The sequence below is a fragment of the Roseburia sp. 1XD42-34 genome, assembly GCF_009917385.1.
In the GTDB taxonomy this organism is placed as follows: Bacteria; Bacillota; Bacilli; order Bacillales; family Amphibacillaceae; genus Virgibacillus.
Window position 1 is genome coordinate 1 of the sequence record NZ_QWLJ01000031.1, and the last position, 57,671, is coordinate 57,671.

Annotated in this window: 43 protein-coding genes and 1 pseudogene; 41 read left to right on the top strand and 3 right to left on the bottom strand. The window is 34.8% G+C overall.

Going from position 1 to position 57,671, the window contains the following annotated elements:
- The first annotated feature begins 319 nt into the window (after positions 1-319).
- The 7 genes from D1839_RS14510 to D1839_RS14535 all read left to right on the top strand — a co-directional run bounded on the left by D1839_RS14510 (position 320) and on the right by D1839_RS14535 (position 5,323).
- The gene (locus tag D1839_RS14510; protein WP_158589650.1) at positions 320-1,561 is read left to right on the top strand and encodes a BglG family transcription antiterminator; all 1,242 of its coding nucleotides are present in this window, start codon (positions 320-322) and stop codon (positions 1,559-1,561) included.
- Between the two features lie 108 nt (positions 1,562-1,669).
- Positions 1,670-2,296, top strand: coding sequence for a PTS sugar transporter subunit IIA (locus tag D1839_RS14515; RefSeq protein WP_120380189.1), 627 nt, complete (start codon positions 1,670-1,672; stop codon positions 2,294-2,296).
- 6 nt (positions 2,297-2,302) lie between these two features.
- Positions 2,303-2,770, top strand: coding sequence for a PTS sugar transporter subunit IIA (locus D1839_RS14520; protein ID WP_120380190.1), 468 nt, complete (start codon positions 2,303-2,305; stop codon positions 2,768-2,770).
- Positions 2,767-2,946: a PTS fructose transporter subunit IIB gene (locus tag D1839_RS20405; protein ID WP_199690107.1), complete on the top strand. Its 180-nt coding sequence runs from the start codon at positions 2,767-2,769 to the stop codon at positions 2,944-2,946. Before D1839_RS14520 ends, D1839_RS20405 begins: the two co-directional genes overlap by 4 nt.
- Before the next feature lie 10 nt (positions 2,947-2,956).
- Complete coding sequence (locus D1839_RS21225; RefSeq protein ID WP_199690108.1) at positions 2,957-3,094, top strand: hypothetical protein; 138 nt, start codon at positions 2,957-2,959, stop codon at positions 3,092-3,094.
- Positions 3,095-3,109: 15 nt separating this feature from the next.
- Positions 3,110-4,117 (top strand): PTS fructose transporter subunit IIC, encoded by a 1,008-nt coding sequence (locus D1839_RS14530; protein ID WP_120380191.1) that lies wholly within the window; start codon positions 3,110-3,112, stop codon positions 4,115-4,117.
- 21 nt (positions 4,118-4,138) lie between these two features.
- On the top strand, positions 4,139-5,323 hold the full coding sequence (locus D1839_RS14535) for a MalY/PatB family protein (protein WP_120380192.1): 1,185 nt from the start codon (positions 4,139-4,141) through the stop codon (positions 5,321-5,323).
- A gap of 846 nt (positions 5,324-6,169) precedes the next feature.
- Here D1839_RS14535 and D1839_RS14540 read toward each other — a convergent pair.
- Entirely contained in the window at positions 6,170-6,889 is a 720-nt protein-coding gene (locus tag D1839_RS14540) for a GntR family transcriptional regulator (protein WP_120380193.1), read from the bottom strand.
- Between the two features lie 158 nt (positions 6,890-7,047).
- Here D1839_RS14540 and D1839_RS14545 point away from each other — a divergent pair, with 158 nt between their 5' ends.
- The 17 genes from D1839_RS14545 (at position 7,048) to D1839_RS14620 (ending at position 28,914) form a co-directional block, all read left to right on the top strand.
- Positions 7,048-8,373 (top strand): 6-phospho-alpha-glucosidase, encoded by a 1,326-nt coding sequence (locus D1839_RS14545; protein ID WP_120380194.1) that lies wholly within the window; start codon positions 7,048-7,050, stop codon positions 8,371-8,373.
- A gap of 512 nt (positions 8,374-8,885) precedes the next feature.
- Positions 8,886-9,629 carry a chitin disaccharide deacetylase gene (gene chbG, locus D1839_RS14550; RefSeq protein ID WP_120380195.1) on the top strand — a complete coding sequence of 248 codons (744 nt, stop codon included), beginning with the start codon at positions 8,886-8,888 and terminating at the stop codon, positions 9,627-9,629.
- 4 nt (positions 9,630-9,633) lie between these two features.
- Positions 9,634-11,037: a PTS transporter subunit EIIC gene (locus D1839_RS14555; RefSeq protein WP_120380196.1), complete on the top strand. Its 1,404-nt coding sequence runs from the start codon at positions 9,634-9,636 to the stop codon at positions 11,035-11,037.
- Positions 11,038-11,884: 847 nt separating this feature from the next.
- On the top strand, positions 11,885-12,442 hold the full coding sequence (locus tag D1839_RS14560; RefSeq protein ID WP_286164793.1) for an RNA polymerase sigma factor: 558 nt from the start codon (positions 11,885-11,887) through the stop codon (positions 12,440-12,442).
- Entirely contained in the window at positions 12,439-13,197 is a 759-nt protein-coding gene (locus D1839_RS14565; RefSeq protein ID WP_120380197.1) for a hypothetical protein, read from the top strand. The genes D1839_RS14560 and D1839_RS14565 overlap by 4 nt, the downstream gene beginning before the upstream one ends.
- A complete protein-coding gene (locus tag D1839_RS14570) occupies positions 13,198-14,082 on the top strand; it encodes an ABC transporter ATP-binding protein (RefSeq protein WP_120380198.1) in 885 nt (294 codons plus the stop codon). It begins immediately after the preceding gene.
- Positions 14,079-15,332, top strand: coding sequence for a hypothetical protein (locus D1839_RS14575; RefSeq protein WP_120380199.1), 1,254 nt, complete (start codon positions 14,079-14,081; stop codon positions 15,330-15,332). The genes D1839_RS14570 and D1839_RS14575 overlap by 4 nt, the downstream gene beginning before the upstream one ends.
- A gap of 17 nt (positions 15,333-15,349) precedes the next feature.
- Entirely contained in the window at positions 15,350-16,483 is a 1,134-nt protein-coding gene (locus tag D1839_RS14580; protein ID WP_120380200.1) for a hypothetical protein, read from the top strand.
- 844 nt (positions 16,484-17,327) lie between these two features.
- Positions 17,328-18,131 carry a MurR/RpiR family transcriptional regulator gene (locus D1839_RS14585; protein ID WP_120380202.1) on the top strand — a complete coding sequence of 268 codons (804 nt, stop codon included), beginning with the start codon at positions 17,328-17,330 and terminating at the stop codon, positions 18,129-18,131.
- Positions 18,132-18,258: 127 nt separating this feature from the next.
- The gene (locus D1839_RS20890) at positions 18,259-18,390 is read left to right on the top strand and encodes a hypothetical protein (RefSeq protein WP_286168743.1); all 132 of its coding nucleotides are present in this window, start codon (positions 18,259-18,261) and stop codon (positions 18,388-18,390) included.
- Complete coding sequence (locus D1839_RS21370; protein WP_199690109.1) at positions 18,335-18,565, top strand: family 1 glycosylhydrolase; 231 nt, start codon at positions 18,335-18,337, stop codon at positions 18,563-18,565. Before D1839_RS20890 ends, D1839_RS21370 begins: the two co-directional genes overlap by 56 nt.
- A 79-nt stretch (positions 18,566-18,644) precedes the next feature.
- Positions 18,645-20,093, top strand: a complete 1,449-nt coding sequence (locus D1839_RS14595; protein WP_120380203.1) for a M81 family metallopeptidase — start codon at positions 18,645-18,647, stop codon at positions 20,091-20,093.
- A gap of 25 nt (positions 20,094-20,118) precedes the next feature.
- Positions 20,119-21,498, top strand: coding sequence for a M24 family metallopeptidase (locus D1839_RS14600; RefSeq protein ID WP_199690110.1), 1,380 nt, complete (start codon positions 20,119-20,121; stop codon positions 21,496-21,498).
- An 88-nt stretch (positions 21,499-21,586) separates the two neighbouring features.
- On the top strand, positions 21,587-22,996 hold the full coding sequence (locus tag D1839_RS14605) for a PTS transporter subunit EIIC (protein WP_120380204.1): 1,410 nt from the start codon (positions 21,587-21,589) through the stop codon (positions 22,994-22,996).
- A gap of 1,108 nt (positions 22,997-24,104) precedes the next feature.
- The gene (locus D1839_RS14610; protein WP_120380206.1) at positions 24,105-25,823 is read left to right on the top strand and encodes a methyl-accepting chemotaxis protein; all 1,719 of its coding nucleotides are present in this window, start codon (positions 24,105-24,107) and stop codon (positions 25,821-25,823) included.
- Between the two features lie 477 nt (positions 25,824-26,300).
- A complete protein-coding gene (locus D1839_RS14615; protein WP_120380208.1) occupies positions 26,301-27,713 on the top strand; it encodes a Na+/H+ antiporter NhaC family protein in 1,413 nt (470 codons plus the stop codon).
- Between the two features lie 16 nt (positions 27,714-27,729).
- Positions 27,730-28,914 carry a saccharopine dehydrogenase family protein gene (locus D1839_RS14620; protein WP_120380209.1) on the top strand — a complete coding sequence of 395 codons (1,185 nt, stop codon included), beginning with the start codon at positions 27,730-27,732 and terminating at the stop codon, positions 28,912-28,914.
- A gap of 1,046 nt (positions 28,915-29,960) precedes the next feature.
- On the opposite strand, the gene D1839_RS14625 is transcribed toward D1839_RS14620, so the two are convergent.
- On the bottom strand, positions 29,961-31,664 hold the full coding sequence (locus D1839_RS14625; protein ID WP_120380210.1) for a DUF2207 domain-containing protein: 1,704 nt from the start codon (positions 31,662-31,664) through the stop codon (positions 29,961-29,963).
- 479 nt (positions 31,665-32,143) lie between these two features.
- Here D1839_RS14625 and D1839_RS14630 point away from each other — a divergent pair, with 479 nt between their 5' ends.
- The 9 genes and pseudogenes from D1839_RS14630 to panC all read left to right on the top strand — a co-directional run bounded on the left by D1839_RS14630 (position 32,144) and on the right by panC (position 44,907).
- Complete coding sequence (locus D1839_RS14630; protein ID WP_120380211.1) at positions 32,144-32,590, top strand: nucleoside 2-deoxyribosyltransferase; 447 nt, start codon at positions 32,144-32,146, stop codon at positions 32,588-32,590.
- A gap of 21 nt (positions 32,591-32,611) precedes the next feature.
- Positions 32,612-33,610, top strand: a complete 999-nt coding sequence (locus D1839_RS14635) for a thymidylate synthase (RefSeq protein WP_120380212.1) — start codon at positions 32,612-32,614, stop codon at positions 33,608-33,610.
- Between the two features lie 33 nt (positions 33,611-33,643).
- Positions 33,644-34,408, top strand: coding sequence for a class I SAM-dependent methyltransferase (locus D1839_RS14640; protein WP_120380213.1), 765 nt, complete (start codon positions 33,644-33,646; stop codon positions 34,406-34,408).
- A gap of 77 nt (positions 34,409-34,485) precedes the next feature.
- The gene (locus D1839_RS14645) at positions 34,486-35,730 is read left to right on the top strand and encodes an HAD-IIA family hydrolase (protein ID WP_120380214.1); all 1,245 of its coding nucleotides are present in this window, start codon (positions 34,486-34,488) and stop codon (positions 35,728-35,730) included.
- Between the two features lie 761 nt (positions 35,731-36,491).
- Positions 36,492-37,580, top strand: a complete 1,089-nt coding sequence (locus D1839_RS14650) for an NAD/NADP octopine/nopaline dehydrogenase family protein (protein ID WP_120380215.1) — start codon at positions 36,492-36,494, stop codon at positions 37,578-37,580.
- A gap of 1,934 nt (positions 37,581-39,514) precedes the next feature.
- On the top strand, positions 39,515-40,510 hold the full coding sequence (locus D1839_RS14655; RefSeq protein ID WP_120380216.1) for a glycosyltransferase family 2 protein: 996 nt from the start codon (positions 39,515-39,517) through the stop codon (positions 40,508-40,510).
- On the top strand, positions 40,449-40,838 hold the full coding sequence (locus D1839_RS21375) for a GtrA family protein (RefSeq protein WP_120380217.1): 390 nt from the start codon (positions 40,449-40,451) through the stop codon (positions 40,836-40,838). Before D1839_RS14655 ends, D1839_RS21375 begins: the two co-directional genes overlap by 62 nt.
- Entirely contained in the window at positions 40,835-43,450 is a 2,616-nt protein-coding gene (locus tag D1839_RS14665) for a YfhO family protein (RefSeq protein ID WP_120380218.1), read from the top strand. Before D1839_RS21375 ends, D1839_RS14665 begins: the two co-directional genes overlap by 4 nt.
- A 605-nt stretch (positions 43,451-44,055) precedes the next feature.
- Positions 44,056-44,907, top strand: a pseudogene (gene panC, locus D1839_RS14670) (pantoate--beta-alanine ligase).
- Positions 44,908-45,481: 574 nt separating this feature from the next.
- Here panC and D1839_RS14675 read toward each other — a convergent pair.
- Complete coding sequence (locus D1839_RS14675) at positions 45,482-45,910, bottom strand: helix-turn-helix domain-containing protein (RefSeq protein WP_207710060.1); 429 nt, start codon at positions 45,908-45,910, stop codon at positions 45,482-45,484.
- Positions 45,911-46,193: 283 nt separating this feature from the next.
- Here D1839_RS14675 and D1839_RS14680 point away from each other — a divergent pair, with 283 nt between their 5' ends.
- The 8 genes from D1839_RS14680 to D1839_RS14715 all read left to right on the top strand — a co-directional run bounded on the left by D1839_RS14680 (position 46,194) and on the right by D1839_RS14715 (position 56,899).
- A complete protein-coding gene (locus D1839_RS14680) occupies positions 46,194-47,585 on the top strand; it encodes a transporter (protein ID WP_158589651.1) in 1,392 nt (463 codons plus the stop codon).
- A gap of 11 nt (positions 47,586-47,596) precedes the next feature.
- Positions 47,597-49,732: a hydantoinase/oxoprolinase family protein gene (locus tag D1839_RS14685; RefSeq protein WP_120380220.1), complete on the top strand. Its 2,136-nt coding sequence runs from the start codon at positions 47,597-47,599 to the stop codon at positions 49,730-49,732.
- Positions 49,719-50,363: a hypothetical protein gene (locus D1839_RS14690; RefSeq protein WP_120380221.1), complete on the top strand. Its 645-nt coding sequence runs from the start codon at positions 49,719-49,721 to the stop codon at positions 50,361-50,363. The genes D1839_RS14685 and D1839_RS14690 overlap by 14 nt, the downstream gene beginning before the upstream one ends.
- Positions 50,344-51,036: a hypothetical protein gene (locus tag D1839_RS14695; RefSeq protein ID WP_120380222.1), complete on the top strand. Its 693-nt coding sequence runs from the start codon at positions 50,344-50,346 to the stop codon at positions 51,034-51,036. The genes D1839_RS14690 and D1839_RS14695 overlap by 20 nt, the downstream gene beginning before the upstream one ends.
- A 10-nt stretch (positions 51,037-51,046) precedes the next feature.
- The gene (locus tag D1839_RS14700; RefSeq protein ID WP_120380223.1) at positions 51,047-52,534 is read left to right on the top strand and encodes a DUF4127 family protein; all 1,488 of its coding nucleotides are present in this window, start codon (positions 51,047-51,049) and stop codon (positions 52,532-52,534) included.
- Positions 52,535-52,793: 259 nt separating this feature from the next.
- Positions 52,794-54,104, top strand: a complete 1,311-nt coding sequence (locus D1839_RS14705) for a hypothetical protein (protein WP_120380224.1) — start codon at positions 52,794-52,796, stop codon at positions 54,102-54,104.
- Between the two features lie 826 nt (positions 54,105-54,930).
- Positions 54,931-55,101, top strand: coding sequence for a hypothetical protein (locus tag D1839_RS14710; protein WP_158589652.1), 171 nt, complete (start codon positions 54,931-54,933; stop codon positions 55,099-55,101).
- Between the two features lie 199 nt (positions 55,102-55,300).
- Positions 55,301-56,899, top strand: a complete 1,599-nt coding sequence (locus D1839_RS14715) for an FAD-dependent oxidoreductase (RefSeq protein ID WP_120380225.1) — start codon at positions 55,301-55,303, stop codon at positions 56,897-56,899.
- The last annotated feature ends 772 nt before the right edge of the window (positions 56,900-57,671 follow it).

Below are 57,671 nucleotides of genomic sequence, written 5' to 3' on the forward strand. Positions count from 1 at the left end.
ACCAAACAAATCGGCTATTCAAGCAATCGAGGTTACAAGGAAAAGGTGTTGGAGAAAAGATTGGGTATTAGAATTTGACATCAACAAAAGGAATAAAATTATTATTTGGCAAACTACTTTCAATGAAGTTAGATTCAATTGTCAATGAGCATTAAACATCGGGGGAAATATAAATAAAATTGTGACAATTAAGTTAGCAAAGAGGCGGATTAAGCAGTTATCATCTTTCAATAACACTCTTCCACTTTATAATGGAAAAAGTATGTCTGTCTAAGCCTTTCTAACTGAGCTATAATGATAATTAGTGGGAGGGATTGAGGTGCCTTTACACATAAGTAAGCGAATGCAAATACTATTAACGTGCTTTTTAAATGCGGATCGATATCTGACTAGTTCTTATTTAGCAAAACAGGTTGGGTGCTCGTCTAAAACAGTGAGAGAAGATATTAAGAAATTGAATTCTGAATTATCAAACGAAGGTATGGGAATTTCATCTAAGAAGGGAAGTGGTTATAAGCTTATAGGTGAAAATAAAGATGAGTTAACCAAAAGATTTATTCACAATACGAATGTTGTTATCTCTAAAGCATTACAAAACCCTGTTACACCTGAAGAAAGAATGCGCTTTATTGTAAAGAAGTTATTGTACACAAATAACTGTGTAAATATTTCTGATTTTGCTACGGAATTATATGTTAGTGAATCTACAATTAAAAATGATATAAAACATGCTAGAGAAATATTAAATAAATATAATATCAAAATTAGTAAAGGTATCACAGGATTATATGCTGTAGGGCATGAAATAAATAAGCGTTTTTGTATCGCGGATTTTTTGTACCAAAATTCTAAGATTGATGAACAAGTCATTATCAACTATATGTATATTGAAAATGAGGCAACTAATAAAATAATCAAAGATATAAAGAAAACTATATTAGATATATTAACAGAAGAAAATATGACTATATCGGATTACGCCTTAAAGAAAATTACGATTCATATCGTGATTGCTATTAATCGAATTAAAAATGGTCAATATATTGAGTTTAATTCTAAAAGGTTACATCAACTTACCAATGAACAGGAATTTAAAACAGCTGAAAAAATAATTGCCTCAATTAGTCAAAAATACAAAATGTATTTCTTTTCTCCAGAAGAAACAGCTTATATAACGATGCATCTTATTGGAAATAGAATAGCTAAAAAACATCAAATCACCTCAGATCTACACGAACTAATAAGTGACGAAATGCTCAAACTTTCACTTTCGGTCATTGAAGAAGTAAACAATAATCTAAAAGGGTTGGATTTACTTAAAGATGAAGAGCTTATTTACAGCTTGGGAATACACTTGAAACAGTTACTAAACAGGTTAGATTTTCAAATGAACATTAGTAATCCATTTTTAAATACGATAAAGATTAAGTACCCATTAGCATTTGAAGCAGGGGTTGCAGCAGCTAAAAGAATTATGAAAGAAACTAATTTCAAAATTGGTGATAATGAAATTGGTTTTTTGGCAATGCACTTTGGTGCTGCTATTGAAAAACAGAAATAACAACAGCTTGTAAAAAGAAAGAAAATCGCATTAGTATGTGCTTCTGGAACCGCCACTTCCAATCTATTGTTAACTAAATTATCTCACGTTTTAGAGCCGGGTTACCGTATGATGGGAGTTTATTCTTTTCATCAGATTGAAGAACTACTTATTCAAAAACCTGATTTAATATTAACGACAGTTCCATTATTACAAAAGATAGACATTCCTGTGATCCCTATTTCAAACATTTTAGGGGAAGAAGATATCTTCGTTCTGCGAGAAGATCTGGATAAGTATCATAGAGGCGAAAAATCATTAGTTCATCTTATGAAAAAAAATCTCTTCTTTAACGATGTAGACATAGATAATAAAGAAGAATTGCTTCACTATTTGACAAATAAGATGATAGATGCTGGATATATAACTCATAATATTAAAGATTCTATATTTTTAAGAGAAAGTATAGCTTCCACTGCTATAGGAAATAAAGTAGCAATTCCTCACCCTATTAATATTGAAGTAAGTAAATCTTGTATTTGTACGGCAATATTAAACAATGAAATGGATTGGGACAAAGACGAAAGGGTGGTAATAGTATTTATCATTGTATTAGAAAATAAGTGGGCGCCATATTTCCAAGAAATTTTTTCTGAATTATATAGTCTAACTAGTTCTTATGATAGCATAGCAGATTTACGAACAAAAAATAATTTCGATGAGTTTATAAAAGATATTACGGCAAAGTTGGGATGAACATTTATGAAGAACATAGAGTTAATTAATGAAAAACTGATTGAAATGGAGAGTAATTCAACAACTAAAGAAGAAGCGTTATGTGAAGTGGCAACAATTGCTTACAAAGCAGAAAGGGTTACTAATAAATTACTTTATTATAAAAGCTTAGTAGAAAGGGAAAGAGAATCTACGACTGGATTTGGCAACGGTTTCGCTATTCCTCATGCGAAAGAAGATATAGTTAAACAGCCAACGATTATTGTAGTTCGTTTAAACAATCCAGTCGATTGGAACTCTCTTGATAATAAACCTGTAAAAATGTTAGTTGCATTAGCAATTCCAAAAAAATATAAAGGAACGGTGCATTTAAAATTATTAGCTAATCTTTCAGAAAACCTAATGGAAGAAAAATTTAGAAAACAATTATTATATTCAACAAATAAAGATGGTATATGTACAACGATCAAAAATATAATGGAGGAATTAACATGAATATATTAGCAATTACAGCTTGTCCGGCGGGAGTTGCTCATACGTATATGGCAAAAAGAGCACTGGAAAAAGCTGCAAAAGAAAAAGGATACAAAATAAAAGTGGAAACTCAAGGTTCTATGGGGATAGAAAATGAATTAAAGGAAAAGGAAATTAATAAAGGAAAAGGAAATTAATAAAGCCGATGTGGTTATAATTGCTGCTGATACTAAAATTGAAAAAGCTAATCGTTTTATGGCGAAAAATGTATATGAGACATCTGTATCTTCTGCAGTGAAAAATGCTTTTAAAGTTATTGATAGTGCTATAGAAGAATTAGATTGAAAATGGGGTGAGCTTATGAATAATGTAAAAAAGCATTTAATGACTGGTGTATCTTATATGATTCCGATTGTAGTTGCAGGAGGAATATTATTATCTTTAGGCGTAATTTTTGGAGAAGAAACGGCAATGGGTGAACAATTAGTTAATTATGGTGTATGGACTTTAGGTCTTATGGTTCCCATGATTGCTGGATATATTTCTTATTCAATTGCTGATAGACCTGGTGTAGCTGTTGGTTTGGCAAGTGGTGTTTTTGCTAGTGAATTAGGAACAGGATATATAGGCGGTATTTTAGTTGGTTTTTTTGCAGGTTGGATAACAAATCAATTAAAAAAAATACCTATGCATCACCATATAGCTGTGATAAAACCAATTATGATCATTCCTTTGTTAGGGATTGGAGCTTCAGCACTTTTTATGTATATCATTTCCATTCCTTTAACGCCTGCTATGGAAGGGTTAGAGAATTGGCTCGTATCGTTAGAAGGAAGCAATTTATTATTTCTTGGATTTATTATAGCTGCTATGATGGCGTTTGATATGGGAGGACCAGTAAATAAAATTGCCCTGGCATTTGCTTATGCTACTTTGGCGGAAGGGATATATGCTCCAATGGCAGCATGTTGGATAGGAATAATGGCTGCGCCTTTAGGGTTGGGGTTATCTACCTTGATTTTTCCTAAAAAGTTTTCGAAGTCTGAAAAAGGGAATTCTGTTCCAGCTATTATTATGGGATCTTTAGGTATTACAGAAGGAGCAATTCCATATGCAGTGGCGACTCCGTTAAAAGTTATACCTGTTATTACATTAGCCTCAGGAATAGGTGGTGGAATTGCTTTGGTATTAGGAGCAAAAGCACCAATCCCTGCTGCCATTGGAATTTGGGGGCTCCCTTTTGTACAAAGGCCACTTATGCTCCTAGTAGGTCTACTGATATCCATTGTTACCATTGCTTTAGTAGTAGGTCTAATTAGAAAAGAAAGCGATGTAAATGAAGAAGAGAGTCAATTGATTTTTGAATAGTTAAATTTACAGGTGGTACTTATGAAGATACAATTTGATAAAGTAGTAGAGAGAAAAGGAACGTACTGTACACAATGGGACTATATTGAAGACAGGTTTGGCGAGAAAAACATTTTACCTTTCTCCATATCAGATATGGACTTTCAAACTCCAGTAGAGATAAGAAATCATATAAAGGAGTGGACAGACCATGGTGTTTTTGGATATACGAGGTGGAATAACAGCGATTATAAAAGTGCAATTGTAACATGGTATAAAAAAAGACATAACGCTGATATAGTTAGTGAATGGATTGTATATAGTCCTAGTGTTATTTATTCAATTTCAAAACTTATAGCACTATTAACAAGAGAAAATGATGCCATTGTTATGCAAACTCCAGCATATGATGCATTTTTCAAAACGATTAAACAATCTGAAAGAAAGTTAATAAAAAATCCTTTGTTATATGAAGATGGTTATTATGGGATAGATTGGATAGATCTAGAAGAAAAGCTTGCAAAATCCGAATCAAAAGTATTTTTATTCTGTAATCCCCATAACCCAACTGGTAGAGTATGGCGGAGGGAAGAAATAATAAAAATAGTTAAATTATGTGATTGTTATGGTGTTAAAGTGATCTCTGATGATATTCATATGGATATTATTTATGGAGAAAATAAGTATATTCCAATTATTAATGTTGCCTCTGAACTAAATAATGTATTTATATGTACATCGGGTAGTAAAACGTTTAATACACCTAGTTTAGGAGGGTCCTATGTTATCATTCCGGATCATAAAGTCAGGAATAAGTATTTATCTTTAATGAAAGATCGGGATGGTTTAGGAAGTGCTTCCATATTTGGTATGGTTGCACTAATAGCAGGATATAACTATGCAGAATATTGGGTTGATGAGTTACGTAAATATTTATATCAAAATATGGAAATAGTGTATGACTATTTAAAAAAAGAAATTCCATTACTACATTTTTCAATACCTGAATCTACATACCTAGCTTGGATTGATGCTAGCAAACTAAACGCAAGTAATAAGAAGATTCAAGATTATTTGGTCCATGTAGGGAAGGTAGGTATTATGTCTGGTGAAGTATACGGCGAAACTGAAAAATTTCTAAGAATGAATATAGGTTGTCCAAAAGAGAAAATATATGATGGATTAGAAAGATTAAAATTTGCGGTGAATTACATGTTAAACGCTTAATGTTTTGAGTGTTTTACAGAGTTTTGTTTTTGTCACCATATATAAGATACTGTAACATTGTAAGACTCTCGCTTCAAGAGTTGGATAATCTGTATTGCAACAAGTCTAAGTAGGAGATTACAGCAGCATCTAAATACCGATTTGTGCAGAGGCCTTTAAGTCATACCAATATGGTACTAGCAGTCAGTGGGGGAAATGAAAACTTCCCACTGATTGAAGATTCAATTTATTGAGATGGTTAGATTACTTCCGTTTCACCACTATTCGATAAAGTAGTTGATTCTTCCATCCACTTACCTATACAAGGTGCGACCTGAATCTATTACTGTAAGTGTAGATGTGAAAATAATTTCAATCCACGCACCTATATAAGGTGCGACATTGTAAATCTTTATCGGAAACGAAAAGAGCGAGAATTTCAATCCACGCACCTATATAAGGTGCGACAATATAATTGATACAGACAGGTTATTTGCACATGATTTCAATCCACGCACCTATATAAGGTGCGACGATTTACGTATAAACAAAGTTATCGGTGAGTATATTTCAATCCACGCACCTATATAAGGTGCGACTGCGATTTTCTCCTAAAAAATTACAAAAACCGAATAAAAGTGCTTACTTTAAAGAGGAAATCAATAATATTGATTAAATAAACGTTAATTTAGTTCCATAAATTACCATAAAATATTTAAATAGTGGTGCGAATCCCTCGGGGTTTTCATGTGCACTTCAGGTTCGCACTAAGAATAACCCCATGTTTATTTTACATATCAATTATACAGCAGTTTAAAATAAAGATCACTTAACTATGACGAAATCAACAAAAGAATAATTACCTAGTTAATGGTTCTTTTCTGAGATGAATTTAAAGGAGTATTTTTTCGGGTGGTAATATACTTTAGAATACTCAAAGGGTTTCCCATCTTTAAACACTGTAAAAGCCTTTAAAAATAGCAATGGTTGACTATCCTGCAATTGCAGGATTTTTTTTAGCTCTTCATTAGGAAGAATTGGTATTAATTCACCGTACCTTTTGTCGATGGTGTATCCTTTGTTTTCAATATAATTGTATTTAGATTTTTTTATCACTTCAATAGAAAAATCAGGAAATAAATCAACGGGTAAAAAAGATTCCTCCAATAAAAACGGCTCATGATCAGCATAGCGTAGTCGCTTCATATAGTAGACCTTTTCATTATTTGAGATATTTAAAATCTCTTGAACCTCCTCTATAGGATCCATCAACTTAAATTCTAATACTTCATTTTGGGGGTTATTTTGTAATTTTTGCATCTCTTCAGTAAAGCCCTGGAGATGAAGAATATTATGCTCTACTTTGTTGTGGGAAACATACGTCCCGCTACCTTGTATGCTGTAAAGTAACCCTTCTTCAACTAAAAGTTTTATCGCCTGCCTAACGGTGACTCGACTAACTTCATAAGTTTTTGCTAACTTTGCCTCAGCAGGGATGGCATCACCCTTAGAAAGCTTAGATTCGATAATATCTTCCTTAATTTTATTTGCGATTTGCCTATATAGTGGCAAAGAAGTCTTCCACATTCATTTCCCTACCCTTCATAATGCTATATTTAGTTTACCATTTTAATACGAATTATCATAACCAAACAATTTAGCATTAAAATTGTATTAAAGTTGTATTGATTTTGTTTTAGAATTATGCTATTATGTAAACAACAAATATGAAAGGGGTTTCTCATATGAAGAAACAAAATCTAGTAATCGTCGGTGGCGGAAGTACTTATACCATTGGAATGATCATGAGCCTAATTGCAGAAAAGAAAAATTTCCCTTTAAATTCAATTACATTTTATGATAACGATGAAAAACGTCAGGAAAAGGTTGCTAAAGCAACAGCCATCATTTTAGATGAATATTATCCAGAATTAAAATCTTTCCATTATACAACGAATAAAGAAACAGCTTTTACTGGAATAGATATTGCTTTTATTCAAATCAGAACTGGTGGACTTCAAATGCGCGAGCTGGATGAACAAATTCCATTAAAATACGGGGTGGTCGGACAGGAAACATGTGGTCCAGGTGGGATGGCATATGGATTACGCTCGATTAAAGATATGATAGAGCTTGTTTATGATATTAAAAAGTACTCCAAGGATGCTTGGATTCTAAATTATACAAACCCAGCAGCTATTGTAGCGGAAGCATTGAAAAGAGAATTCCCGCAAGATCCTAAGCTATTAAACATTTGCGATATGCCGATTGCTATTATGCATAGCTTCGCAACGATGCTAAACAAAAACATATGGGATCTAGTCCCATCTTACTTCGGTCTCAATCATTTTGGCTGGTTTACGAAAATCGAGGATAATAAAGGGAATGATTTAACCCAAATCATTAAAGATACTATTATGGGGAAAGGATTTGTACCTACAGATCAGGAAATTGCTAATGATCCATCATGGAAGCAGACATTTGAACAAGCAAGGAAAATGCTGATTGATTTCCCAGAGTTTTTACCAAATACGTACTTGCAATACTATCTCTATCCCGATGATTTAGCTAAAAAAGAAAGCCCTACAAATACTCGTGCACGCCAAGTGATCAACGGGCGGGAAAAAAGAATAACCAAGCTTTGTAACCAAATTATTCAAGACAAATCTACTGCAAATGTTGAACTGCATGTGGACATTCATGGAGTGTACATGGTCAAAGCAGCAGCTTCGTTAGTTTATAACTTAAAACAAACATATATCGTTATGGTTGAAAATAACGGAATTATCTCTAACATACCAGAGGATGCCATGGTTGAGGTTCCAGCCTTGTTAACAGCGAGTGGCCCTAAGCCTTTCTCTGTTGGTAAAATTCCAACGTTTTATAAAGGTTTAATTGAAAATCAGTTTGCTTACGAAAAGTTAGTCGCAGATGCGTACTTTGAAAATAGCTATACCAAGGCTCTACAAGCATTAACCTTAAATAGAACAGTTGTTCATGTTCCAACCGCAAAAGCTATACTTAATGATCTAATTGAAGCTAATAAAGGATATTGGCCAGAATTGCAGTAAGAAAAACAAAGAAAACAAGAGAAAACGTTAGTATATAGAGGGAGTATAAAATTTGCTGCTTGGAGATAAGGGAATAACGGAATAGCCACGTCCAGCGTAAGCGCTCAGCAACGATGCAACTTCACGAATCGCCCTACGATAAGTCACCATCGGTTCGTGGTTAAGAGGAAGGCCGACTAAATACGGGCTTGCCGCCCGACGTCGGCATACCCCTGGTTTTAGTGGCATGGTTCCTAAAACTTTAGGTGATTCGTTGCAGCCGCTACGTTGCTAAATGGGCGCTCCGCGCTTTGTTCCACTATAGGAAAGTATAAAATTTTTTTGGTTTATAGTATAAGAAAAACAAAAGGCTTTCGTCATAAGACTTGGCGACAAGCCAAGTTTTTCTAAGAGAAAAATGGTCAACGTACTTGCTGTGGTAACATGTGTTCATGTTTAGATTAGATACAGACAATACTAACAAATGCAATTTTCTAACAATAAAACTACCAACATAAGGGAAGGGATTAAAAGTGAAAAAGCTAATTATCAACGCTGATGATTTTGGATACTCGCGCTCAGTTAACTATGGAATAATTGATGCCCATACAGAAGGAGTGTTAACGTCCACCACTTTAATGACAAATATGCCGGGTGCAGAACACGCTTATGAATTAGGAGAAAAACATGAAACACTAGGAATTGGCGTTCATTTGACACTTACATGTGGAAAACCAATATTAAAAAATCTCCGTACCTTAGTAGATGCTGATGGTAATTTCAAAAAGCTTTATCATTATCAAAAATTATTTCATATTGACACAAATGAATTATATGCGGAATGGAAAGCGCAAATTGAAACATTTTTAGCTTCAGGGCTTACGCCTACTCACTTAGATAGTCATCACCATATTAACAATTTAGAATCTATATTGCCTGTATTCCTAGAATTAGCAAAAGAATATAAATTACCAGTACGCCACAATTTTAAAAAGAAGCCTAAATTTGGCACACTAATCACAACAGATCACTTCGAATACAATCCTGAAATACTGTTAGGAGATGTAAACACAATATTAGAGGAGTATAAAGAAGCACAAACAATAGAAATCATGTGCCATCCTGCTTATTTAGATAAATCATTAATGACAGGATCATCTTATGCGACACCACGGATTGAAGAATTAGCAATGCTTATACATCCAGATGTAGAGAAAAAATTGCAACAACACTTTCAATTAATAACTTATCGTGAGCTAGAAAAAGAGGAGGCTTGAAACGATGAAAAAGTTTATGCAAAAGCTTGGTAAATCCATGCTTATTCCAATTGTTGCTATGCCAATAGCTGGAATTTTATTTAGACTTAGTGCAGGAGATTTATTAGATTGGAAGTTATTTCAAGCTGCAGGGGTCATTTTTGCGAATATGGATATGCTGATTGCCATTGGTATCGCAATGGGTCTCGCTAAAACAAAGGATCGTGGCATACCTGCATTAACAGGTTTCTTAGCAATTACTGTTTTAAATGAAGGATTAGTCCTAATGAATCCTGACCTAGATATGAGTGTTTTTGGCGGAGTTATAGCTGGTTTAATGGCAGCAGCTATCTATAACCGATTTAAAGATACAAAATTGCCAAGTATGTTTTCATTTTTTGGTGGAGAAAAATTCCCCATTACAATGATCATTTTAACGATGATACCTGTAGCAGGAATTTTTTCTCTCATATGGCCCTACGCTCAACAAGGCATTGATTCATTTGCTCAAGCTCTCGTTGGTCTCGGTGCAGTAGGGATATTTATTTTCGGATTTTTAAATCGCTTTCTTTTACCATTTGGATTACATCATGTGTTAAATACGTATATTTATTTTGGTCTTGGAAGCTATGAAAATTCCTCTGGGGAAGTTGTAACCGGAGAAATTACTAGGTTTATGAATGGAGATCCAACTGCTGGATACTTTCTTGGTGGATTTTTCATCGTCATGATTTTTGGGGTTCCAGCAATAGCTTTAGCTATAGCGAGAGCCGCTCATAAGAAAAAGAAAGCGGAGACAAAAGCGCTAATGAGTTCCGGAGCATTGACGTCAGTTGTTGCCGGATTAACAGAACCGATTGAATTCACCTTTATATTTACGTCACCATTACTATACTTTATTCACTCCGTATATACCGGATTGGCAGGAGCGACTTTATATTTATTTGGTGTTAGGCACGGATTTTCGTGGGGAGGAAGTGTCATTGACTATGGTCTAAATTTAAGTCTTTCTGAAAGTGGTTTAATGATCATTCCTATTGGATTAGCATTTGGATTACTCTATTATTTTACTTTTTATACAATTATTGTAAATAAAAATATAAAAGTTATCGGTAGAGAAGATGATGTGGAATTCGGAGTAGAGTCCGATGAAAAGGAGCAGTCGTTGAAGCTCTCTCACCATAAATTTGAATATATGGCAAAAAAGATATTAGAAAATATCGGTGGCAAGGAAAATGTAGTCGATTACGAAAATTGTATGACACGCCTAAGATTGGTAGTTAAAGATGCCTCTCTTATGGATGAAGATAAAATAAAACAGACGGGGGCTCATGGCGTAGTGAAAGTCGATAATAAACATATCCAAATTATTATCGGACCGGAGGCGGGAACCGTTTTGACTGAATTTAAAAAACAGATAGAGAAGTAAGGTCGTATAAAAAATAAGTGTAAAATTGGTTGAAAGCTATTTTGCACTTATTTTTTTGCTATTATCTAAAAAGATATTGTAATAAAATGAGTGAAGCTTAAGAGAGAAAAAATAGCGATTCAAAATAGTGTTGGTTCACTCCCAAGTAATTACTGTATGAAAATTTTTTATTACTTACATTTTTTAAGTTAATTTCTAGTTTATTTTAGTCAATAAATTGTCTCATTTTTAACTGTTTTTTTAAAAGTCTAATAACTGCTTATCTGATTACCCAATAAACCTTCATCTTGGCTGTACTTGAATCCATAGCAATATATGAAGTTATTATGCACTTGTGAAAAATGTGGGCATTGAAATTTATGAAAGCATCTACATCACTTATGAAATCCTCAAAACCTTTCTCTTCTAAAAAGATTTCAAAGGACAATCTAAGCGTATGTTTATTATAATTAAACTTTCTCTTCTAGTTAACTTTTCTGCAGTAGCAAGGGAATTGTCCTCATCCTTTGCTCTCCTTTATTCATTATAACGTTGTAGGAAGCAAATTCAGATAAAGATAAATGTGTAAAAACATAATTTGGATGAAAAAACAGTAATTTGCGTTAGTTGCATTATGAATATAGAGGATCAAAATTTTGGAAATTGCCCACGCACTAGATGGAGAGGATGTGGGTAATTTGTTTAGAGAGTGAAGTTTTAGATGTAGCATAGATTGAATTAGGGAAGCTTGAAAAGGGATTATAATTAAAATTAACAGAATAATTTAACTTTTAAAAGAAAAAAACTATTTATTGTCTTATTACGAATATATAAATAGGGATTATGAAAGCAGTGAATGGATGTGATCATGAGAGCAATGACACAGGAAATGAAATGGATAAAGGCAATCAAGAAAAAATCAAGTGAGCAAGCGGCAAACCAACTTATAAGCAAGTATTATCATGAAATCTTTGGATTTATTTATAAACAGACGTTAGACCGCGAGCTTACGAAGGACATCACGCAAGATATATTTATTAGTGTACTAAGAACCATTCATAGTTTTGATGGGAGGGCATCATTTCGAACTTGGTTGTATAAAATTGCTAACTCAAGGTTGATCGATCATTATCGATCAAAATACTATCAGCAAAATAAAAAGACGGAGCCCATTGACGAAAAAACGATTTACAGATCAGTTGAATTTACCTTAGATGTAGAAACGAAGGAAGAGGCTCGGAAAGTATTAGAAGTTCTTTCCAGGTTCGAACGAGAACTACAACAGATTATAAGACTGAAGATATATGGGGAGTATACATTTTCGGAGATAGCAGCGAGTTTAGAACTCCCAGAGTCAACAGTAAAAACAAAATATTATTCGACGATACGCAAGCTCAAAAATATATTAAAAGGAGAATGGAGATGAGAGATAATTTAAAGGATATTCCGTATTTGGATGAAAAGTCACTGCAAAAAGAAATTTCAGCTATTATTACTAATGGATTAGACCCTAAAGTGGCTTTTTGGTCCTACTTAGCAACTATTTATAAACAAATTGGATTAAAATTTTTGTTTAAAGACTTTATAGAAATACTTTTTACATTTCTTATAACTCTTGTCATTGGTTCTGCATTTATACTTAGCACCATTGATTATATCCACGTAAGGAATGTTAATTTGTATACGATTGTATTTATTTGGTCTCCGATGACGTATATGGTGATGGCATATTTGTTCTTTGTGAATCAGAAGCAGAAGACAACGTATGAAGTGGAAATGACTTGTAAATATAATTTCCTCCAGCTAGCGGCTTTTCGTATGCTCATGTTTAGTGCGATTAGTATGCTTATGAATGGTTTGTTTATATATGCATTAATTCTTCAATATGAATTAAATTTTTTCTATGCATTTTTATTATCAAGTACGTCATTATTTTTGTTTGCAGTATTATTTTTATACGTGCAATTTCATACAAGAACCCATGTTTCTAAAATAATACTATTAATTGTATGGCTAGGAAGTAATTTGCTAGCGTCCTACTATAGTATGAGCTTTTATATGAATTTTTTAAAACAAATTCCGTTTTATGTGTACGGGATTATTGCTATTGTTGCGATTGTTTTTTATTTGAAAAGTTTAAAAGGGTTATTATTCACCCAAAAAATGAAAGGATGGATGTAAGTGCTAGTTTTAAAAAATGTAAGTAAAAAGTTCGGTGATTTTACAGCACTAGAGGATATAAATCTAGAATTCAATAATGGTGTCTATGGCTTATTAGCACCTAATGGGGCTGGAAAAACAACATTAATTAAAATGCTTGTTACGCTTTTATTTCCTACGAAGGGCGAAATCGAATACAACGGAGTCGAAATTACATCACTTGATGAACAATATAGAAATGTACTAGGCTATCTTCCTCAAGAGTTCGGCTATTACAAAAACTATACGCCGGAAAAGTATTTAAATTACTTAGCTGCATTAAAAGGTCTAGACAAGAATGAGTCGAAAAAAAGAATTTCAGAACTGTTAGAACTTGTTGGTTTAGGAGATGTGACGAGAAAGAAAATGAAAAAGTTTTCCGGTGGAATGATCCAACGTGTCGGAATTGCACAGGCAATGTTAAATGATCCAAAGATCCTTATTCTTGATGAGCCTACAGCAGGTCTAGATCCAAAGGAGCGAGGGCGGTTTCGTAAGATATTAACAACTTTAGCGCGCGATAGAATTATTATTCTCTCTACCCATATTGTTTCAGACGTCGAATCAATTGCTAATGAAATCATTATGATTAAGAATAAAACTATTCTATATAAAGATACAGTAACCAACATTAGCGCTACTTTAGATAGGAAAGTTTATGAAGCAGAAGTAGCCTATTCAGATTTGTATAGAATGCGTGAAAAATATCAGATTTTGTCGGAAAGACAAGAGAGAGAAAACATGACTATTCGATTTATTACGAGGGATCAACCGAGTGAAAAATGGAAAATGGTTACTCCTAGCTTAGAAGACGTCTTTCTGTATGTGTATGAAGATGATGATACCCTGGCAGGTAGTGCGAAATGATAGTAAAAGAGGAATTATTAAAATTAATCAAAATGCCGATTATTTCTATCGTTATTCTGTTTTTTATAGCTTTAAACATTGTCATTGTGATGAGTAATTCTTATTTAAAAGAAGAGTTGTCCGTCTTGTCCGAGCTAGTAGATACTTATGGGTATGAGATCAATGAGAACATGATGAAGTCGTTTGGAAAAGATTATCAAGATAAGGTGTCTTGGATAAACGAAATTGCTCCTAATGAAAAAGAGATTTATCAACACCCTTCTGAATTACTATTGGACGACTCGTTTCAATATGAAAATAGACTTAACCATAAAGACTATCAAAAACTGCTGAAATATAGTGTTATAGAGAATTACTATGTAAGTGCACAGGAAATTGATAAAAAGTATGACAGTATAGATTTAGGTGGTAGTGCTGAATATCTGATTAGTACGTATGGATTTACTGGTCATGCTGCTGAGGTGATAAGGGAGCAATATCAAAAATTAGGATTAAGACTAGATGAGCTTATTGATAACGGGGAACATAAAAATCTTTTTTTTATAGGAAAGTTATATAAAATGCACTCTTTCCTCTTTAGACACATTGGAATGGCATTAATCTTTGAGCTAATGATTCTGGTTGTATTAATTACTGCTGCTATAACTAATTACGAGTTTGAGCATCGGACAACTCTTGTTACCTACACGACCAAAAGAGGGCGTAAATTAATTATTGATAAATTTTTAGCAGCTATGATTACCAATGGGTGTATCATGTTTGGCTTAATTGGAATTACACTTGGTTTCTTTTTCCTGACCTATGATTATTCAAGATTTTGGAATGTTCCAATTAGCAACTTTTTTAATACGGAAATGCCACTTCCTTATATTTCATGGTGGAATTTATCGTTTATTGAATACTTCATTTTTTTTGTTCTCTTTATTATTATGAGTCAGTTATTATTCATGGGTATCAGCTTTATTTTATCTATTTATATAAAGAACACGTACTTAGTATTTTTTACTTTTATAATTTTACTTGGTTTAGGAATAACCATTCCTGGGTTCGTTCCGTTGAGTAGTAGTTTGGTGTTTTTATTACAATGCAATCCGTTCGCTTTTATTTTGAATCCACATGAATGGTTAATGGGAAATGGACCATTCACAATCTATCGCTATTATGAATTAGCTACAACGGTTGTATGGACATTTTTCTTAGGAGCTGTTGGTAGTTATACCGTCTATCGTTTCTACCGGCAGCAATTATAGTAAGGAGTGGTGGGAATATGAGAGTCATTTGGTATGAGATCAGAAAACTTTTAAATTGGAAAGTTCTTGGGTTAGTACTATTGATTAGTTTACTATTTTTTGAGCTATTCTTAAGATTTGATTTTGAACATTTTCCAAATGGTCGTCCATTAGGAGATATTTTTAATGTCACGAAACAAATGATTAACAAATATGGTCAAGAAATGGATGAGAAAGAATTTCAGGACTTTAAAGAAACCTATAAAGAAGAGGTTGATAGAGCAAATGCATATTTACAGTCTCGGGATGATTTTGTTGAAGCAGGTGTAACTACTTATGAACAATTTACTAATATGGACTATGAAGATAAGGTTGCTAATGAATTATTCGAGGAGGTTATGTTTGAGAAAGGTATAGATGTCTTTTGGGAACTACAGTCTAGAGAAGTCATTATGGAGTCATACGAGGTGAGGAAAGAGTTTTTTAAAGGGGAGACAGCTCAGATTGATGATCCAGAATGGAAACGGAAAATTCTAGATGGATCTATTAACGAAATATTACCGAGTTTTGTAGTGGAAAATTACAATAATCTAATCACTATGTTGTCCATCCTCATCATTCTTAGTGTAATAGTTGTCGTAAGCAGAATTTTTATTACTGACCAACGCAATAATACTCTTTACTTGCAATACACCACCAATATTGGACGCAAGTTATTTAAGAAGAAACTAATAGCATCTATGATAACCTCTTTTCTTATTACAAATATGTATATTGGGGCATTTTTAATACTATATTCTTTTAATGGTACACAAATCTTCTTTGAATCTAGCTTGCAATCCTTTTATGCCAATACAGTTAATTGGTTGGATATAACCTTTTTTCAGTATATCTATATAACCATCATTGGCGTGTATTTGCTAGCATTTGTAGTTGCTGCTATAGCAACCTATTTATCAAGAACTGTTAGTAATTATATTTCGCTAATTGGTGTACAGATTCCAATAGCGGTCGTATTAATTCTTCTAATATTTGAGTATCTGGTGTCAAACTTATTTAACATTGCGTATCCTATGTATATTACAATCGGAACTTATATAGGATTAATAGCTCTTGGTGCAGCTATTTTAACAGCAAGATGGAGAAAAGAGCGAAAAATAGATATTGTATAAAGAAGTCTGCCGTTGATAGTTAAAACAGATATGGAAAAACGATGGAATATAAGACAAATTTCAAAAAAGATCTAAAAACTTAAAAATGTACCAATAAAAGATTTCAATCATCATGATTGATGGCGGGAATCTTTTTCTCTGTAAAGTGAACTATAAAAATAGGTGCTTGGGATAACGAAATAGCGGAATAGTCACGTCCTGCGCATGAATCCAGCACGATGCGACTTCAAATCGTCCTACCATAAGGTCTCATCGGTTCGTCACAAAGAGGAAGGCCGACTAAAAACGGGCTTGCCATCCAGACTTTGGTATACCCCTGTTTTAGTGGCATGATTCCTTTACCCTGTAAAAAGGTGTTGTAGCCTCCCACTTCAAGATGGAAGATGCGAGCGGAAGCAGTCGAAGTGGGAGATAACAGCACCTAAATCCCCCGATTCGTTCAAAGGCCTTTAGGTCATACCCTTGGGCTACTAACCATCAGCGGGATGCAGAATGCCCCGCTGGTGGAAGGTTCACTTTATCTTTCGTTGATTCGTTCTATTTGCTGCGTTGCTAAACGGACGTTTCTGCCTCGTTCTAAAATTCACCATAAAAAGGAGTGTATGCTTTTTTATGCATCTGCTCTTCCAATTATGTTGTAGGGACTTCGAACAGAGGATGCCTTTAAAGGTCATTTCACAACTTCCAATTTGTACTTTAAGAAAATTATTACATAGATGCTCTGAAATCATGGTTATTTTATTTTACGTTTCCAAATAAAAGCACGTCAAAAATTTTAAATTTAGATAATTTAGGTTATGATTAACTAGTGGAATCATTTGTAATGGAGGGAGTGAGATAGAAGTTGAATATAAATAATTTAGGTTTACTTAATATTTTAGGCGAAATAATTAATGAAGAAGAAGAAAGTAGTGATAAAGCAATAAGTGAATTTCTTTTATATAATATAGACAATATTCGTTATGTCACTATAAATAATATTGTTGATCAAGCATTTGTCTCTCACTCGTCAGTTAGAAGATTTTGCAACAACTTAGGTTATCAAAATTTTAGTGAACTAAAATCATCTTTTTCTGACATAGTTTTTCCATCCAATCTCCATTTAAGAAAATTTGAACCTGTAGAAAAGTATAGAGTTAATATCGTCAATGAATTAGAAAATATAATTGTAGGAATTAATCATGTAATTACTGATGATACTATTAAGTATTTAACACATCTTATAAACCAATATGAAAATATTGCTCTTTTAAGTGCAAACAACACATCTAGCAATTTATTGAAATTTCAACAAGAACTTTTCTATGCTAATAAAATTATAAGAATAGTCAATAATAATTTTGATAATGAGTTTCTTAATGAAGTTTCAAAGCGATCATCCTTGATTTTTGTAGTGTCCGTTTCAGGTGTTTTTGCTAAAGAAATTTATAATATTATGGATCATACAAAGGGAAAAAAAGTTTTAATAACTGCTAATCGCGATGAAGAGTTTATAAAGCCATATAACGAAATTATTTATTTAAGTAAAAAAGATATAAAGTCTGATGCTTTTGGACTGTTTGGAAAGTATGGCATAACTTATCTATTTGATTTAATTTCAGAACATTATATATATGAATATAAAAAACGAAACGAAAAAATATACTAACTTCAAGGTAGGCGTTCAAAAACTGAACGACTGCCTCTTTTTTATTCCTTTATACTTTAGTTAAGAAAGCGATTAAATATAAAAGAAACATCGATATTTTAATTTACGGAAGGAGGAATAACTAGTTTTGCCAACATTTAATGACGTATTTAAAAAATCGAGACTTTTGATGGGGGCAGGTACAGCTTCATACCAATGTGCAGGTGCTTGGAATAAAGACGGAAGGTCAAGGTGGATGGGATTATTTCCATCATCATAGTACATTAAATATTAATGTTAAAGGATCACAAAATTCCTATCGTTTTTCTATTTCATCGGCACGAATATTTCCAAATGGAACCGGAGAAGTAAACAAAACAGGTAGTGAACGAATAGTCATTGTTAGTGAATTTATAGAATATACACTTAAAATAAAAGGTATGGAGTTAATGTAAAAAGTTATTTTTGGTACAAAGAATTTATGGAGAGTTACATTAGTAAAACTGTTTTATGAGTTGATTGGAGATTATGTGAATGAAGATTTTAATGGGACACTTTACTATTGAAAGTAATGAGCATGTAGTAGGATTGACTGAACTAGATAGTTTTAATTTGAAATTTGATGAAGATTTAGTTCAAGCAATGAAAGTTGGAGATATTTTCAGGAAGAATAATATTGAGATAATTCCAGCTATCTTTGCTAATGGGCATACAGCTTCTGTTTTGAGTAAAGAAGGTTATGATTATATCCATAATAAAATGCTTAGAACTGTTAAGGAAAATTTAAATGAACTAGATGGTATATATTTATTTCTCCATGGAGCTAGTAAAGTTGAGGATTTACCAGAAGGCTCTGGAGATAGGCAATTATTACGCGATATTCGAAAACTTACTGGACCATATATGCCAATTTGTGTAGTTATGGATCCACATGGAAACTTAACTGAAGAATATGTTTCAAATATGACGATAGGTCGCTGTTATAGAGAATCTCCCCATACAGATATGATTGAAACAAAAAGAAAGTCTGCATATATGCTAGTGGAATTATTAAAGGAAAAAAAATCATTAAAACCGCAATATAAAAAATTACCATTTGTATTAGGTGGAGAACGAAGTGTTTCAACTGACGAGCCGATGTTAACAATTAATAAAAAACTAGATGAAATTGAACAAGATGATAGAATTTTAAGTGCATCATTCCATGTGGGGTATTTAAGACATGATAATTATGCAGCAGGGTCTGGTTTAATTATTGTTCCATCTGACAATAAATATACGGAATATGCTAATGAAGTATTAGATGAATTGTATAGTTATTGTGTCTCTAGATATAGTGAATTTCATTATCATGGAAACACCCTTGAGGTTTCAGAAACACTGGAACAATCTATAAAAAATAATTATGACCATGTAGTTATTACAGATTCTGGGGATAATGTTACGTCAGGAGGAATAGGAGATAATACTTACCTATTGAAGGAATTTTTAGCTGTTGATAATTACAACAATAAAAAGCTACTTTTTGCAGGTATTACAGACAATAACCTATTTCATAAAATTAGGGAAAAAACAACCAATAAATATTTTAACGTTCAATTAGGAACAGGCACAGATCATTTATCGAAAGAAATAGATTTAACAGTTAAAATAATTAACCGTGGTAGGTTACAACAAGTCTTTGGTGATACGGATAATTTTGGAGAGACGATCACTTTATCAATAAAAGATAAGCCAATTGATATTATTTTACTAGACAAATCAGTTAGTTTTGCAGAAATGCATCAGTTTGAAGCTGCCAATGTAGATATTCATGATTACAATATTATTGTAGTAAAACAAGGATATATATTTCCTTATTTAAAAGAATATTGCGATTACTCTATTATGGCTTTAACAGATGGTCCAACTAATCAAAAAACGGAGGAGATTGTTTTTAAACAGATTATGAGACCGATGTTACCATTTGATAAATTAGATTAATAAAATCAATATAATAATATAAAGGATGATTACAATTAAAATAACTATTAAAAAGACAAGTATACCTACCAAAGATAATCCAAGCTTCAAAATACAACTGACGGATAAAACAATTAAAGAAAGAAAAGAAAAAATTTTGATTAAAATGGAAGAAAAAGGTTTATCATCAATTGTTGTATATGCAGATAAAGAACACGGTAGTAACTTTGAATACTTAGTCGGATTTATACCAAGATTTGAAGAAGCACTATTTATAATGAATAGCGATGGAACAAGTACAACTATTTTAGGAAATGAAAACTTTAACAAAGTTGGGTATTCACGTATTAGTACAATAGGAAAAAAGTGCACGGCATTTTCATTACCTAATCAACCAATGGAAGATCTTAGAGAACTAAGGAATATTATAAAAAACATTAAAATTGACACATCCGATTTAGTAGGAATTGTAGGGTGGAAATTAATACCTGGTATGGAAAAGCAGTTCGATATTCCACAGTTTATTGTGGAGTCTTTATCTTCTGAAGTAGGGGAAGATAAGCTGGTAAATGCTACTGATTTATATATTGGGCCAAAAAATGGAGCTAGGATTACGAATAATGCAAATGAAATTGCTCATTATGAATATGGAGCTTCACTTGCATCAGATGCTGTGCTTGATGCAATGAATCAACTGGAAATTGGTAAAAGTGAAATGGAAATAGGGGAACTTTTAACTAAAAACGGGCAATACAATAATGTTGTAACTATTGCTGCATTTGGAGACCGTTTTGCAAAAGGTAATCTTTATCCAACGAGTAAAAAATTATCTAAGGGAGATAAGGTATCATTAACAGTTAGTTATAAAGGTGGGTTATCAAGTAGAGCAGGTTACGCTGTTGAAAACATGGAAGAAATGGAGAAGGTTGATGCAGAGTATTTAGAGAAAGTAGTTTTTCCCTACTATAAGGCCTACCATTATTGGCTTACCAACATAAAAATCGGAAAAAATGCCGGTGATTTCTATAAAGACTTTGAAAATTACTACCCGCAAGAAACTTATGGTTGGGAATTATGCCCAGGTCATTTAACTTCTGATGAAGAATGGTTATCGTCTCCATTTTATAAAGGTTCTGATGCAACTGTAAAATCAGGAATGATTTTACAGGTAGATTTTATCCCTGTACAAGATGGTCATCACGGGGTTTCAGCCGAAAGTACAGTTGCTTTAGCGGATGAAGCACTTAGAAATACAATAAAAAAAGAATATCCGGCACTATGGGAACGCATTGAAAAAAGAAGAAATTATATGAAAGATGAACTTAATATTCAATTGTCAGAAGAAGTATTACCTTTAAATAGTACAGTTGGTTATTATAGACCGTTTATGTTAAATAATGAGCATTCACTATCTATTGAATATTAACGCTATATAGGGGCTCCCAGTATTGGGAGATTGACTCCTAATTGTAGGATGTACAGAATTACTAATATCTTATTAGGAGAAAATGAACATGGATTATAAAAATATGTCTAAAAAAGTAATCAAACATATTGGTGGAAAAGGAAATATCCAGCACATTGGTCATTGTGCAACTAGACTAAGAATCAATATAAAGGATGAAAATAAAATAGATAAAGACGCTTTATTAAATATTGAAGGGTCTCATGGTGCTGTTTTCAAAAGTAATCAAGTTCAGTTAATTATTGGTGCCGATGTTGGACAAGCTTATAACCAAATGATTGAAGAATCTGAGTATAATACTGAACTCAATAAGGTCACTGATCAAGAAACAACAAATAATAATCCCAAAAAAGATTTTAAATATTATGTGGATCTAGTTGGTGGGTTTTTTGCGGAATTGTTTATGCCAATTGTCCCAGTTCTAATTACTGGTGGAGTTATCCTAGCAGTTAACAATTTCTTAATTAACTTTTTTGGTATATCAGCAGAGAGCGGCACTGCTCAAATTATATTAGCAATATTCGATGCAGGTTTTAGTATGCTACCTATTTACTTAGGATTTACTACTGCAAGAAAATTAAAGCTGCCTCCGATTTTAGGTGGATTCCTTGGAGCGATATTAGTAAATTCATCAATTAGTGGAGTAGTAGGACTAGACTTTATAGGTATACCAATAGTCCCGGTAGAATATGGTGGAAGTATTATACCGGTGGTTCTGGGTGTAGTGTTTATGTATTATGTAGATAAATTTATGGATAAGATAATACCACAGTTCGTAAAATATTTACTAAAGCCGTTTTTAACAATGTTAATAGTTGTGCCATTTACTTTAATAATTTTTGGACCAATTGGTATAGTTGTCAGCGAATATGTGGGTGAATTCATTATGTGGTTAATGAATAATGCAGGTTTTATTGCGTTACCATTGTTATCCATACTTTATCCTTACATGGTCATGTTTGGGATAGACAAAGCCACAATGCCGATTGGATTTCAGGCCATTGAGTCACTAGGTTATGATCCTGTACACATTGTTGTAGGGTTTATTTCCAACCTGTGTATTGGTGCTACAGCCCTAGCTGTTGCAAGATTTGTTAGGAAAGATAAAGAAAAAAGTGGTGCTTACTTTTCGTTCGGTTTAACTGGTTTATTTGGAATAACTGAACCAGCTTTCTACGGGGCTTTAATTGGTCGACCAAAAGTTTTAATTGGTACGGCAATTGGAGCTGTGTCAGCAGGTTTATTTGCTAGTCTGTTTTCATTAAAAAGTTTTGTGATGGGAGGAGCTCCAGGCCTCTTTACTATTTTGTTTTTCTTAGAACCGGATGGAAGCTTAAATAACTTCATTATTGCTCTTATTACTGCTGGAATTGCTATCATTGTTTCATATATTGCAGCTTCGTTAATTTTACGGCAGGAAAAAATAAGAAAAGGTACATCAGTATTTAAAAAGGAATAAGTTGAGAGCGTTTAAGATATAGAATAATATTATAAGGGATAAGGATGACTTCTTTGGCTGGAATCAGGTATAAGGGCAAGAACATAGTGAAAATAGGAATTGAATTAAAATACTTTAAAAGTGGTAAAAGCTAAAGGCTTTTACCACTCTTTTTGTCTTTCTCTTAATAATAAAAGTTAGAAGTGACTTACTTCGCACTTATCGTGGTTTAGAAAAAGTTTTAAGTTATTTGTTGAGTTAAATAATGTAGCTCACTCCTAATTTATGTGGCTAGAATCTTCAAACTTTTATATAGAATCTTCGGAATGAATCAAATCGTCTAAATCCGAATGTATTTCTTTTCATCACTCTGTTTGGTTACTTGTGCCAATTGAATGTAGATAAACAAGGCTAAAAAGATAACTAAAAATTTCTTGTTTGAAGATGGGTAAGTCCAAATTTAGGATTGTTTCCCGTTATGCTATGCCAGATATTTCATAAGGTAAGTAATTATTGGTGAGAATCACTTTGCACTTCATGTTAGCACTAAGAGAATTTTAAATGTTATTTTTATAACGTATATAAGGTGCTGTTCCATTTTAAATTCGTACTGAAACAAGTCAAATTGGTAGATAATAGCACCTAATTGCTTTAATTCGTAAGAGATTTTTAGGTCATACCAATTAGGGGCATGAAAGAAATCCACATTGCTTGAAGATTCACTTTACCTGCCAAGAGCTCGCTTTATCAATGAGCTCTTATTTTTATGCTTAAGCTTCCCTCCCCAAAAACAGCATACTACTTTTTAATAGAAGAAAGCCAATAGTGCCAAGTAAGCCACTCCATCTGGAAAAGAGCCCTGCAGTATGTATCACTCCCACTTTTAGGAGGGAAAGTGGTTTACTGCACCAGTCTAAGTGGTAGATAAAATAGCGTCTAAAAGGCCGATTGTTTATCAAGCAATCAGTAGGAGGAGAAAAGATTTCCCTAATTTGAAGCTTCCCTTTATCGTGAATTCTCATATAGTTGAAATTAAATTAAAAATGAACTTTACGAATTTAAAAGATATGTCGATATTTTATAAGATAAGCAACTTTACATACATGACGCAAACAGGGAGGATACACCATTGCTTAACCTATTAGAGAGATTAAGATTTAAAAACCTGAAGATCGGTTGGAAGTATGGTTTTACAATAGGAATTATTTTTATTTTATTTGGAATAACGACTACTGTAGTAACTGTTCTCGCCATTAATGTTAGAGAAGATGTAGAAGCTTTGGAACGAAGAGGGGATAGAGCTATAAAAATAACTGACATGGGGTCTGTAACTCGTACAAAAAGCATTAGAATTATTAGTTATGTGGAAAGTCCAAGAGAGAAAACTATTGATGAATATGAAGCTTACCGGAAGTCATTTAATAATTTAGAAGCCAATGTAAGAAAAAAAATGGACTCCGAAAAGGAATTAGAACTCTTTAATAAAATCGTTGAATTAGATAAGAGAATGAATAATCTGTTTGTGGACAGAATCATCCCTGCGGTGGATAAAGGGGATATGGGCTTAGCAAAAAGTCTTGTAGACCAATCTAGTGTTATTCGATCAGAAAACGTAGCCGTACTTGAAGAATTACGAGAAATTGTTAACAAACAACGTGATACAGCTATAAAAAAGGTACATAGTAGTCAGGAGCTGACTGTTTATGTATTATTGGGGGCGATGATTGCTTCCATTATCTTTGGGGTAATTTTAATTATTGTTATTAGTAGAAAAATATCTCATAACCTTAATAGAGTAGTGCAAGTCAGTGATCAAATTGCCGATGGAAACCTTGCTATAGGAACAATTGATTATCATGGAAAAGATGAAATTGGTCATTTAGCTTCCTCTATCAATACGATGAGTAAAAATCTTCGAGACATTGTCTATCAAGTTAACGAAGTTTCTGAAACCGTAAGTAGCCATAGTGAGGAATTAACACAGTCTGCAAGTGAGATCCGATCAGGAACAGAGCAGATTGCTTCAACCATGCAGGAATTATCCACTGGATCTGAAGTACAGGCGAATAATGCAAGTAATTTATCATCAGTGATGGATACTTTCTCTTCTAAAGTAGATGAGGCGAGTGTAAATGGAAAAGTAGTTCACGACTATTCTAATAGCGTACTTGGAATGACAGATGAGGGCAGTAAACTTATGGGAGCGTCTGTTCAACAAATGAGTGATATTAATCACATTGTTAAAAATGCAGTGGAAAAAGTGAAAGGGCTAGATACACAATCACAGGAGGTTTCAAAATTAGTTGAAGTGATTAAAGATATTGCTGAACAAACGAATCTCTTAGCGTTAAATGCAGCCATTGAAGCTGCCCGCGCTGGAGAACAAGGAAAAGGTTTTGCAGTCGTGGCGGATGAGGTTAGAAAGTTAGCAGAGCAAGTATCCTTCTCTGTATTAGACATCACAACAATTGTGGCAAATATACAAAGCGAATCTAGTCAAGTTACCAAATCCTTGCGAGAGGGCTATGTAGAGGTGGAAAAAGGGACAAATCAGATTCAAACAACTGGAGAAACCTTTAATGATATCCAAAAGGCAGTACAAAATATGGTTGTGAAGATTCAAATGGTTACGAGCAACCTAGCTTCAATATCAGCAAGCGGGCAAGAAATGGATGCATCTATAAAGGAAATTGCAGCCGTAGCGGAAGAATCAGCTGCTGGTGTGGAACAAACTGCTGCTTCGGCTCAACAAGCGAGTAGTTCCATGGAGGAAGTTTCTAATAGTTCTGCGGAGTTAGCAACCTTCGCTGAGAATTTAAATGAGCTTGTACGTAAATTTAAGCTATAAGCCCGGAACGAGTGAGACACATATAAAATTTCACCACAACTTATTAGAACTGAGCCAGCTGCATGAAAATCGAGCAATAACTTGCTAGGACCGAGCAACAAGCACCTTATTTCAGATAACTACTTTTTTGTTTCCACCATTGTTCTATAATAAAGATTAAGAAAAATCCTCTATAAAAATGACGAAAACATATAGTGTTCTCGTCATTTTTATTCCATTTAGAAGATCCGAAAACTCTACCTTCGATTTCAGCTCTATTACTTCGAGCTCAGCTGCTTTAATTTGGCCTGAAATAGTTGGAGCCGGGGGTTGTGGTTGTTTTTTTGAACCCTTTACAATAAATGAATACGTACTCTTTTTTAGTTCGGGATCCATATGTGATTAACGCAAAACATCTCGAATGAAAAATAAATCATTGGTCTAAATGCAGGATAATATCATATATAAATGTAAACGCTTTCTTTAGGGGATGTTCAAATGAATGGAGTTGCAACCTTGGGGTTTGTGTCTGTATTACCGCCGTTAATTGCAATTGTACTCGCTTTTTGGACAAGGGATACAATCTTATCGTTAGGAATCGCTTGTGTGATTGGTGTGTTTTTAGCGGGAGAGGGGTTATTAGGATTTCCTAACCTAATGAAGCAGGCTTTAGGTAACGAAGGTTTTTCTTGGATTTTTCTTCTGGAAATATTTATTGGGATACTAATTGCATTTTTTCAACGGACAGGAGCGATTCAAAGTTTTTCCGAAATCATCGGTAGAAGACAAAGATCAAGAAAGCGAATCGAAATATCAACGTGGTTTATGGGACTTTTCGTTTTTTTTAGTGATTACTTTAGTCCAGTATTTGTTGGAACTACTATGCGTAAAGTTACCGATAAAGTAAAAATGTCGCGTGAAAAGCTGGCATATATTTGCGATTCCACATCAGCACCAGTAAGTGTTATTGTTCCAATAACTGGATGGGCTGTATTTATCTCTGGTCTGTTAATTGGTCTAGGACCCATTCAAAATGAAACCGATGCGCTAGCTGTATTTACGAAATCAATCCCGTTTAACTTCTATGCTGTATTATCTGTAGTGTTAGTTGGGCTTATCGCTTCTGGAATAATTAAGGATTTTGGACCAATGCGTAAAGCTGAACTACGTGCGCAACAAGAGGGGAAATTAATCCGTGACGGATCAACACCATTAATATCAAAGGAGTTAACGAATATTGATCCGTATTTTAAAAACAAATTGCTTAGTATTAGATGGAATTTCTTTTTACCAGTCCTGATTATTATTACAATTGCACTTGGTACTTATATCGGACTCGGTTCAGCTAAAACAATGGAGGCGTTCTTAGCTGCGACCGTATTTTTAGGAATCGTCATGCGGTTTCAAGGAATTCCAACTAAAGATATTATGGACACAGCACTTAACGGTATTAAAGGAATTATGCCTGCTGTAATGATACTAGTTTTTGCATACACCATTAATGCATTAAGTGAACAAATGGGAACAGCTACTTACATGATTCAAATTACAGAAGCTTGGTTAAATCCAGGTTTACTACCAGCAATCACATTTTTATTAGCAGCAGTTATAGCCTTTTCTACAGGAACGTCGTGGGGAACGTTTGGCATCATGATTCCGCTAGCAGTACCGATTGCCATTGGCTTTTCAGGAGGTGAGATCGATATGATTGTTTTGGCTACGATCGCAGCAGTTGCTGGTGGCGGAGTATTTGGTGATCATTGTTCACCACTCTCTGATACTACTATTTTAGCGTCGACAGGTGCTGCAGTAGATCATATTGATCATGTTAGGACACAAATTCCTTATGCTGTATTAGTAGGAATTATTGGATTGGTCATCTATTTAACACTAGGATTATTAGGATTATAGGGTGGGAGGTTATAAAATGAAGGTTATCGTATTAGGGGGATCTGGATTACAAGGAAGAGCAGCTTTACAAGATTTAGGTAAAAGTGATGATGTTACGGAGATAGTGTGTGCGGATGTTAATTTCGCCGGAGTAAATCAATTTCGAGATCATCTAGCAATACAAAAAATGATTTACAGAAAAGTAGACATTACTTCTGAACAAAATGTAGCCTCATTGTTTAGAGAGGGGGCTGATGTAGTTATTGATCTATTACCAAAACAATTCAATGATACAATAGCAAAAGCCGCTGTCGAATTTGCGATACCAATGGTGAATTGCTCCTATGCTAATGGGATCTCTAAAGAAACCTATGAGAAAGCTCTAGAAAATCAAGTAACGATTATGCCAGAAGCTGGCTTAGATCCGGGAATTGATTTAGTATTATGCGGTTATGGAGTGAGTCAACTAGATGAAGTACATGAATTATATTCTTACTGTGGAGGTATTCCAGAACCAGAGGCAGCCTATAATCCTTTGCGCTATAAAATTAGCTGGAACTTTAATAGCACACTAATGTCGTATCAGCGTAAAGCATGCCTGTTACGAAATAGAAAGGTGATTGATATTCCGGCTAGCCATCAGCATGCCAAAGAATGGGTAGAGAATATAACTATAGGGGAATTATCAGGTTTAGAAACGATACCAAACGGCGATGCCATTCAGTTTGCAAGCTTACTAGGAATTGAAAAAGAGTTGATAAATACGGAACGCAGGACAATAAGATGGGCTGGGCATGCTTCATTTTGGCGCAATATGGTTCAATTAGGGTTTTTGACAACGGATCCTGTTCCAGGGCTTGATTGTAATGTAACCCCATATGAATTTTTACTAAAACATTTGGAACCGCGCCTTCAGTATAAAACAAATGAAAAAGATCTTGTGTTAATGAAAAATATAATAAGAGGTAAGAAAAATGGCAAGAATATTGAGATCATCTATGAAATGGTAGATGAAAGGGACTTGGAAACTGGATTATTTGCTATGAATAAAACAGTTGGGTACACAGCCAGTATCGTAGCACAAATGGTAGGAAATAAAACCATCACAAAACCGGGTGTACTTTCCCCTACAACAGATATTCCGTATGAAATGTTTATTAAAGCAATTGATAAGAGAGGGATAACGATTAGTGAACAGAAGAACATCTGGAATGGCACTTAATATATTTTTATTAAATTAACCGTTCAGCAGCTATCCTTCATAGCAGGGGACAAACAATGAAGCGAGCAAATCAATAGTTAATTCTTTAAAATAATACTAATTTGAGATGGATCGAATGGAATCAAAAAGCAAATTGTTCCATAAACGAAAATGGGGATAAACCGAAGTATAAGATAAACTTTCCCCCATAAGATGGAAAGGATACATGAAAGATCTATCATCAATAGTAAACTAAAACGCTTGAGGACAATAGTAAACGCCAAAACTTCAAGTGAAAGCCTCCGAAAAATCATAGAACTTGAATAGTACATTATCGCAACCCGCAACTACTACAAGCATGGATAAAAGCTTTTATAAATATGAAATGAATTTGCTATATTTAAGGTTCGGATGAGTTAGCGAAAGCAAAAGAATAAAAGAGGCAAGTAAAAATGCCGAAAGTATGTATTGCTCTCATCTATTTTTATCCCGCATGTAAGGTGTGCCGTAAGACTTCCACTTCAAAATCTTGAGTAAATACAAAAGGTCGAAGTGGGAGAAAACGGCATCTACATGCCCGATTCGTTCAAGGGCCTTTAGGTCATACCCTGGCGGCGGTACTAACATGCAGTAGGAGATGGAAGAATACTCCTACTGCATGAAGTTTTATTTTAGGAAATAAGAAAGTATAAAAATTTTGGCTTTGGGATAACGAAATAACGGAATAGTCACGTCCGGCTTAAGCGCCCAGCAACTAGGCAACTTCACGAATCGCCCTACGATAAGTCATCATTGGTTCGTATCCTCACCATGTTTCCTAAAACTATCGTTGCTTCGTTCCAGTTGCTACGTTGCTAAACGGGCGCTTGCACCTTTGTTTTTTGCCTTAAAATAAAGTGTGATTCTTCAACAAGTGCAGTTATTGTTATTCCTCCCCACTAATCCAATGGTCTTTTACAAAATAGGGTATTTAGGTGCTTATTATCTCCACGTAGACTTGTTTGCCGTACAGATTATCCTATTCCTGAAAAACGAGTCTTACAGCACCAATACGGGATAAACGGAGATTAGAAGGCACCTGAACCACCACCACCTCCTCCAACCCCGGTTCCTCCGCCGCTACTACTGATGGTCGTATCAGTTGCCGCTGCTGTTACAGTTGAATTAGCCTCATCGAATTGTTCGTTAACGACCGCTGCTACAAGCAGAAGCATCATTAAATCAGAATTGGCTTCATGGGATGGTGATGATGTAGTATTTTCAAATAGCTGGTTATTCTTTTGCGTGACTGGGGCACGATTCACGCCCAATCCATATATAAAGGTCCGTTTTTGTTCATCTCTGACAAGTGTTTTCCACTCCTTAGCTGGTAGGTGTGGATACTTTTCTTCAAATTCTTGCCATTGTTTATAAATCCGTGCTCCTTTTAATGTCCGTGGACGGTATGCGATAGCAAATAAGCTTACTACAATAAAGTACAGAAAGGAAATAGCCATGCTACCAAAGAGTTCATGAATCGCAAAAATAATGATGAACGGAAGGGTGGTTAAACCTAATAGAGCTGCTGTTACTCGAATACCAAATGGTTTATCTATCAGTTTATGGTCAGCTATTTCCTTTTTCACGCTATATTTATAGGCAAGCATCTTTTTTTGATAGGTCTTTTGATTCTCTGGAGTTTTTATATACTCTTGTAAATCAGTAGCATGAAATACGCCATTTTGTCCAATTGTATAAAACAACCAATCCATTAGAATTGTCTCATGCTCATGGTCAGTTTGTTTATGGACAACCACAAATTTATTTTTATCCTTTTCATCACGTTTAATGTATCCCTTTCGTTCTAAGTCAAGTAAGGAAGCAGTCATGTCCTTAGAACCAATTTGACCTCGTTTCATATAAGCAATGGTTGCCGGCAGACTCATTTCTTGTTTTGGTAAAAAGGAGGCGGATTCAGATGTACGTGCTAATTCTTGGTTTTGTACACGTATTCGTCTCCAAGCGAAAAATAATAAGACCAAACTAAAAATCGTAAATGTGCTTAAAATGTAAGGTGAAATATCTTTTAATGTGGATTGTCTCTCTACAAATGCCTTTTCTTTATCCATTAACTTTTGTTCTGTAGCAAGTAATTCTTCACGCATTGGCTTATTTTCGGTAGTAGAGACGCCAGGAAATAGTGATTTATCATATGCAACAGTGATGTCGCCATTTTCGCCGCTCTCGACATATCCCAACGTATAATGAATGACACCGCCATCTTCCTGCTTTTCGGTTTTAAAAGCCGTATCTTCTCCGTATGCAACGACATCCTCTGTTTTCCTAGGGGGGTGAATGAAGATATCGAGTTGCTCATAAGCAGTCTCATTACTACTATCAAAAAATGGCCACGCAAATACAACCACATCTTTATATGCTTTTAGACTATCCTTAATGATATAGGAAAGTTGGATGGTTACTGTTTCGTTTTCACCACGTCGATAAATTTTATAGGTATCATCTTCCTGCTTTACCTCTAACGCTTTGCCTTTTTCGGTTGCTCTCACGTCATGGATGGAAGATCCTGCTTTAGGAATTAACGTCCGAGTCATTCCATTAAATTCGCCATCAAACTGGTAAGTATGCTGTTCGACCACCTCAGCTTCTCCATTTTCTTGTAAAAAAGTTTCTATTTTACTTTGATCAATAGAAAAATCAACAGCAAAAACAGTGCTGGGTATGAAATATAGAATCATTATGATTGCCAAGATTAGACCGAATTTTTTAGTCATCGTTTACCTCCTTATAGTTTGTAATACGAAGGGCGACTGTTAAAAGTTTCATCGCAAGCGAGATTGCTTATGATGAGGGTTTCGATAAAGTTATTTGGTAAATCATAATTTAGAATCGTTTTTTAATGATTTGTTCTACTATAAAGAAAGCTAGCATAACCATTTATAGGCTGTTTTTTTACAAATATAGGAGGATGTATCATTATTTCAATGGTTTCTCAGTTAAATAGAGAATTGGTTTCGGAAGGGGGAAAGCAGTAATTATTGAACAAAGGTAGAAGTTGTTTCATATCTAAAAACATAAGTGATAGGGTTTTTATAAAAAACACTCGGAGAGACGCTGTTCTTGAAAAAGCGTAAGAAGGGATTAAAGTCTTTCAATTTTTGAACATGTTTTATATATGCCAGTATAGGAAAAGTGGATGTAAAGCAATAATTGCTTTTAATTGAGGTGTTTATTTATTTTGAGGGGTGAAAAAATGAGTCAACGTAAAAAAGTATTTCTTGCAGGTCCATTTAAAAGTCTTGTTCATCCAAAAACGGGAGAAATGAATCATTATGAAAAGCAAAAGTTGCTAAAGCTTATTACCTTTTTTGAAGATAAAGGATTTGCTGTTCATAATGCGCATAAGCGTGAGGGATGGGGAAAAGAATTTATGACGCCTGATGAATGCACAGCAATTGATTTTGAAGAAATCCGTACTTGCGACCTTTTTGTTGCCTTTCCAGGAGCTCCGCCTTCTCCGGGTACCCATATTGAAATTGGCTGGGCATCAGCTCAACAAAAACCTATTATTTTGCTATTAGAAGAAGGAGAAGACTATGCGTTTTTGATTCAAGGTCTTGGAACTGTGGCTGAAGTAACTTTTCTCTATTTTCAAAAAGAAGAAGATTATTTAGCAAAGCTTGAAGACATGAACTTATAATTTAAATGGAGGATGAAATACATGCGATTTAACAGCTTTCATGAGGCGTATATAGAAACGCTTGATGATGTATATCACAAGCCGCAATTTTACAATGCGCCACGCGGAAATAAAAGTCGTGAGAAACTAAATTATCACTTGACTATTCACAACCCCATAGAACGAGTTTGCTATTTACCTAGCCGAAAAACAAATATTGTTTTTAACTTTGCTGAAGTTTTATGGTATTTATCAGGTGACAACAGCCTTGATTTTATCGGCTATTATAACAAGAAAATGCACGAATACTCCATGAATGGAAAAACATTAACAGGTACAGCATACGGTCCCAAAATTTTTGAGTTTGGTAATGCCAAAATAAATCAATGGAACCAAATGAAAGAGTTATTAACAAATAAAGATCCCGATTCCAAAAGAGCATTTATACAGATTTTTGATGCAACTGAGCTTGTAATAGAAAATAACATGGATATTTCTTGTACATTAGGTTTGCAGTTTTTTGTAAGAGAAGGCAAATTGTATATGGCTTCATATATGCGTGCAAATGATGCATTTCGTGGGATGGTAAGTGATATTTTTTCCTTTACATTTATTCAAGAATTAATGGCAAAAGAACTTAATTTAGAAATAGGGGAATTTTTTCACAATGTTGGTTCTATCCACATTTATCAGCCAGATGACAATTGGACAGAGAAAGTGCTTCAAGAAGCTAATTCTACCTCCAAACACACGAATGTAATGTATGAGTTTCCTAGTATGCCATGTGTAAATAACTGGTCTTCCATAGAGTTTGTATTAAAATATGAATCCTTGTTAAGACAAGATCAAATAAGTATGACTAGCAGTGAAATCGAACAGCTGGATCTACCCGAATATTGGAAACAGGTTTTATTGCTATTTAGCTTGTACCAATATATAGCCTACAAAAGACCAATTGATTTTTCTCTATATCATCATTTATGGTCAGTGTACCAGCAGTTAATTGCTAGCAAATGGCCTCATCATTTCCAAAATAAGTAAATAAATTAAATATAACGATAGCGAGGTAGGAGTATGAAGACTTCTTTTAAAAAGGAAATAATAGCGAATAAATTTGAGGCTTATAATGATATACTTGAACGAACATTAGGTTTTCGGTTTGTTTTTCAAACCTTTCTATCCAATCCAAAGATAACAAGTGTACTTGACTATGGTTGTGGCCCAGGAAAAGTGTCGCATAGATTGGCTAAAAAAACGGGTATAAATGTTTTCGCTGTGGACGAGTCTAAAGAAATGATTAACATTGCAACTAAAAAGAGACATCATCCAAATATAAATTATCATCTAATAAAAAATAACCATCTTTCCTTTCTTGAAGATAATTCAGTAGGTGGAGCTATGGCATGTTATGTATTTATTAATACCGAAAAAAAGGAACAAATTTTAAAGATAATGAAGGAGATTTATCGGGTTTTAAGACCTGGATCCCTCTTTGTTATATTGGATACCAATCCTGATTCGACAGGAATTGAGTTTTCCACATTTCAAAATGGTGTAAAAGGAAAGAAATACATGAGTGGAGAAGCGCGGCAAGAATGGCTTCATATAAAGGATGAGGAGGATCTTATCTTACATGATTTTCATTGGCCAAAGTCAGTGTATGAAGAGCTTTTAACTGAGGCTGGTTTCCAAGAAATTGATATACTTGAACCGACGCTTAAAGATATTCCTTGTGAAGAACTAAAAATGATTCAAGAAAAGCAGCCTGATCATCATTGGAAAAACGAATGGGAATTTCCTCCATTTGCTATCTATAAATCTATTAAACCAATCGAGTAGTAGTGAAATTATTTACTTTTTCGATTAGAATGGTTAATAACTAAATTCTACTAACTGTTCTAAGGAGAGAGGGACTAATGACGATAGCTGATAAGTTTGATGTATTTTTATTTGATTTAGACGGGGTTATTTATATAGGTTCAGAGCGACTATATGGCACAATGGAATCGCTTAAACAACTTCGAGAAGCAAAGAAAGGAATTCGATTCTTGACTAATGACCCATGTACAACAAGAGAAAAAACAGTCAGGAAATTAACTAGTCTGGGGATAGAAGCAAGGAAAGAGGAAGTAATCACATCTTCGTGGTTGACAGCACAATATTTAGAAAACAATAACATAAAATCCGCACTAATCTTGGGAGATGATAACTTAAAGTGGGAATGCGAACAGGTTGGTATTGATACAGAAGCTCAAACAGATGTGGAAGCAGTTGTGATCGGTTGGAACGATGATCTGTCTTTTTATGATATTCAAAAAGCAGCTGCACTTATTCATCGAGGTGCAAAATTTGTTGCAACCAATCCAGATAAAACATTTCCTACGCCGAATGGCCCTTTGCCAGCAGTCGGAGCGATTGTAGAAGCAATTCGGGTGTCCACAGACAAAAGACCATTTATTGTAGGGAAACCATATCCATATATGTTTAAAAGGGCGCTTGAGGATTTTGATGTTTCGTTAAAGGTTGTAATGGTCGGTGACAATCCTTCTACGGATATTTTAGGTGCGCATCAGGCAGGGCTACCAGCTATCTTAGTAGCAAGCCAACAAAATAGAACCTTTCCAGTAGCAAAAGATTTTCGTAATCCGGATGCGACGATAGCGAATTTAAAAGGTCTTTTTGATCCAAGCATCGTTATGAAAAAATGGACCGCACCAGCCTTTGCTTGGCCTGAAGCGATTAAAGCTGGTGTAGCAGGAATAATATTTGATAGCGACCAGCGAGTGCTATTAATGAAGCGGGCAGACAACGGGCTATGGGGAATACCGTCCGGACACGTCGAACCAGGGGAAACGGTGGAAGAAGCGATCATCAGAGAGGTTCGTGAAGAAACAGGGTTAATAGTTAAAGTAAATCGACTAATAGGTGTTTATTCTGATCCCGAGTCACAGGTTTTTTCGTACCCTAATGGAAAAGTGAGTCATTTTATTACGAATTGCTTTGAATGCGAAGTAGTTGGAGGAAATTTAGTTACGGAAAATGAAGAAACCTTAGATGTTCGTTACTTTGATGTAAACCATTTACCAGACGACCTCCTTCATATGCATCCAAAGTGGTTAAAAGATGCTATCATAAAACAAAATGTCTCCTATATTCGGTAGGGGGGCTTATAAAATATGAAATAACACGCGATGTTTTTATCATAGGGTCAAAACTCAAATAAGTATACTATTCATTTGTACGAAAATAAAATGAGGTGTTTGGAAATAATGAAATAACCGGTAGTCATGTCCGGCTTCATTGCCAGCAACGATGCGACTTTAGAAATGCGCCCTCCGATATGGCCTCATCGGTTCGTCCCTAAGAGGAAGACTGACTAAAACCGGCTTGCCGCCCAGACGTCGGCATACTCCTGTTTTAGTGACATGATTCCTTTATCCCGTAAAAAGGCGTTGTAGACTCCCACTTCAAGATGGAAGATGCGATCGGAAGAAGTCGAAGTGGGAGGTAACAGCACCTAAATCCCCGATTCATTCAAAGGCCTTTAGGTCATACCCTTGGGCTACTAACCATCAGCCGGCATGCAGAATGCCCTGCTGATGAAAGATTCACTTTATATCTATAGCTATTTCCTAAAACTCTCTCCAGGTTTCTTTGATTCCATTCAGAACGGAACAAGATAAAATGCACTTATTAGACATATAGGGGCATGAATGTGGTGTTATATATCAGGTGATCTTCAAAAGAAACAGATTAATGGTATAATAGAAAGTAGGCGTACAGTAATATTACTTGCAATAGGGGGGATGAACTACATTGTAATTCAGAGAATTCATAAAAAAATGACGCCGAATAGTTAATTTTTACAGCTAAAACGGAACAGAAAGAGGTTATGAATTAACAAAAAAGGTGGAATATAATTATGAAAATAGCAATCTTAGGTGCGGGACATGCAGGATGTGCAGTCGCAGGTGATTTATCGATCAAAGGTCATGACGTAACTTTGATTAAAACTTCTAATTCCATGCATAATGAAAATTTTAATTATCTGTTAAAAAACAACGGTAAAATTACATTAAGAGAAAATGAAGCAACCAAAACGGCAAAAATAAATAAGATTACAAAAGACTTATCAGAGCTATCAAAAGCAGAGATTATCATTGTTTACATTCAAACAACGTATCATGAGGATTTAATACGCAAAATCAAGGACTATATACAAGACGAACAAATTATTATTTTTAATCCTGGATATTTTTCTACTGCTTATATGCTTAAACATGGTATCACGCATAATATAACCATTGTAGAAGCACAAAGTTCATTTATTGATTGTCGCATTATGGAGCCTGGCGTTATCAATATTGGGTTTCGAAATGTAAGAAACCCTCTAGGTATATATCCAAGTGAGAATGTATCTATTGCGCGAAACAAACTTGAAAATTTAGGATACCCATTTGAATATTTATCATCCACTGTAGAGGCGGCTTTGCATAACCCTAATTTAATTGTTCATACAGTAGGTGCCATCATGAGTATCCCACGTATTGAAAAAACAAACGGAGATTATGTAATGTATTATGAAGTCTTTACCCCTAGCGTGTGGAATATTCTAGAAAAATTAGATGAAGAGAAAATGAATGTATTAGAAAAGCTTGGGTTTGAAAGAATTGCGTATGTGGAAGCATGTAAATACCGAAATTCCTTAGACGATACATTGGATGCCAAGGAAGTATTTTTTAAGTATGCAATGATGCCGAATAGGTCTAAAGGTCCTGTTTCTGTAAAATCTAGATATATCACAGAAGATGTACCAGAAGGATTAGTAATGCTTGAATCGATTGCAAAGCAGTTAGGGATAAAAACACCGGTTTGTACTGCCTTAATTGAAATTGCCTCTGCTGCTTTAGAAAGGGATATGCGCAAGAATGGCAGAACTCCTGAACGTTTAGGAAAGGAAAATATAAAAAAAATTCTAGAGGACAGGAAGCAGAAGGTAGTCGAAGCATAGAAGACTTTTTATGCTTATATACTCCTTCTACAAGGAGTGTCACCACGTTAAACAACTGAAAAACAAGGTTGCAATTACAGGATTTGTCAGATTGTCAAATGCTGTTTTTTAAATACTTGCTTACGATAGATGGGAGGTGAGATGGGAAACTAAAATAAGAAAGAGGAAAAATAAAATTGGTTCCTTTGATAAGGAAGTGGATAGCTATGGATTTGTGCAAACAAAAATAACAGCGGGTATTTTTTGCCCCAATAATTTTTACAAAGCCTTATTAAGCAAATTAGAAAAACTTGGCTAGTCAAGACTAGACTTTAGCGAAAAGAGTAGTTTTTCTTATAATTTAAGTTGCAAATGAATAGAGGCAGCATGTTTTTAGCCATATTTAGATCGATATAATTCATGAAATACTCCATCGGTGTTTTGGAATGTAGAGATTTCCTTGGTATGTTGTTTTATCTGAGTACAACCTTAGAAATATACTCTTGTGACACAGAATAGAAGTCCATTTCTTTTGGCACCCCATCCTTTTTTACAGTCCATTGGAGTGATCATTTAGTCCATTTTAGACACCGGCGTGGAGATAGCGGGTTGAAATCTGAAAAATAAATAACTACACCTTGCTTATTACTCATGGATTTCCGATTTAAAAACGCTTATCCATTGTCGAAATAAGGGTTTTGGTAATGGAACAAACTATGGATTGAGGAATGTTCAATACTAGCCTGTCCCCCAACTGATTTATTTCGAATCCCCATTTTGTTAAACTTTCAACTAATACTTCCCACAATGGTATCTCCTTCTAGATGTCCGGATTTTTTCTTGGAATTTGGACGACCGTGTTCCGAACTTGCTCCGAAAGCTTTATTTTCCTCTTCTTTCCAGTCGCTACGTTGCTAACCGGTCGCTCTCGCCTTTGTTCAAAGATAAGAAAGTATAAAATTTATTACTTGAGCATAACGAAAATAACCGAATAAGCTACATCCGGCTCCAGCGCCCAGCAACTAGGCGACTTCGCGAAATCGCCCTACGATAAGTCATCATCGGTTCGTTACCTCACCGTAATTCCTTTATCTCAGTTGCTTCGCACCAGTCGCTACGTTGCTAGGAGATAGATTTTTTATTTCATCCGATTATGACATTAGGCGTTCAATCATCACGAACGTTTCATTGATGTTGTCCTTTTCGGTATGTGTTCATTGTATTTTTATGGGTCACATTTAGTTTTATTCGCTTGATATTTTAGATAAACGTCTACCATAGTAAGTTCTTCTTTCATTTATCTGATAAGGTAAAATAGTTTTATGGTCGCGCTTTAATTTTTAAAAATTCTTTGGTCGGAAAGATCGAATTCATGCTATTCCTCTATGAATACAAACGCTGTTTTGGGAAGTTGGCGTAGGGTATTGTTAGATACATAAGAGGTTATAGATGAAGTATATCATGGCATTTTTTTTAGTATCTTGCTTATTTTACAATCTACGAATATACTTAAATTGGCAATTAATTACAATTTGGTATACAGAGAGGCGTTTCTTAAGACGATAACCATTTACTAGCTAACTTAACTGTTAATTGTTCGCTAGCGACTAGTAAATTATCCAAGTTATGGCGTTAGTTGGACATAAAATTCTCACTAATCAACAAAACCTTATTAAACTAAGAAAGAGTTCCAAGATTTTTCTGTGATTTCTTGAATAAGAGTTAGTATACGAGTATTATTTATGTAGAAATATGCACTTAATGGGTAACACCGATGTAGGTAGCATGGATGACCAAAACCGGGAGCATATTTTTACGATGAAATTAGTGACCTCGATTGGCTTGCACCATAACTGTAATTAATGGAGCTTCTTAAGAGGAACTACTAAAACATCCCAACAATAAGATGGAAATTAAAAGTTAACAGCTAACAGCACAAAAGAGGTGTCAAAGACATGGAATTAATTTCAATTATTATTCCTACTTATAATGAAGAAGACAATATACAGTTAATTTATGAAAATGTAAAGCGGGAGTTTGATAGATTGGCTTATCATTTTGAAATAATTTTTATTGATGATGCCAGCATGGATAAAACCTTACAGCAAATTAAACAATTAGTTTCCAAAAGCACAAATGTGAGGTACATTTCCTTTTCTAGAAATTTCGGTAAAGAATCCGCAATGTTGGCTGGCTTGCAACATGTACAAGGAGACGCTGTGATCATCATGGATGCCGATCTACAACATCCGCCATCTTTGATTCCTGATCTTGTTAAAGGTTGGGAAGATGGGTACGATCAGGTGATTGCGCGGCGTAATCGTAGTGGTGAACAGCCAATTCGTAAATTTTTATCCTCTAGTTACTATCGGATCATCAACAAGGTGGTAGATGTCAAGTTAGAGGATGGGGTGGGTGATTTTCGTTTGCTAAGCCGACGTGCTGTTCATGCGGTGTTATCTTTAGATGAAGGTGCACGCTTTTCTAAAGGTTTGTTTTCATGGATTGGCATGGCACAGAAAATAGTTGATTATGAGAATGTTCCGCGAAAGAATGGAAAAACAAAATGGTCTTTATTAAAATTGTTAAATTATGGATTAGATGGCGTTGTGTCATTCAATAATCGCCCTTTAAGGATTTGTTTTTATACAGGTGCACTTATCTTATTGCTGTCGATTATATACAGTATTATAATATTTGTGCAAATTTTGCTAAATGGTATTAAAGTACCTGGCTATTTTACGATTATTACTGCTGTTTTAATATTAGGCGGGATTCAGTTGCTAAGTCTTGGTGTGATTGGTGAATATATAGGACGTATATATTATGAAACAAAGAAACGTCCTCAGTACTTAATTCAAGAAACGAATATTAGGAACGGAGAAAACTATGAACGAAACAGGTCGAGAATTTCTAAGATTTATCATCATCGGCGTAATCAATACTATTAATTACTACGCGATTTATCTATTATTACATCTTGTTTTTGATGTTCACTATTTGGCGGCACATATTACAGGGTTTATGGTAAGTTTAGTTGGTTCTTTTTTCTTAAATACTTATTTTACATTTAAAGTAAAGCCTACATGGGGGAAATTTTTGAAATTTCCAATCACTCAGTTATTTAATTTTAGTGTCACATCTCTATTTGTGTTTATTTTTACAGAACTATTCCATGTGGACAGTAAAATCACACCTCTCCTTGCCGTCTTTATTACAGTTCCAATGACCTTTGTGGTAACTGGAAAAATATTAAAAAAAAGAGAGTGCAATAGATGAAGAAACGAAGATTATGGTTTTTCATTATAGGTAGCCTACTTGTATCGGCAGCTACACACTTTTTTTTCTATCAGCAATGGCTTGATAAGCATTGGATGATTGGACCGAATGATGGTCTTTCACAAATTGCTACGTTTAAGAAATTTATTTATGAAAATTATAAAAGTGGTAATTTTTTCTATGCTTGGGATTTTGGCTTAGGTGGGGGTTTTTATAGTCAATTAGCCTATTATTTTTCAACATCCCTTGTTTTTTTAGTGTCGGGTGCTGTTATTTTTATTTTGGATAGCTTTCAATGGGTTGACCCCTCTAATGTTGAGTTTTGGGCCCAATCTAACTTGTTTATCAGCATTCTACGCTTAAGCTTGATCTTATTTATTACATCTTACACGTTTCGATATATGAAAATCCAAGCCTTTCCAGCTTTTACGGGGGCGGTCATCTACGGTTGTTCTGTCATGTACATGCGACATGTTGTTTATTGGGAATTTTTTGCTGACGCATTTATTTGGTTGCCATTAGTTGTTTTAGGATTGGAGAAATTAATCAGAGAAGGAAAGCAAGGTTGGCTGATTTTTACTATGTCTGCCATGCTGATTAGCAATTTCTATTTTTCCTATATCCAACTCGTTTTTTTAATCCTGTATGTTCTTGGTCGCTGGATAATTCCACTTACTGACAATGAGTTATCTAGAATAAAACAATTTAAACTTCTAGTATCAAGTGGATTAATCAGTTTTTGCATTAGCGCAGTGTCGTTTATACCCGCTGTTTATGGATTTTTTAACAATTATCGACCTCCTTATGATCGGGAGATTCCACTGTTTGATTTCATTGATAACATATTATTTGCTAGTCCCTATATTGTGCTACCACCCGTTTTTATGTTATTAATATTTTCCTTTCCTTTGTATCGTAATCGTTTGTTTCGCTTTTTTGCTGTGTTTAGTTTCGTATTGCTTATATTTCACTTAAGCCCTTTGGCAGCTAGCGCTTTTAATGGCTTTTCTGCCCCGCAGTATCGTTTTGAATATCTATTATCCTTTACTATAGGTGGCTGTGTTGCTATTGGCTTGCAGCAATTAAATAAAATAGCTGTGCGTTTTATTTGTGTGGCTTCGTTCATTTCTTTATGTATCTATTTGCTAAGTATCGATTATTTTGATTTCAATATAAAGATTCCTAAACGAGCAGCAACTGAGTTTTCTGCAGTAATGATTACCGTGTTTGCTTTATTTATTATTTTTATTATCTTAATGGTGCTGCATGTTTACTTTCAAAAGAAGATCTTGCTCGTTATTATTCAATCATTTGTCATTTTATGGAGTATAGTCTCAGTAAATACAGCAGCTAAATATGGGATAACAGACAATGGTGGACTGGAAAAAGTAACTTATAATTATTTAAGGAGTGATCAATATAATAGCGCTGAACAACGGAATTTGATTGAACAAGTGAAAAAGCAAGAGCCCGATCCATTGTCCCGAATCGATTGGATGGCACCGACTAGGAATAACACACCGATTGTACAAAATTTTAATGGCACAAGTCTCTATTCAAGTATCATTAACAAAACATTGCTATGGTTTTACTGGAGGGACTTAAAAATAGATACAGGTCGGGAAACTGTAAGTCGCTATGGTACCCTTGGCAATCGTGCGAATTTGCATGCGTTATTGCAAACAACATATTGGATGAGAAAGAAAAGTCAAGAAGCGAATGTACCTTATGGTTTTACAAAGTTTGCTAATTCCAAACAATATGTCGTTTATAAAAATGATTTTTCCCTTCCATTTATCCGCACAGGTAAACATATTTATAGCGAAGAGCAGTTACAATCCGCTTCTGTATTGGAACGTGAACATGCTATGCTTTCAGGAGTTGTGTTTGCAGAAACAGCTGGACAAAAGTTACCTTTGCCAAAGGAGAAAAATGTTATCAAACACGCAAGGATTCAAGGAGTAGGCGCTAATTATAAGAAAAACCAATTATTGGTCGCTCACGATAAGGGGGGCATCGATATTATTCCGGAATCAGTGCAAAAAAACACAAAAGACTTTTATGTAGGCTTCTCTATAAAAAACGTAAATGGTGATAAGTTCGCTTTGAAGGTAAATAACTACCGGACAACTAGAAAAGCAGCTCATTCTATTTATAAAACCAATATAAATGACCTAGTTATTCGTGTTCCAGCTGATGACATCATCTCGATTCGGTTGCCAAAAGGGGAATATGAGCTGAAAAATTTATCGCTTTATGAAGAAGATTATAAGGAATTGCATGAAGCTGTAAAATCTGCTGCTCCTTCCCCATCGTTTACATGGGAAAAAAATAAACTAACCATTGATTACAATAACCAGACAAGTGAGAAGTGGATGGCTTTACCAATTCCTTATGAAAAAGGTTGGAAGCTTTGGATTAATGGCAAAGAACAAGCTATTGAAAAAGCAAATTATGCTTTTATTGGCTTTAAACTGCATAACGGGAAAAATCATATCAAAATGGTATATCATCCTCCTTACTTTTTCCCAGCCCTGACTTTGACGATTATTGGGATTTTTGCTTGGGTTTTGTTGCATCTGCGTAGTAAACGTAAAAAGGCTGGCAGATAAATAACCAATGCGAAGAATCTCATCTTAATGAAAGTTAGTAAACACAGGCTATTTCACAAGAATGGATTCTGGCTACATTTGTTTTAACGTTTTACCGAGGAAAATTCCTGCTGATGTCCTTCTGCGGTGTTTATAAACTTTGACAAAATAACGGGGTACTTGACAGATAATCAAAGCTTGTACGGATGTGAAAAAGTGGAGTTAAGGTTATTTATGGAGTTGCATTCTATTTTAGGGCTATTTCGACACTGAAATGTGGAGGAATAGCCTTTGAAATATCTCGTTATGGTTCGGTTAACAGTTGTTAACGGTAAAAAACTTTACTATTTTTATAATAGATCTGTTTGAGATTGGAAAAAGGGTCTAAATGAATAAAGAACCTTAATAGGATAAGAAACTAACGATTAGATGGTAGTTCCTAGAGCAATGCCAGCCCCACCTATAGGTGCTGGTTTACTGGGAAAGTTAATAAAGAAAACTATCTATAAATGGATCATATTTATGTGGTTTCAACTACCTATGTTCAAACAGAAAATTTCTGAATAAATAATTTACATTGTGAGGAATCCAAGAAAAGGAATGGTTCTATTAGGGAGGGAAATAAAATGGAAATAATTACCGTTAAAGAAGAAATGTGTAAATGGGCAAAACAAGCACAGGAAAGTGGTAAATCAGTTGGTTTTGTTCCGACAATGGGATTTTTACATCAAGGGCATCTTTCACTCGTGCATGCGGCAAAACAAGCCAATGATCACGTAGTCATGAGCATTTTTGTTAACCCACTTCAGTTTGGGAGAGGTGAGGATTATATTACTTACCCTAGAGATGAACAGCGGGATAAAAAATTGGCTGAGGAAGCTGGTGTGGATATATTATTTATGCCTAACGTTGATGAAATGTATCAGAAAAAACAGTCCATAAAGCTGATGGTAACAGAAAAGGTGGATAAGTTGTGTGGGATAAAGCGACCAGGGCATTTCGATGGTGTAGTGACCGTACTGTCGAAGTTTTTTCATCTGATTATGCCCAACCGCGCTTATTTCGGCATAAAAGATGCACAACAGTACGCAATTGTATCAGCTTAGGTAAACGAGTTAGATTTTTCTGTGGAAATTGTTTCAGTGGACACAGTGCGAGAACCCTCTGGGTTAGCTATTAGCTCAAGAAATGATTATTTGACCATTGAGGAAGAAGAGAAAGCACCCGTCTTATATCAAAGTCTACTACTAGGTAAAAAGCTAATCGAGGAAGGAGAGTCTAATGTAACGGATATACTTAAAGCTGTTAGCAGTTATCTAAATAAACAATTGGGGAAAAGCGTAGAAATTGATTATGTTGAGTTATTAAGCTTTCCAGAATTAGAAGAGATCGTTGAGTTACGTGGAAAAGTTATTCTGGCGACAGCGGTTCAATTTTCAAAGGCAAGACTAATAGATAATATCATTGTTGAAAATTAAGTTATCCCCCAGTTTATTTCCTTATAAATGTTGTAGCAACAATGGGATGAAGATGTTCCTAGAAGTTTTGGAGCGAAAGAATAAAATATTCTCTTTTTTAAATACATAGGGAGTGCCAAATCAAGTTAACTTAATTGAAAATCATGTAACACGCCCCTTTGGATAAACGGATTATCCAAAGGGGCGTGTTCTTTATCCTGTATAGGAGAATCCCACTTTAGGAGTTGGTGCATCTGAATTGTAAAATATTTTAAATGAACAAAGGAGCACCTAAATGCTAATTCTTCCCGAGTTTTTTAAGTCTCCCCTTAGAATAAGGACCGTCTGTGTAAGAGATATGAAAACTAACTTACACGGGTTGAAAATCCACTATAGTAAAAGGTTTATCGGTGGGGAACATTTCGCTAAGATTGGAGGATGAAATGTCTATATTAAGTAAGGTAGTCATAATTTCAGAAAGCGTCTGAAACGATAACACTCTATACACTGTCAAGGATTCTAACTCTCATTTAAATAATTTCTTTAAACCGTTATATTACCATATATTAAAAATATACATGCCTTGCTCGTATCCTCATTTCTTTTCTTTTTGAAATTTATTATTGGTAATTTCTTTTGCAAGGCGGATTGATTTTTCTAACGAAAATCGAATATATTGTAGCGTTTCTTCATCCATTGGCTCGCCATCAAATTTTAACCCTTTATTTGCTTTTAATTGTTCTATCGTTCTTTCCAGTTCTCTCGCTATATCTAATTCTTCTTCCTCTGTAAATGGTGAATGAACTTCATTATCTAATAAGTAGTCCACCGTTACATTAAAAAAGTCGGCGATTTTTTTTAATGTTTTTGTATCAGGCTTGCGCTTACCGTTCTCGTACATAGCTATCGTACTTTGCCCGATATTTAATTCCTGGGCTAATTCCTTTTGTGTTTTCTTCCTTTTATGTCTTAGCGCTTTTAATTTATTATGAAATATTTTAATCACACCCTTTTGGCTGAGCATAAGAATACCTGGATTAAGTTGCGATTCTCTATTTCGTGTAACCCAAGTTTTGTACTGCTCATTATAATCAGCAAACTAAAAATTTATAACCACGTGTAAATGCTATCACAACTATGGTGGCAATAAAACTGCTTGACTTATTTTCTTATCTATCTAGATTATAACCTATCTTCATTATGTCGCATCTATCCACAGTTATAATATCACAAAATGTAATAAAGGTGTTGTAAATATCACAAAATGTGATAAAATGAAAACGAATACAAAAAAGGAGAGGAATATAATGGATGTTTTTAAGTTGCTTTTCATTTTTCTTGTTATTATAACGTTTGTTTTTTTGATGATGACGAAACGATTGTCAACTATTATTGCTTTGCCTTCCATGGGGATTATGGTTGCTTTGATTGGAGCGGCTGGAGAATACCCATTATTAGGATTGTTTGATTTTGAGACTGGAAAAGTGGATGAAAATGGTGAAGCAATTGTGCAGGTAGGCATCTTTAATAGCGTTATTTTAAATGGTGTAACCATGCTAGCGGGAGCTATCTCTGCAATTGTTTTTGCAGCTGCATTTGCAAAAATATTAATGAAAACGGGAGTTATTGATACCATCATTAAAAGAGCAGCCGAATTAGCAGGAGATAAACCAAGAGTATTAGCAATCGTTTTTTATATTGCTTGTACGATAGTTTTTACGGCAATTGGAGGGATTGGATCTGTCGTTTTAATTGGAACAATCGTATTACCAATTTTATTAACTGCTGGTATTAAACCAATTCACGCAGCTGTTATCTTTTTATTTGGTTTATCTACTGGAGGTATATTAAATCCAATGAATTATGCTACGTTTATCGCTTTGCTTTCACCGATATATGCTGGCGATTCTAGTAGAGCTCTGCAAGAAATTATTCAACTGTCAGTTCCGGTCTTTATTATCGTTTTTATCATTTCATTCATTTACATATTAATGAATGTACCAAGTAATCAGACAGTCAGAAGAGCTTGGCCTTCTGAACTAGCAAATAATTCTAACAGAAAACAAGTTAGTATATGGGCCATGCTGTCTACCATTATTCCGGTTGTTCTTATATTAGGTGGCACATTTTTGGATTATCCAATACCGGTCGAAGTAGCTCTCGTGATAGCGATTGTTTATACAGTAATTGTCACTAAGCTAAAAAACCCATTCCAAGCAACAACCCAAGCTTTTGTCGAAGGTACAAAAGATATTGCCGGGGTTATCGTATTACTAATAGGCTTAGGAATCTTGATTCAAGGTTTTCAATACCCACCAGTTCTTGATATTATTTCTCAATTTGTAACAAAGGGAGTGCAATTTTTGCAAAACCCGTTTAGTTATGTAATTGGGTTTACATTATTAACCGTTCTTACATTATATAGAGGTCCATTAAATACCTTTGGCATAGGAGGTTCCTTACCAGCATTATTCGCAGCTTCTGGTTTTAGCCCGTTAGCTATTATTTGGGTGTTAAGAGCGGCTGGAAATTTACAAGGATTTGGTGATCCAACTAACTCACACAATATTTGGGTAGCAGATCATGTGAAAGTAGATGTGAATGATATTACGAAGAAGGTCATCCCTTGGGGGATATTAATGAGTTTTCTTATTTTATTATACGCAGTATTGTTTGAAGGATCGACTTTAGGCTTTTAGGAGGACGACTGATGGATAAGCAAGTTCGTATTGGCATAGATGTGGGTGGAACATATACAGATGGTATTGTAATTGATAACCATTCAGGAGAAATCATCGCAAAAGAGAAAGTTCTTACTACACATTACAGCAAAGCTGGTGTTGCAGCAGGTATTACACAGATTCTTAATAAAATTATGACAGAGAACAACATATCGCCACAAGAAGTAGTTTTTATTGCACATGGGACTACACAAGCAACGAATGCTCTATTAGAAGGAGATGTAGCCCCTGTAGGAATCATAGGTATAGGCGAAAGTAAGCGAGCTGAGCAAGAAACAAGGATAGAAAATATCGAATTGGCTCAAGGTAGGTATTTACGAGTAAGTCATGAGTTTATCCATGTAAAAGACTTAAATAACCATACCATCCATGAAGCGATAGATAAATTAATCGAAGCTGGTGCCCAAGTCATCGTAGCATCTGCTGCTTATTCTGTCGAAAACCCGGAATACGAGCTACAAGTTATCGAGTGTGCAAAAGAGCGTGATTTGTATGCTACTGGCGGACATGAAATTAGCGAATTATATGGATTGAGGGTTCGAACGAGAACATCCGTTATTAATGCGTCACTCATACCAAAAATGATGGAAACAGCATATATGACAGAAACAGTTATTAAGGAGGTTGGGATTAAGTCAGAATTGATGATTATGCGTGCTGACGGTGGGGTTATGTCGCTCAAAGAAGTAAGAAAACGCCCCATACTTACTATGTTATCTGGGTTAGCCGCAGGAGTAGCAGGTGCACTTATGTATGGAAAGATAACAGAAGGTATCTTTTTAGAAATTGGTGGTACATCCATAGATATGTCCGTTATTAAAGATGGTAAGGTCATGGTAAAAAATGCTTCTGTTGGGAATTACAAAACATATATCAAATCCCTTGACATCCGAACTTTAGCTGTAGCTGGTGGGACAATGGTTAGAGTGAATGATAACGAGATCGTAGATGTTGGACCTAGATCAGCACATTTAGCTAAAAAAGATTACGAGTGTTTTATTTCAAAAACGCCTCATGAAATAAAAGTGAAACATATTTCGCCAATGAAAGATGATCCAGGTGATTATGCGATAGCTGAAATAGAAGATGGAAGCACTTACGCATTTACCCTTGCAGGTGCAGCAAATGCTCTAGGGATTATCCCAGAGGATGATTATGCTTATGCTTGCGGACAAAATGCGCGGTTGTTCTGGGAGGATCTAGGAAAGAAATACGGAAAAACAAGTAAAGAAATGGCTACTGAAGTATTGAAAAAAGCAAGTGAGAAAGTATGGGCAACCATTGAAGATTTAATGGAGGAATATGAATTAGATAAAGACTTCTTAACATTAATAGGAGGAGGCGGGTCAGCCTCTGTGTTAACAGCCTTTTTAGCAAAACAAAATGGTGTTAAGTATGACATTATCGAAAACGCCCCTTACATTTCAACCATTGGCGTTGCAATGGCTATGGTTCGTGAGCGAATAGAGAGGTCGGTCGTAAACCCAAATACAGATGATATTAAAAAAATACGACACGATATTTTAAACAAAATAGTTAGTATGGGAGCCCTTGAAGAAACTGTAGAAATATCAGTTGAAGTCGATACCCAGAAACATATTTTAATAGCGACTGCCATGGGAGCAACTGAATTTAAGCAACAAGACCTTTTTACCATTAAATTAGCTGAGGAAGAGATTCAATCAAAAGTAGCTGAAGCTATGGGAGTCGATACAAGTAATCTAGTAAAAGTAGGAAAAGCCGGTAATTTCTATGGTTATAGCGTAGAAATGAAATCAAAAGGATGGCTTCATTTATTTAATAAAAAGAAAAAAATAATGGTCATTGTCAATAACGAAGGGGTTATTTTGCAGCGAAAAACCGATAGCTTTATAGCAGTAACCACAAAAGGAGAATTGCGTGAAACGCTAAAAAATGTAACAGAGGAACATTCCTCCTATTCTGTCTCAGGGCAAACTATTCCAAGCGTTTATTTGTATTGTAAAGGACGTACCTTTGATTATAGTGGTCTCGTATCTGTGAAGCAAATTCTTCCTATCATTGATATCGACTTTAATTATATGGAAAACAATGAGAAGGTGATGATCCTACTTGTTAAGAAATAATGTAGACCATGTTTATAGTTGGATAGGCGGAATAGATCATCATTTGTTATTCCATACTTTAGAGTTTTTTAACAACTCTCAGCGTACACATATTTCTTATGAAGATGTACGAAAAGAAATTAATAGAATGAAAAAAATGGTTACAACTATTCCTTATCGTATACCAAATATTATTAAAGATTATCATATAAAGGTGGAAATGGACGATAATCAACAAATGGCTGAATTATATCATTCTCTATATGTGAATGATCAATTAAACAAAAAAATAATCATATACAGCGAATGGATTCAACCATTGAAGATAGCAGAGTTAGATTTAGATTTATCCAAAGAAACTATCTATTACATGCATCTTGCTCATGAATGTTTTCACGTATTAGAGGATTACGGTTTAGTACCTGTAGTAGGGAAGAATAATAAGAATTTGGAGAGAGCAAGGAGTGAAGTTGGGGCACATATTTTCGTCACCGAATATTTAAACTTACCTATCCACCCTAGATTAATTGGATACTTAATCGCTATTGAAAAAGGGTGGCTAAGTAGGAATGAGTTTGTAATTATGATGGAACAGAACATTTCAAAACTAACAGAAAAGGGCGTGGCAATGAATGATTTCTTTATACGATAAAATTACAAAGCAAAAAATGACTCTAATTAGTAGCTTACCGAAAAATGACTGTAAATTAGCAAAGGCTGCTTGGGAAAATGGTGCTGATGCTATCAAGGTACACATTAATGTTTCTCATAGAGCAAGTGGGACGATGTTTCATTCCTTTGATGAAGAAAAGGAAACATTACTGCAAATTGTTGATGAATCACCTGTTCCAGTTGGAATCGTACTTGGTGCAGATACACATTCCGTATTAAAGGATTATCCTAAAATATTGGATCACCCATTTGACTTTATATCGCTCTATATACACCATACGCCACCTCGCCTTTTAATGGACCATAAGCATACTACTACTATGCTTGCATGTGATTATTCTTACCATATCAGTGAAATGGAGTATATAAAAGATTTGCACCCTCAATTGCTGGAGGCCTCTATCGTTTCACCTGAGTTATATGGCGAGCCTTTAAATAGTAGAGATTTATTACAGTATAGGAGACTAGTCAAAACGACTGAACTACCTGTGATCGTACCCTCGCAGAAAAAAATTCAAGTCGGTGATATTACAAGCTTAGCAGCTGTCGGAGTAAAAGGAATAATGTTAGGTGCTGTAGTTACCGGAGATACAGAAGAAACGATCAAGGAAAGCATGACATTATTTAGAGAGAAAATAAGCAAGCTTAAGTGAGGTGAAGATAATGAGAATTGGAGTCCTACCAGTTGATAGTCGACCATGTAATCAAAGTTTTGTGGCAGATTTAGGCAACATATATGGACAAATTGAGATAGATACACTGCCAAAAAAAGATTGTGGTTATTTTATGGAAGGTGCGAATCCAGAAGTAGTTAGGGATTTTTTAATGAATGGAGCACCCCAATGGGACTATCTTTTGTTATCTGTTGATATGTTATGCTATGGCGGGTTAATACAAGCTAGAAGCATTTCTTTAGAAACGGACCAAAATTATGAGGAAAATAGATTATTACTTTTAAAAGAGCTTAAATCGATTAATCCGCAGTTGAAAATTCTTGGGTTTAGCGTTATTATGCGTCTTTCCATAACAGCGTCATCATCGGATTATTTAGAACACTGGAAAAATATAGCTTCTTATAGTAAGTATGCACATTTAGCTAAATTAAATCACAAAAAATATGCAGACATTCTTCAAGAATACAAACGAAAGATTCCCCAAGATTTGCTCAGAAATTATTTGGCTGCTCGTGAAAGAAACCACCTTATTAATCAAAAATGTATTGATTACGTGAATGAAAACATTATTGATTATTTAGATCTTTGTCAGGAGGATTCTGAAGCTGATGGGTTGCAAATAATTGAACAGACAGCGTTAAGAGAAAAAATAACGAAACTAGACCTTGGAAATAAAGTAGTAATAAAGAATGGTACAGATGAAGAAGTTAGTTTACTATTTGCTAGATGCATTAATGAAAATGCAAAAGCAAAACCAAACATATATGTGCATTATATGCGAAAAAAGAATGATTTTGTTGCGCTTTATGAAGATCGTCCACTCATTGAAAATCTAGAAAAAAGTATGGTTAGTAGTAATGTCCAGATTGTGTCCAACATTGCTGCATGTGATTTTGTTTTACTCGTATCTCCATTTCCAGACAAACAAATGGATTTAATGTTTGATAACGATAATGAACTGGAATTATCTAAGCAAATGCTGTATGAATTAGAAACGATAAAGGGCTATCCATATGCATTTCTTGATATAACGTATGCTAATGGTGGAAGTTTAGCTTTACTAAGTAACATAATATCAGTTTTGGGGATTGAAAAGTTATCAGCCTATTCAGCTTGGAACACAGCTTCCAATTCTATCGGGACGGTTCTAGGTCAACTTTCCGCTTTGTATCAAAGAGGAGAAGAGGCTGATCCGACAGCAAATCTATCATTCTTAATAGAAAGGATCATAGATGACTGCTTTTACCAAGGAGTTGTTAGAAATGTATTAAACAATCAATTGAAACGTGAAGGTGAGGATGTTTGGAATTTTTCTCTTCCAAAGCGTACTGTTGAAGAAAAGTTATTGCCTTTATTAAACAAAACAACGGACACATTTTTAGAAAAATATTATCCCGAGCTAAATGTAGGTTTAACAGCTTCCTTTCCTTGGAATCGAACATTTGAATTAGATGTAAATGTAACCATTAAGAAATGATATGAACAGCGGGTGTAGAATTTGTAATAACTATCGAAGTTGTTGTGGTGAAACAAACTTTGCTTCGTTTCTTCTTAAATAGTCAAACAGCTTCATCGTAAGTTTACTAGGAAAATATTAGTGTCGTGGAACTAGGATACGCTATATTATTTCATTCAATTGGTACAACATCCAAAAAAGTATGCACATGCAAATAAAGATTTTATAACTGTTGGTAGAAAATTTTGATTAATTTCATATTTTGCAAGGAGGACCTTGAATGTTTAAAAAAGTGTTTTGGTTTACAACGATTATGTTGCTGTTTACAACAACAGTGGTGGATGCTTCGAATTTTCTGAATTCGGATATCCCAGATGAAGTAAAGTCGGAAAACGATGCTGATTATGAGCTGCAATACAGCATTGTTATTGAAAATGTTAAAAATGGCAATATTTTTCAAATGATGCCTGACGGAGAGGAGAAAAAGCTGGGAAATGTACTTGTACCTGCAAATACAACATATACTGCATCTGATGGATTCTGGGCTGCCCAGTATTCCAGATCGATATTTCATTCATCAGCAAATGTGACAGCTACAGGAGTTAACGCCATGCACCTGAGAGTAGCCCCAGATGATATGTATGATCCTGAGCAGGCTCAAAAAGGTCGGTATGAAGTTTGGAAACCGCAATTGATCTCTCTGCTTCCAGACAGGGAATATGACAAAGCAGGTCCAGGGCCTCATCCAGGGCGTATTTCCACAGATATTCCAGGAGGGAAAAAATTGTTTGGTGGGGCGTCTTCTGCTTATGTAGGATCACCTATATCATATTTAACAGAAGATGGTAATTGGAAGGATATAGAGAATTACTATGCTGAGAATGATATAGATTCTGCTCCGGAAAATTTAAAAATTGATGTTTACAAGCCATCTACTGAACACGGAACCCCTACTTCGATCATTTTTGAAAATGAAGTGGGAGGAGATGTGGTTTTGAATTACAGTTCATCTTATTGTAAAACGATAGCGACTGTGATACAACGTGTAGAGGGAACTGGAAGATTCGGTGGTTCTGAGTATGCCGACACTGGTTTTGTACGGGCAAATCATGGGGGAGTGATTGATCTGTCCACATCCCCTTATGTAGGATTCACTTGGGACGCAGAGCTGAGAGGGGGCTTTCAAATTGTTCCTTCTAATCACGCTGTGTATTCACGCCATTTCCTTGATTTGAATTATATTGATCGACCGCAGTATATGATTGTTGCTCATAAAGGTGCTGAAAGAGACCAGCTTTACGACCCTGTGTACTTTGATGAGGAAGAAGGACTATCGTACGATCCTCATTTTGAAGCAGTAGCTCCTCTTTTCGCTAATTATATTAAACCAAAGCATGTGACAAATCACGATATGCTGCCACCAGCAGCTAATAAGGTCCAGATACCCGAACGAACAAAAAAAGGGCAGTCCACAAGATTTGAATTATCTTACGACGGGGGAGAAACGTGGCATGATCCAGAACCGGCAGTAGGTATACATGATGACAATTTAATTGGTGTTACCCATATTAAATTACATCTTGAATACTAATCTAAAAACTGAAAGAGAATGAGGCTGTATATGGTTTCATTCTCTTCTCATGCAGAACACGATGGGAGGATTTTGTAGGTCTAAAAGCATTCATGCTTTTGGAAAAGTTGATCAAGAAATAGTTTAATAAAACATTTAGTAAGAGATCGTTAATATTTAAACTATACCATCTCCTGCATTTTACGACGAAAGACAACAAAAATAGATATGTAATTTGAAAAAATTTGGGCGCTTTAAACTAATAAAACTAGTTGACCTCTCAGCATAGAAGAATGTTTTATCATTGGTTTAAAAATCTTCTATAATGTCTTGAAACAAATTATAAGTGGTGCAGACATTGAAAAACTTAAAAAATTATTAACTGAAAATAAAATATCACTAATTATTAGTTTACCATCTAAATATGGATGCTGCTTAATACAGCCATCTGCGGTGGGACCGATGCTGTAAAAGTGCATATCAATCAATGTAGATCATAGAGCGAGTGGGAATAAGTTTGTTTCATTAGAAGATAATATGAGATTTTTTGAGCCATTAACGGAAGAATTAAATGGACCAATTGGTATTGTTCCGTGGAAGTTTAGAGCAAGGTGCAGGAAAACAAACTAAAAAAACTAGAAAATATGAGGTTTAATTATTATTCTATTTATTTAAATCATATGCCTACTTTTATGCTGGATTTAAAGATGGAAAAAACAGTAGCAGGTAACGAAACATTCGTTTAGTAACTTTTAAAGCACTTAATTTTTCTTCTGGGCAAGAATATAGAAGAGGTTTAAATGATAGTGATTTATTAAATTATCAATCTATCGCAAGCACTTTAGATATGTCGGTTATTGTGCCAAACCAGAGGAAATTACAACCTGAGGATGTTCGTCATTTAGCTAACACAGGAATAAAAGCTATTATGATTGGTGCGGTGGTTACAGGAGACGAAGTAGAGTCGCTTGAATGGGCAATAAGTGAATTTAAGAAAGCTATGAAGCAGTTACGTTAAAGTATTCGTCATGAATTCTTATTACCATTTGGAAGACAAAGTTTGACAATGCTTCTTTAGACTATACAAAGTAAAATTATTATGTAAGGGTCACCGTTATGAAGAATGGTATGCAGGCATTAAATGAGGTAGGTACGTTACTTTTACCAAAAATATTATCAAGTTGCTATTTAAAAATAGCTGTGGGAGGTTATTAAACATGAATTTCCAAAAATTAAAGTATTATGATCCAGTTAAGAAGAGCGAGCCTGAGATTATTGAGAATGATTTAATTGTTTATGGAGCTACACCAGCTGGTATTACGTCAGCTATTCAGGCAAAAAAAATGGGGTTAACCGTAGCGATAGCTGAGTTTGGTAGACATATTGGCGGGATAACTGCTAGTGGATTAGGAGCTACAGATATTGGGGCAAAAGAAGCTATTGGTGGGCTTTCAAGAGAGTTTTATAAAAGATTAGGTACGTACTATGGAGTGGAGGAACAGTGGACGTTTGAACCAAAGGCTGCCAAAGCTGTATTTGAACATTGGCTAAAAGAACATGACATTAAAGTTTATTTCCAACAGCATCTTGATAAAGTATATTCAGAAGATGGGGCAATAAAAGAAATTACCATGGAAAATGGCAATGTGTTTAAAGGAAGTTATTACATTGATACCAGCTATGAAGGGGATCTAATGGCGAAAGCTGGGGTATCTTATTTTGTAGGCAGAGAATCGAATGCGACATATAAAGAAAAATATAATGGAATTCATTTTGGTACACCATACCATATGTTTGAAAGATGGGTTGATCCTTATGTGATAGAAGGGGACCCAGAAAGTGGAGTTTTACCTGGAATTACTGAAACATCTTATGAAACATTAGGCTATCAAGGACAAGGGGATAAACGAATCCAAGCATATAATTTTAGGGTTTGCTTGACGAAGGATGAGCACAATAAAGTACCATTCCCGAAGCCGTCTCATTATGATTCAGAGCGATATATTTTATTATTACGCTATATTTATGCAGGTGTTTGGGATGCGATGAACTTGCATATCATGCTGCCGAATGGAAAAACAGATTTAAATAATTTTGGCGCGTTTTCAAGCGATAATATTGGCATGAATTATGAGTGGCCAGAAGGTAGTTATGAAGTAAGAGAACGAATATTTCAAGATCATGTTACCTATAATCTTGGAATGCTGTACTTCCTAGCAAATGATAAGCGAGTTCCGAAGTATATAAGAGAGGAAGTTTCTGAATGGGGACTAGCTAAGGATGAATTTGAAGAAACAGGCCATTGGCCGCATCAACTATACATCCGAGAAGGGAGAAGAATGATCTCGGATTATGTGATGACGGATAACAATAGTCTTGGCTATGTAACTGTAGACGATTCGATTGGTCTAGCATCTTACCAAATGGACTCGCATCATTGTAGAAGAGTTATTATTGATGGACGTTGCTATAATGAAGGAGATGTAGAAATTCCCATCTCTCCTTATCCGATTTCCTACCGAGCTATTCGCCCTAGGCGTGAGGAATGTACCAATTTATTAGTACCTTTATGTCTTTCCAGTTCACATATTGCTTATGGTTCCATTAGAATGGAACCAGTTTTCATGATACTTGGACAATCTGCTGGTGTTGCTGCTGCCTTAGCGCATAAAAATAACTCTTCTGTCCAAGATGTGGATTATAAGGAATTAAAAGAAGTATTGTTAGAGGAAAACCAAGTGTTGGAATGGGATGATTCGATTGAGGATGATCCTGTTGAAAGAATGAAGTCAACATTCGGTATAGGAGCAGAGTAATTTGTTAGTTGTTAGTAAGAAACATTATGGGGTGAGAAAAACTCTACCAACAATATTTTAAAAATATAATACATTAACACAACCTGTTATTCCAAGAAAAATAATTATACTAATTTAATTGTTCTTGGATAACAGGTTTTTGCCTTAGACGAAAGAAATAAAATAAAATCATTTGTAAACCGTTAAAATACTTGTTACGGTATCGCTGATTCTACCACTCGTATTTCCTATAGGTAGCAAAGTTTCAGCTGAAAATAAAAATAATGATTTAACCAATTTTCTAATGGTGTCTCTTAGACGACAGACTAGTCAATTTATACTTTCCACTATAATAGCAAAATTAGCAGGATTAATGTTTTAAGACCTCCAGAGAAATGATTATTATAACACACCAGAACTGATGACAAAAAGGACTGTGACGCAGTCGGTGTTTTGGAAGCCATTTTCGGCTATGGTCCCAAAAACTCTGCCTTAGTAAATGTTAATATGTCACGTTACTCAAATGAATTAACTGAATTCATTAGAGGATTGAGGATAGGGATTAATGAATTCTTTCATAATGTAGAATCAGGTGTTGAAGAGCCCGTCATTAAATTGATTGAAATCACTGGAAAAAGAGGGAATCATAATTGGAAAAGTCAAGATTCTAACACTTGTTCATGCTAAATACGACGAAAGATTATAATTATATCCGGGTCAAGCCCTATTCATCATGGAACTTTAATTGAAAACAAAAGGATTTTGGTGGATTTCCGCTTTCTCTTAAAGGTAT

Excerpts from the sequence above, each read along its gene's own strand:
- D1839_RS14515 (WP_120380189.1), top strand. The coding sequence starts at position 1,670 with ATGATGGGAGTTTATTCTTTTCATCAGATTGAAGAACTACTTATTCAA.
- D1839_RS14520 (WP_120380190.1), top strand. The coding sequence starts at position 2,303 with ATGAAGAACATAGAGTTAATTAATGAAAAACTGATTGAAATGGAGAGT.
- D1839_RS20405 (WP_199690107.1), top strand. The coding sequence starts at position 2,767 with ATGAATATATTAGCAATTACAGCTTGTCCGGCGGGAGTTGCTCATACG.
- D1839_RS14530 (WP_120380191.1), top strand. The coding sequence starts at position 3,110 with ATGAATAATGTAAAAAAGCATTTAATGACTGGTGTATCTTATATGATT.
- D1839_RS14535 (WP_120380192.1), top strand. The coding sequence starts at position 4,139 with ATGAAGATACAATTTGATAAAGTAGTAGAGAGAAAAGGAACGTACTGT.
- D1839_RS14540 (WP_120380193.1), bottom strand. The coding sequence starts at position 6,889 with ATGTGGAAGACTTCTTTGCCACTATATAGGCAAATCGCAAATAAAATT.
- D1839_RS14545 (WP_120380194.1), top strand. The coding sequence starts at position 7,048 with ATGAAGAAACAAAATCTAGTAATCGTCGGTGGCGGAAGTACTTATACC.
- D1839_RS14555 (WP_120380196.1), top strand. The coding sequence starts at position 9,634 with ATGAAAAAGTTTATGCAAAAGCTTGGTAAATCCATGCTTATTCCAATT.
- D1839_RS14560 (WP_286164793.1), top strand. The coding sequence starts at position 11,885 with ATGAGAGCAATGACACAGGAAATGAAATGGATAAAGGCAATCAAGAAA.
- D1839_RS14565 (WP_120380197.1), top strand. The coding sequence starts at position 12,439 with ATGAGAGATAATTTAAAGGATATTCCGTATTTGGATGAAAAGTCACTG.
- D1839_RS14575 (WP_120380199.1), top strand. The coding sequence starts at position 14,079 with ATGATAGTAAAAGAGGAATTATTAAAATTAATCAAAATGCCGATTATT.
- D1839_RS14580 (WP_120380200.1), top strand. The coding sequence starts at position 15,350 with ATGAGAGTCATTTGGTATGAGATCAGAAAACTTTTAAATTGGAAAGTT.
- D1839_RS14595 (WP_120380203.1), top strand. The coding sequence starts at position 18,645 with ATGAAGATTTTAATGGGACACTTTACTATTGAAAGTAATGAGCATGTA.
- D1839_RS14600 (WP_199690110.1), top strand. The coding sequence starts at position 20,119 with ATGATTACAATTAAAATAACTATTAAAAAGACAAGTATACCTACCAAA.
- D1839_RS14605 (WP_120380204.1), top strand. The coding sequence starts at position 21,587 with ATGGATTATAAAAATATGTCTAAAAAAGTAATCAAACATATTGGTGGA.
- D1839_RS14615 (WP_120380208.1), top strand. The coding sequence starts at position 26,301 with ATGAATGGAGTTGCAACCTTGGGGTTTGTGTCTGTATTACCGCCGTTA.
- D1839_RS14620 (WP_120380209.1), top strand. The coding sequence starts at position 27,730 with ATGAAGGTTATCGTATTAGGGGGATCTGGATTACAAGGAAGAGCAGCT.
- D1839_RS14625 (WP_120380210.1), bottom strand. The coding sequence starts at position 31,664 with ATGACTAAAAAATTCGGTCTAATCTTGGCAATCATAATGATTCTATAT.
- D1839_RS14630 (WP_120380211.1), top strand. The coding sequence starts at position 32,144 with ATGAGTCAACGTAAAAAAGTATTTCTTGCAGGTCCATTTAAAAGTCTT.
- D1839_RS14635 (WP_120380212.1), top strand. The coding sequence starts at position 32,612 with ATGCGATTTAACAGCTTTCATGAGGCGTATATAGAAACGCTTGATGAT.
- D1839_RS14640 (WP_120380213.1), top strand. The coding sequence starts at position 33,644 with ATGAAGACTTCTTTTAAAAAGGAAATAATAGCGAATAAATTTGAGGCT.
- D1839_RS14645 (WP_120380214.1), top strand. The coding sequence starts at position 34,486 with ATGACGATAGCTGATAAGTTTGATGTATTTTTATTTGATTTAGACGGG.
- D1839_RS14650 (WP_120380215.1), top strand. The coding sequence starts at position 36,492 with ATGAAAATAGCAATCTTAGGTGCGGGACATGCAGGATGTGCAGTCGCA.
- D1839_RS14655 (WP_120380216.1), top strand. The coding sequence starts at position 39,515 with ATGGAATTAATTTCAATTATTATTCCTACTTATAATGAAGAAGACAAT.
- D1839_RS21375 (WP_120380217.1), top strand. The coding sequence starts at position 40,449 with ATGAACGAAACAGGTCGAGAATTTCTAAGATTTATCATCATCGGCGTA.
- D1839_RS14665 (WP_120380218.1), top strand. The coding sequence starts at position 40,835 with ATGAAGAAACGAAGATTATGGTTTTTCATTATAGGTAGCCTACTTGTA.
- D1839_RS14675 (WP_207710060.1), bottom strand. The coding sequence starts at position 45,910 with ATGCTCAGCCAAAAGGGTGTGATTAAAATATTTCATAATAAATTAAAA.
- D1839_RS14680 (WP_158589651.1), top strand. The coding sequence starts at position 46,194 with ATGGATGTTTTTAAGTTGCTTTTCATTTTTCTTGTTATTATAACGTTT.
- D1839_RS14685 (WP_120380220.1), top strand. The coding sequence starts at position 47,597 with ATGGATAAGCAAGTTCGTATTGGCATAGATGTGGGTGGAACATATACA.
- D1839_RS14695 (WP_120380222.1), top strand. The coding sequence starts at position 50,344 with ATGATTTCTTTATACGATAAAATTACAAAGCAAAAAATGACTCTAATT.
- D1839_RS14700 (WP_120380223.1), top strand. The coding sequence starts at position 51,047 with ATGAGAATTGGAGTCCTACCAGTTGATAGTCGACCATGTAATCAAAGT.
- D1839_RS14705 (WP_120380224.1), top strand. The coding sequence starts at position 52,794 with ATGTTTAAAAAAGTGTTTTGGTTTACAACGATTATGTTGCTGTTTACA.
- D1839_RS14710 (WP_158589652.1), top strand. The coding sequence starts at position 54,931 with ATGTCGGTTATTGTGCCAAACCAGAGGAAATTACAACCTGAGGATGTT.
- D1839_RS14715 (WP_120380225.1), top strand. The coding sequence starts at position 55,301 with ATGAATTTCCAAAAATTAAAGTATTATGATCCAGTTAAGAAGAGCGAG.